We start from the raw sequence: 55,866 nt of genomic DNA on the forward strand, positions 1-55,866 counted from the left end.
CGCGGTCGGTATCGGCTTCCAGCTGCAGCATCCGGGCGTGGTGGCCACGCTGGCCTACATCATGTTCGCGGTGGGCCTGAGCCTGTCCGGCGTGTTCACCCTCGGTGGCGGCATCGGCAATCTGGGCCAGTCGCTGGCCAGCCGCAGCGGTCCCGCCGGCGACTTCTTCACCGGCGCGCTGGCCTGTGTGGTCGGCAGCGCCTGCGTCGGCCCGTTCATGGGCGGGGCGATTGCCTACGCTTTCATCGCCCCGCCGCTGAAGGCGATGACGGTCTTCCTGTTCCTCGGCCTGGGCCTGGCGTTGCCGTTCCTGCTGGTCGGCTTCGTGCCCGCATTGGCGCGCCGCCTGCCCAAGCCGGGCCCGTGGATGGAAACGCTCAAGCATGTGCTGGCCTTCCCGATGTATGCCACCGCGCTGTGGCTGCTGTGGGTGCTGGGCAAGCAGCGCGGCGTGGACGGCATGGCGCTGGTGCTGGGCGGCCTGCTGCTGTTCGCCTTCGGCCTGTGGCTGTTCGAACGCAACCGCTGGACCGGCTCGCGGGCGGTGACCCTGCTGGGCGTCCTGCTGGCGATCGGCGCACTGGTGCCGGCATGGAGCGTGACCCAGCTGGAACCACCGGCGCGGGCGGCGCAGGCGGCCAGCGACAACGTGGTCGAATACTCCCCGCAACTGCTGGACCGCCTGCGCGCCGACAACCGCGTGGTGTTCGTCAACATGACCGCCGACTGGTGCGTCAGCTGCAAGGCCAACGAGCGTGCGGTGCTGTCGCGCCCGGAGTTCAAGGAGCTGCTCAAGCGCACCAACGCGGTATACATGCGCGGTGACTACACCAATGTCGACCCGCAGATCACCACGTTCCTGGAAGAGCACAAGGCGGTGGGTGTGCCGCTGTACGTGGTGTACGGCCCCGGCGCACCGCCGACCGTGCTGCCGACCCTGCTGACCCAGGCGGTGGTGGAGGAAGCGCTGCTGCGCACCGCACGATGAAGTGGCAACGGCCAGCGCTGCTGTGGACAGCGGTACTGGCCGCCGGCCTGGGCCTGTGGGCCGGGCACCGGCTGGGCCCCACCCCGGCGGCCCCGGTTGCCGCAACGCCTGCACCTGCAGCCGTGCCTGCACCGCCCCCACTGCAGGCCGGAGACCGGATGCCGGCCCTGTCGCTGCCCGACCTCGAGGGCCGGCCATTGGACCTGCAGCAGCGCTTCAGCGGTCGCCCGTTGCTGGTCAACGTCTGGGCCAGCTGGTGCGCGCCGTGCGTGGAGGAGATGCCTGAACTGGCCCGTTTCGCCCATGCCCAGGGCGACGACGGGGTGCAGGTGCTGGGTCTGGCCCTGGATACGCCGGAGGACGTGCGCCGCTTCCTGCAACGGGTGCCGGTGGACTACCCGATCGTGATCGAGACGCCGGGCCCGCGCGATGCCAGTGTGCAGCTGGGCAATACCCAGGGCCTGCTGCCCTACAGCGTGCTGTTCGATGCGCAGGGGCGCATGGTGAAGGCGAAGCTGGGACCGTTCGCGCACGGCGAGATCGACCGCTGGGTGAAGTGAGGGTTCGGCAGGGCTGCACCCTGCACCCGCTTCAGGCCAGAGCAACAGCCGAAGTAGCAGCTACAGCAGGCTTCCCGTGGGATGGCGAGGCACTGTGGGCGTGCGGGGCCGCCGTGAACTCATCCATGGGGCTTGGTCGCCGCTTGCTCGTGTGCGCTGTCCTGCGCACACGGCAAGACCGGGGTTGGGCGTCCTGCCCAACCCGCCCGAGGCATGCCTCGGGCCCATGCGGCTCACACCCCGCACGCCCACAGTACCCCGCCTTCGACAGATTCCAGGTGCTGTAGGTAGGTGTCGACCTTGGTCGACACATCTGTCAGATGTCGAATGAAATTCGACGTCAGATCCGTTCTCCGCAGGAAAACGGATCTGACCCCCAGAGCATTTCCGACAGATCGCGGAAATCTGTCGAAGGCGGGGTGGGTCCGGTTGCGGGGGCGTGAGCGCCATGGATGGCGCGACCGAGCTTGCAGGGACGTATTCACGGCGTCCCCCGCAACCGGACCCACCCCGCCATCCCACGGAATGCACCTGTTGCTGTTGCTGTTGCTGTTGCCTTGGCCTGAAGCGGGGGCCGGGCGCCGCCTGGCCGATCCCCCCTGCTTGACCACAGCCGAGACGCCACGGAGAATTCCGCGACTAATTCTCATTTGCTGTTGCGCAGGATGCGGGCGGCAGCCTCCCGGGCCCCTCTCCTTCGATGTTCAAGAACGTCCTGTTCCAACTGCACTGGCTGCTGGGCATCACCGCCGGTGCCGTCCTGGCCGTCATGGGCCTCAGCGGCGCGGCGCTGTCCTTCGAGGACGAACTGCTGCGCGCGGGCAATCCCGGTTTCGCCGAGATCGCCGAACACCATGCCGACGGCCAGCACCCGCTTGCGCTCAGCGAACTGGTGCCGCTGCTGCAGGCCGGCAGCGAGCGTCCCCTGCAGCGCCTGCGCGTGGATGCGACCGGGCAACGTCCCTCGGTGGCGCGTTTTGCCGGTGGCAAAGAACACTGGGTGTACTTCGACCCCTACAGCGGCGAACGCTTCAGCGCGCTGCGCGGGCAGGCATTCTTTGATTTCGTCGAAGACCTGCACCGCCACCTCGCTGCCGGTGAACGCGGCAAATGGATCACCGGCAGCTGCGCGATCGCCCTGTTGTTCTTCACCCTGTCCGGCCTGTACCTGCGCTGGCCACGGCGCTGGTGGCACTGGCGCAGCTGGCTGGCGGTGGAATGGAAGCGCAGCGGCCGTGGCTTCCTGTGGAGCCTGCATTCGGTGGTCGGTACCTGGGTGCTGCTGATCTACCTGATGAGCGCGCTGACCGGCCTGTGGTGGTCGTTCGACTGGTACCGCAGCGCCGCCAATACCCTGCTCGGCGTCGCACCTGCGGCCAAGCACAAGGTGCCCGTCGATGCGACGCTGGACCTGCAGCGCGTCGAAGCCACGCTGTATGCGTTGCCCGGCGTGCGCACCGGCTTCATCGACCTGCGCCTGCCGGAAAAGCCAGGCCAGCCTCTGAACATCCGGGTGATGGCCGGCGATCGGTCGCAGCGCGGTGGCCACCATGATCGCGCCCATGATCTGCTGCAGCTGGACCCGGCCAGTGGTGCGGTCCTCGATGCGCGCCCCTATGCGCGCCAGGGCGCTGGCGGACAGCTGGCCACCAGCGTGTTCGCATTGCACTCGGGCAGTTACTTCGGTGTGCCGGGGCGTGTGGTGGTGATGCTCAGCAGCCTGGGCATGAGCCTGTTCTTCATCACCGGCTGGATGCTGTACCTCGATCGCCGCCGCAGCCAGCGCGCGGCGCGCGGCCTGCGCCGGTCGCTGCCGGTCGCCGCCGCCGATGACGGCGCTGCGCCGTGGCTGGTGGTGCACGCCAGCCAGAGCGGGCTGGGCGAGCAGCTGGCCTGGCGCGCAGCGGCGCAGGTGCAGGCCGCCGGCCATGCGGTGCGGGTGCTGCCGCTGGCCCGCGTCGATGCGGCCGAACTACAGCGCAGCACGCACGCGCTGCTGGTGCTCAGTACCTTCGGCGATGGCGAGCCACCGGATGCGGCACGACGCGCCGCGCGACAGCTGCTTGCACAACGCCCGGACCTGTCGGGCCTGGAATTCGGTCTGCTGGCGCTGGGGGATCGCCAGTATCCGCATTTCTGTGGCTTTGGCCGCCAGGTCGACAGCTGGCTGATCGACAATGGCGCACGCCCGCTGTTCGAACGCATCGATGTGGATGCCGCAGCGCTACCGGCCCTGCGCCAATGGCAGCTGCAACTGGCAACCCTGACCGGAATCGCCACCGATGACAGCGTGCTGCCATCGGCCACGGTGATGCACGACTGGCGATTGCTTGGCCGCGAGCGGCTCAATCCCGGCAGCGTCGGCGGTGCGATCTGGCGCATCCGCCTGGCAGCCCCGGCGCAGGTGCAGTGGCAGGCCGGTGACATCCTGCATGTGTCGCCCCGCCACAGCGCACGACATGCCAGCGCGGTACTGAAGGCGCACGGGCTGGATCCGCTGCAACCCCTGCTGGTGGAGGGTCAACCACGCACGCTGCTGGCACTGGCCAGCGAACGCGAACTGCCCGATGCCGATGCCGCGCTGGTGGTGCAGGACGCCTGCCTGTGGTTGGCCGGCCTGCCCGTGCTGCCCGGACGCGAATACTCGATTGCCTCCGCTGCGCAGGATGGCGCAGTGGAACTGGTGGTGCGGCTGACGCACGACCCGGCCGGTCGCCCCGGGCTGGGCTCGGGTTGGCTGTCGCTGCATGCCCCGGTGGGCACTGGCATCGTTGCCCGCGTGCACCGCAACCCGGGTTTCCATCGCGTAGCCGCAGCGCCGATGGTGCTGATCGGCAATGGCACCGGCATCGCCGGCCTGCGCAGCCTGCTGCGCGAAGCTGCACATGCCGGCGCGCACGGGCACTGGCTGCTGTTCGGCGAACGCCAGCGTGCGCACGACTTCCTGTTCGGCGAAGAGATCGAAGCCTGGCAGGCCGAGGGCCATCTGCAGCGGGTGGACCTGGCGTTCTCGCGCGATGGTGACGGTGGCTACGTGCAGGATCGGCTGCGCGCGGCCTGCGATGTACTGCGCGACTGGATGCAGCGCGGCGCGGTGATCCACGTCTGCGGTTCGTTGCAGGGCATGGCCGAAGGCGTGGACCAGGTGCTGCGTGAAGCCCTCGGTGATGAGGCGGTGGAAACGCTGCTGGAGAACGGCCGCTACCGCCGCGACGTGTATTGAGCCCGTCGGTAGTGCCGGCCGCTGGCCGGCATTCCGATGATCGTCCCGGTCAACGAACGGCACCACCAGGGCAGGTTCAGGCCGCTGCGCGTGCCGTCGGCTGCGCCGGCTGCAGCCGGAACGCGCCCACGGCCTCTGCCAGAGCCTGCACCTGCGCCTGCATCTGTGCAGTGGAGGCACCGGCCTCTTCCACCAGACTGGCGTTGCGTTGAGTGCTGGCTTCCATCTGCACGATGGTCTGGTTCACCTGCGCGATGCCGGCATGCTGCTCATGCGAGGCGCTGCGGATACCGGCCAGCAGGTCCGCCAGCTGCTGCACGCTGCCAACGATCTCCCCCATTGTGGTGCCGGCCTGCTCGGCCTGCTGGTTGCCTTGGCCGACCCGCGCCACCGAATCCTCGATCAATCCCTTGATCTGCTTGGCGGCTTCGGCACTGCGCTGGGCCAGCAACCGTACTTCGGCGGCCACCACGGCAAAGCTGCGGCCCTGCCCGCCGGCGCGTGCGGCCTCCACGGCCGCGTTGAGCGCAAGGATGTTGGTCTGGAAGGCGATGCCATCGATCAGCTGGGTGATGTCGCCGATGCGGCGCGATGCCTCGCTGATGCCCTGCATGGTCGCCACCACCTGACCGACGGCCTGCCCGCCGCGCTGCGCCACCGCCGCCGCGCCCTGTACCAGCGCATCGGCACGGGCCGCCGCGTCGGCGTTGCGGCCCACCGTATCGGTCAGTTCGTGCATGGAGGCCGCCGTCTCTTCCAGGTTGGCGGCCTGCTGCTCGGTGCGCTGCGACAGGTCGTGATGGCCGGCGACGATCTCGCCCACGCCGGTATCCAGATGCGACGTGGCTTGCTGGATGCGGGTGACGATACGCCCCAGCTGCGCCACGGTGGCGTTGGCATCATCGCGCATGCGCGCGAACACACCCTGCAGATCACCGCCCATGCGCACACTGAGATCGCCGCTGGCCAGTGCCGCCAGCAGCGCCTGCAGATCGCCGAGATTGGCTTCGAAGGTGGCCAGCAGACGGTTGATGCTGGTTGACAGCGTGCGCACGAAGCCCTGCTTGCCGTCCAGTTCGATACGCCCATGCAGATCGCCCTGCGCGGCCGCATCGACCAGCGCGGCCACTTCGGTTTCCAGCAGGGTTTCCAGCGCGCGGCTGCGCCATTCCACCGCCACGCCGAGGTAGTGCCCGTCATCGATGATGGCGTTGGCGATCAGCTGGTAGCGCACGCCGGCATGGCCGATCTCGCGTTCCTCACGCTGGCGCACGCCGACCAGGTTGGCCAGTGCCGGGTGCAGCCGTACCGCCTCGCGGCCCACCAGCTCATCGGCCGGCAGCGCCAGCTGCTGCTGCAATGCCGGGTTGGCGTAGGCCAGCTGGCCCTCGGCATCGATCACCATCAGCCCGGTCTGCGCGCTGTCCAGCGCCTGGCGCACACGGGTATTGCCGCGGGCCACCGCACGTTCGGTATCGATGCGTGCGCGCAGGCGCTGCTGCATGTCGACCAGGCGTTGCGCCAGCTGGCCGATCTCATCGTTGGCGTTGTACACGCGCAGGGTGGTGTCGAGGCGATCGTCGGCGATGTCACTGGCAAAGCGCAGCGTGTCCTGGATCGGCTGGCGTACCGCGCGCAGCACCAGTACCAGGCTGGTGATCAGCACGCCGGCCACCAGCAGCAGGGTCAACGCGAACAGTACGCTCATGGTGCGCGCGCCCGTCTGCTGGCGTGACTGTGCGGTGGCCAGCGCCGATACCTGGGCCTGCTGGAATGCGGCCAGCGCGGGAGCAACGCCGGCGGCGGTGTCCAGCAGCGACTGCGTCTCCACATCCAGGCCCACGCGGGCGGCGGTATAGGCCAGCAACGCGCGCTGGTAGCCTTCCATTCCGCTGCGCAGGGTGTCCTGCACATCGGCCGGCAGTCCGGCCAGCCCCAGGTCGAACGGCAGCTTTTCCTCACTGGCACGGTCGGCATGGGTCGCGTCGCCGTCGAGCAGCAGCAGCGCCTCCTGGCGGCGCATCTTCTGCAGCGTCAGCGCCAGTGCTGGTCGTTGCAGCGCATCCACCCGGGTCTGCAACGTATCAGCGGCCTGCTGCAGCTGCGCGGCGAGCCCGGCGTCACCCCGTCCCATTTCATCCACGCGCTCGAACAGTGCAGCCACACCCTGCGAGAAGGCGTCCACGGCTTCAACCAGCGCCTGCAGTGCCTTGCGCCGGCCGGCGTCCATCGGCATCGCCCGCAATGCCCGCAGGTCCGCCTGCAGCGCCGTCTGCGTGGCCAGCAGCTGATCGCGGTCCGCGTCATCGAAACTCCGCGCATACTGGGTCTGCAGGCGGCGGGCTTCGGCCACCTGCGTGGCCAGGCGGGCAGCCAGATCACTGCCATGCTGGTAGCTGGCCTGGTTGCGCGCGGCCTGCGCGCTGGTGTGTCCGGTCCAGGCGTAGACGGCGGCGATCGCCACCAGGCCCAGGCCGCAGACCCACAGGGTGGCCTTGAGCTTGTTGGCCACGCTGAGCCGATGCGGCTGCAACCAGCGCAACAGGCCGGGGAACACCCTGCGCCATGTGGCAAGACGCATGCGCAGGGACCGGAGGTGGGGAACGACGGCCGACATGACAGGCTCCAGGCGGAAAGACGCACCTGTATCGGCCGGAATCGATGCACCTTTAGGGTTGTGTTCGATGCCTGCCCGCGCTTGCCGGCGCACGCGGCCTTTGTACCGGGCGCAGGCGACGGCGGGATGACACCGCGGGCGCGCTTGACCTCAACCCCGGTTGGGGGAGCACAGTGGACCTCCCTCCCCCGCACGGTGCCGCCATGGCCACGCTCGATGTCCCCCGTTACCTGCAACGCCTGCAGCTGGATGCGCCGCCTCCAGCGACGCTGGCCGGGCTGACCCTGCTGCAGCAGCGCCACAACGCACTGCTGCCGTTCGAGACGCTCAGCTGCCTGCTGCGCGATGCAGTGCCGATCGACCTGGACAGCGTGCAACGCAAGCTGCTCGACGAACGCCGGGGTGGCTACTGCTTCGAGCTCAATGGCGGCTTGCTGGCCCTGTTGCAGGCGCTGGGCTTTGATGCGCAGCCGTTGAGCGCACGCGTGCTGCTGGCCGCGCAGGGCGGCGAGCTGACCGCGCGCACCCACCTGCTGTTGCGCGTGCGGGTGGACGGTGATGACTGGCTGGTGGATGCCGGGTTCGGCAGCCTGACCCCCACCGTGCCGCTGCGCCTGCACGAGGCGCAGCCCCAGTCCACTCCGCACGAGCGCTACCGGCTGCAGCGCCTGCCGGACGACGGCGACTTCGTGCTGTCGGTCGAATCCAGCAACGAGTGGCGGGCGATGTACCGGTTCGACCTGCAGGTGCCTGCGCCGATCGACAACGTGGTGGGCAACTGGTACGTGTGCACCCATCCTGATTCCAGCTTTCCGGGCCAGCTGCGTGCGTCACTGACCGGGCCGGACTGGCGCCGCACCATCGGCAGCGGCAACTACACCGAATACCGGCCCGGGCAGGCGCCGGACAAGCGCCCACTGCACGATGTCGGTGACGTGCGCGACGTGCTGCAGCAGCGCTTCGGCGTGCAGCTGCCGGACGACCCGCGGCTGGACCCGGCGATCAACGACTGGCTGCAGCGCTCGCGCGCCACGCTGTTGTAGCGTCCAGCTCGCTCGCCTGGGGAACTGGTAGCGGAATCAATTGCAGTCGAGCACGCTCGACGCTACGGAACGGCGGGCGACTGCAGCGCGATGCGGTTGCCTTCGCTGTCGCGGATCTCGGCCACGCGCCAGTCGCCGGCGTCGGCCGGGCCGAAGCGCAGTTCGGCGCCGGCCAGCAATGCGCGCTCAAGGCTGGCCTCCACATCGCCCACGCCAATGTAGATGCGCGCGCCCTGCTCGGAAGGCCGGTAGTCCGCGCCCTGCACCAGCGCCATGCTGGCACCCGCTGCGTCATCCGAAAACGGCAGGTACGCCATGCGGCAGTCATGCAGCAGGATCGGCGCATCCACGTCCACCCGCAGCCATCGCTGGTAGAACGCGATGGCCCGTTCCAGGTCAGTAGTGGGTATTTCAACGTGCAGGATCGGGTTCATGCGTCGCCTTCTGCCATCCACTCAGATGATGCGCAGGGTAATCGCCTTCAGTACCGCGCGGGTGCGGTCGCGGGTGCCCAGCTTGTCAAGGATGGCCGAGACATAGTTCTTCACTGTGCCCTCGGCCAGGAACAGGCTGCGCGCGATCTCCTTGTTGCTGTAGCCCCCGGCCAGCAGCCGCAGGATCGCCACTTCGCGCTCGCCAAAGGTATCGGTGGGCGGCGCTTCATCGTGGAAACGATAGCGGGCGCGTATCGGCTCGGTGCTGACCGGCAGCAGCAGCGTCTCACCGGCGGCGACGCGCTCGATCGCCTCACGCAGGTCGGCCGGAGCCGCGTCCTTGAGCAGGAATCCCTGCGCACCGGCTTCGCTGGCCCGCAGCAGCAGATCGCTTTCGTCAAAGGTGGTCAACAGCAGCAACGGCGTGGTATCACCGCGCGCACGCAGTTGGCGCAGGGCCTGGATGCCATCCAGGCCAGGCATGCGGATGTCGCTGAGCACCACATCAACCGGCTGCGCGGCCAGTGCATCGAGCAGCGCCTGGCCGTCTTCAGCCTCCAGCACCACCTCCACACCCAATCCCTGCAACAACGCGCGCAGGCCGGCGCGGACCAGCGCCTGGTCATCGGCCAGGGCAACACGGATCGCCGCACCGCTCATGCCGGCAACCACGCGGTCAGGTGCATGCCGCCCTGCGCGGTACGGGCCAGTTCCAGTTGGCCGCGCACCGCGGCCAGACGCTCGCGCATGCCGGCGATGCCGTTGCCTTCACGGATACGCTCGGCGCGTTGGCCATCATCACGGATATCGATACGCAACTGCGCGTTCTCCTGGTTGATCGTCAGCCATACCGTGCCTGCGTTGCCATGCCGGGCGGCATTGGTCAGCGCTTCCTGCGCCAGCCGCAGCACGGTCTCGGCGGTCAGCGGGTCGGTCACGCACACACCCTCGCCGATGTGCAGTTGCAGCGCAGGGCGTGGGAAGGGCGCGGCCAGCGCATGCAGTGCGGTGGCCAGGTCGAGGCCGCGATCATCGCGCATCGATTGCACCACCTGGCGGATATCGTCGAGCAGCTCGCCCGACAGCTGCTCGGCCAGCACCAATCCTTCGCGCCCGGCCAGCGCCGGATCCGCCGCCAGCGCGCGCAGGTTCAAGCGCATCGCGGTGAGCTTGTGGCCGGCCACATCGTGCAGTTCACGCGCCAGGCGCAGGCGCTCGGCATCGCGTGCACTGTCGGCCAGCAGCGCGCGGGTCGCCAGCAGATCGGCGTTGACCCGGGCCAGCGCGTCGCGGGCCAGTGCGCTACGACGCGCGTAGTGGGCGGTCAACGCGGCAAAGGCCTGGAAGCCGGCATACAGCAGCACCACCAGCAGCGGCTGGATGAAGCCGCTGCGGCGAAGCACCGCGTACAACGCCAGGTTGGCCAGCACCGCAACAACCAGCATGAAGCGCGCCGGCCAACGCTCGGCCAGCTGCGCGACCAGCACCACCAGCAGCACCGGTGCCGTGCCGGTACGCGGCTGCAGGGCCACCAGAGCGACCGCCAGTACGGCCTGCAGCAGCGCGGCGAACGCACGCGCGCCGGTCGGCATGGCGGCCCAGCCATGCACCACGAACAGCAGCAGGAACGCGGCAAGCAACGCCTGGCTGAAGCCGGCGGCGGGGCCCTGCGCGCCGAACGACAGGCCCACCACCAGCACGGTGACCAGACCGGCGAGGCTGAGCGGACGCAACAGGTGGCGGAACAGGCTGGCCATGGCCAGATGCTGACGGGCGCGCCCGCAACCGGCAATGGGTCCGGCGCAGAAAGTGACTTCTGGCACGTCGAATCGATGACCACTGGCCCTGAACCCGGCACTACGCCCCGCGCAGACTGGCCCCACACCACAGCACACCACCCACTTCCGGAGCCACCGCCATGATCCGCACCGCCCTGCTCAGCACCGCCCTGACTGCCCTGGCCCTGGCCGGCAGCGCCCATGCCGCCGATCTGGCAGTGACCGTGCATGATGTCCGCGCGCAGACCGGCACCCTGCGCGTCGCCCTGGTCGACAGCGCCAGCGCCTGGGACGGCAAGGCCGCACCGGTGCAGGCGCAGCAGGCCAGGCCCAGCGGCGACAGCGCCCACTTCGTGTTCAAGAACCTGCCTGCAGGCAGCTACGCGGTGCTGCTCACCCACGACGAGAACGACAACGGCAAGCTCGACACCAACCTGGTCGGCATGCCGGTGGAAGGCTATGGCTTCAGCAACAATCCGCAGGTGATGCGCAAGCCCACCTTCGACGAAGCGAGCGTCACCGTGCCGGCTGCCGGCGCTGCCATCGACATCACCCTGCGCTGATTCCTGCATCCAGACCCGAGGCCATCATGGACCGTCGCCGCTTCCTCCGTACCCTGCTCAGCAGCAGCGCCTGCCTGGCCCTGGGCGCCACCGCACTGCGCAGCGCACCGGCCTTCGCCGGTGACCCGGCGCGTTTCGCGCAGGGCCTGCAGGCGCATCCGTGGCTGCTCGGCTGGCGCAGCGTCAACAGCGAATGCCTTGGCCCTGCAACGGTACAGCTGCAGGGGCGGCTGCCGGTCGGCCTGGCCGGCACGCTGTACCGCAACGGTCCGGCCTGGACCGAGCGCGATGGCTTCCGCTATGACCACTGGTTCGACGGCGACGGCATGGTGCATGGCTGGCGCTTCAACGGCGATGGCAGCCTGACCCACCACGGGCGCATGGTGGCCACGCCGAAGTTCAGCCGTGAACAGAAGGCCGGCCGCTTCCAGTATCCGGCGGCCGGCACCCACGTTCCCGCTGCGCTGCCCGTGCGCAACAACGATGACGCCAACGTGGCCAACACCTCGGTGACAATGATCAACGGCCGCCTGTTCGCACTGTGCGAATCCGGCTCGGCGTTCGAAGTGGACCCCGATTCGCTGCAGACCCTCGGCCCAGTCACCTGGCGCCCGGACCTGGCGGCGTTGCCATTCTCGGCCCATCCGCTGCCGGACCGCGATGGCAGCGTGTGGAACTTCGGTTCGATCAGCCTGATGGGGGGTCACGGCCTGCTGGTCTGGCACATCGGCAAGGACGGCCGGCTGCGCAGTGCCAATGTGATTGAAACGCCGGAGCATGGCTACCTGCATGCCTTTGCGATGACCGGGCAGCACCTGGTGTTCGTGCTGATGCCGTTCGACTTCACCGGCAACGGCGGCAGCTTCTTCGAGCGCATGCAGTTCGCGCCGCAGCGTCCGGCACGCATCGCGGTGGTGGCCAAGGATGCGCCGGACAAGGCGCAGTGGTTCGAGGCGCCGTTCGCCGCGATCTATCACTTCGGCGATGCCTTCACCCGCGAGGGTGGCATCGTGCTGCGCGCGGTGCGCCACAATGACATCAACGAAGCGCGCTCGCCGATGAAGGAGGCGATGGCGGGCGATGGCGCGCACGCCGCGAACAGCGGCGCCGGCCTGGTCGAACTGCATCTGGACCTGCGCCGTGGCCAGGCACGCTGGGAGTCATTGGACATCCGCGCGGTGGAGTTTCCGCTGTTCGACCCGCGTTCGGCCGACACGCGGGGGGCGCGGCTGTACGCACCCACCATCGACGGCCCGGCCACCGCACCGTACTTCAACGCGGTGGCGGCGTTCGACATCGAGCGTGGACGCCGCCAGCTGTGGCACTACGGGCCGGACATCATGGCCGAGGAACATGTGTTCGTGCCGCGCCCGGGCAGCCGCAACGCCGACGACGGCTGGTTGATCGGCACCCTGCTCGATCCGGTGAACCAGCGCAGCGGTCTGGCGGTACTCGACGCGCGCCACCTGGACGATGGCCCCCTGGCACAGGCATGGCTGCCCTACGCGGTGCCATTGGGCTTCCACGGTACGTTCGCTGCACGCGGCTGAGTCCACGCGGCGCGGACGTCCACGCTGGCATGCTGGAGCTCCCCTTCCCGCGGAGCCCTGCATGTCCCTGGCCGACCATCGAAGCGCGCTGGCGCCGCAGGGATTCCTGCGCGTGGCGATCAATCTCGGTAATCCCGTGCTGGCACAGGGCGATGCACGCTCACCGCGCGGGCCGTCACTGGAACTGGCCACCGCGTTGGCGCAACGGATGGGTGTGCAGGCCCGCTTCACCTGCCACGATGCGGCGGCTTCGGTGGTTGCCGCGGCTGCCGAAGATGCCTGGGATCTGGCCTTCCTGGCCATCGATCCGGCACGCGCCGACCACATCGCCTTCAGTGCACCGTATGTGGAGATTGAAGGCACCTACCTGGTGCGCGAGCACAGCCCGGCACAGCAGGTGACCGATCTTGACCGCGACGGCCTGCGCATCGCGGTCGGCCGCGGCGCGGCCTACGACCTGTTCCTCAGCCGCGAGCTGCGCCATGCCGCGATCGAGCGCGCGGAGACTTCGGCTGCGGCCATCACCCTGTTCGACCAGCAGCACCTGGATGCCGCCGCCGGGGTGCGCCAGCCGCTGGCAGCCTGGGCGCAGGCGCATCCCGGCCACCGCGTGCTGGCCGATCGTTTCACCGCGATCCAGCAAGCGGTCGCGGCACCGGCCTCACGCCCGGCCGAGGCATTGCGCGCCTTGTTCGACGAGGTGGAAGCGATCAAGGCCGGTCCGTTGCTGGGCGAAGCGTTCGCGCGTGCGGGACAGGCGGTCACCCTGGTGCGGTGAATCCGTGGCGTCGAGCATGCTCGACTGCTGTGCACGAAGACAGTCGAGCACGCTCGACGCTACAGATGCACGCCGGCCATATGCCGCACATGCTCGGCCGCCTGCGCGTGCAGCCAGTCGCGGAAGGCAAGGAAACCACGGTGATGGGCCGAGCGTGGCGGGTACACCAGCCAGTGCGGCCAGTCGGTCTTCAAGCGCTGCTGGGACAGCGCGACCAGCTGGCCGGAGTCGAGCAGCAGGCGCGCACGCGTGACCCGGCCCAGGGCGACACCCACACCGTCCAGCGCGGCCCGATGATGCGCTTCGGAATCATCCAGCACCGCCACGAAGCGGGGCGGCGGGCTCTGCCCACTCAAGGCGAACCAGGCGCCCCACGCACCGTCGGGATCACCCAGCAATGGCCATTGCGTGAGCGGGACACGGTCGATGCCGCCCATGCGCTCGATCAGTGCCGGGCTGGCCATCGGCAGCAGCCACTCATCGAACAGCGGCTCCACCACCAGCCCTGGCCAGTTGCCACTGCCCAGCCGCAGCGCGGCGTCGAACTGGCGCTGGCGTTCGAAATCCACCAGCCGTTCGCTGGACTGCAGATTGATCTCGATCTGCGGATGGGCGGCCACGAAGTGCCCCAGTCGTGGCACCAGCCACGCACTGGCCATCGACGGCACCGCGCTGATCGTCAGCACGTGCTCGGCACGCGCCGCATACGGCTGGAAGGCTTCGTTGATCGCATCCAGATGCGGGCCGACCTGGTCCAGCAGGCGCTGACCTTCCAGGGTGAGGGCGACGCCGCGCGCCTGGCGGACCAGCAGCGGCTGGCCCAGGCGCTCTTCCAGCTGCCGCATCTGGTGGCTGAGCGCGCTGACCGTGAGGTTCATCGACGCCGCCGCGCGCGACAGGTTGCCGAGCCGGGCGGCAGCGACGAAGCCCTGCAGGGCATGCAAGGGTGGGCGGGTCACAAGGTTTGAACCTCTTTCAAGTCAGACTTGCGGAAATGTCGCTTTTTGCCACTCCATGCTGCCCGTATCGTGCAATCCACTCAAGTGGAGGCACGCTCATGAACATCTTCGGCAGCCTGTTGTTCCTGCATGGCCACATCGCCAGCGCCGAGCTGGCGCGGCAGCTGGCCAGCCCCTCCCCGGCTCCGCCGCCAAGCGGCACCCCTGGTAGTGCCGGCCGCTGGCCGGCAACCTCACCGATCGGGCATCGCGCAGCTGCCGGCCAGCGGCCGGCACTCCCCTAGCGTTGCAGCGCTTGCTGCACGGCGGCTGCCACATCGGTGTTGTCGATGTAGCGGCCGTCGTTCCAGCGCACATGCTGGCGGTAGCCGGCATCAACACCCCGCACGCGCTGGCCCAGCAGCTCAGCGCCAGCGCCCTTGGCCCACAGCGGCACCAGCGCGTTGGAGTGGTTGCCGGTGGGGCGGAAGCTCATCCCCGGCATGCGGCCACGGCCGTTGTTGCGCACCGGTTCGAACGCGATGTTCTGCGCATCCGGCCCCATCGGCATGCTGTTGTCATGGTCGGTGGTGACGATCAGCAGGCTGCGTTCCCAACCGCCGTTGTGCTCGATCCATTCGACCACCGCCGCCACCGCGTCGTTGAACTCCACCGTTTCCTCGATCAGCCGCCCGTACTGCGGCTGGTCGCTGCATGAGCCGTAGTGCCATTCGGTGCCACAGGCGCTGGTGTGCGCGGCCCAGTCGGTGGCGCCGCCTTCCACCATCAGGAACAGGCCCTTGGCCGAACGCTGCTGCAGGAACCGCAGGGCGCCACGGGTCATGGTCGCCAGATCGGGCACGCTGTCGATCCTGCGCACGCCCGAAGGCGTGCTCGCATCCTGGCCCAGCACCGGCAGCTGGCGTGCCTGCTGCAGCGTATTGGCCACGCGCGGCACGCCGATCAACGGACGGTCGGTCGGCAGCCGGCCCTGCGCCAGCGCGAGGAAGTCCTCCTTGCTGCGGATCAGGCGCCACGGCCCGGCCGGGTTGCCGCCGATGGTGCTGCCCGCTTCCAGCTGCTGCCAGTCCTGCTGCGAGACCCACTCCCACGGATTGGCGCAGCCTTCGGCCGGCGCAGCCGCCGTGCCCTGGCCACAGGCGCGTCCATCCACGCTGTAACCCGGGCCGCCGGTGCCCATCACCAGGTCCATATGCCCCTGCGCCAGCATCTGGTGCGCGATCGCGTGATAGTTGTTACGCGAGGCGTTCTGCGCAGCGAACGCGGCCGGGGTGGCGTGCGCGAACGGCACTGAGGTGACCACGCCGGTGGCCATGCCCAGGCGCTTGGCGCGCAGGGTGTTGAAGTCAACCGCCCTGCCATCGTTGTCCACGTTGATGGCGTTGTTGTAGGTCTTGATGCCCGCAGACAACGCGGTACCTGCCGCCGCGCTGTCGGTCGCCACTGCGGCCAGGTACTGGTAACCAGCGAACGGCAGGTCCAGCGCGGGAACCGCCTCGGTGTCCCACGCCCTGGCCGCGTCGTAGCCGAGGGTCTGCGCAGTGTCGCCGGTCGGCTGGCTGCTGGAATTCAGAGGGTAGGTGGTCACGGCCAGGCGCTGCGGGAACGCCGCATAGGGTGCACCCTCGCGGCTGCCGTACTGCCAGTAGGCGGCCGCATCCCAGGTGCCCCAACCGGCGCCGTCGTTGATCATCACGATCACGTTGTACGGTTGGACCGCAGCCGGCGCCGATGGACCGGCGCGCAGGTTCGGCTGGCAGCCGCCGACTGCAGCCAGTGCAGCCAGCAGCAGGGCATGGCGCCCGCGACGTGGAAGGAATGAACTCATCGTGGGTCCTGTCGGGCCACCTGCGGCTTGTGATGACCAGATGTTATAAAGTTTCAATGTTGCAGCTTCATGCAGTCGCTGCGCGCTACCCTGCGCAGCTACCGTTGCCATCGCTGCACCCATGCCGACTTCCTCTCCGGCGCGCGCGCCGCTCTCTGCGATCACCATTGACGCTGCAAGCCGCGCGGTGATCCACCAGCACAACGCCGACACCGTACGGCCACCGGCATCGCTGACCAAGCTGATGACTGCCTACGCGGCGTATGCGTGCATCGCAGAGACCGGGCGTTCGTGGGACGAAACGGTCACCATCGCCGGCGACGACGTGCACGCGGTCGCCGCTGATGAAACGCGGATGGGCCTGCTGCCCGGCGAAACGGTCCCCCTGGCGCGCCTGCTGGAAGGAATGATGATCGTCTCCGGCAATGACGCCGCGCTGGCGATCGCGCGCCACCTGGATGGATCGCAGGGCGCGTTTCTGCAACGCATGAACCACCACGCACGCCAGCTTGGCCTGCGCGATACCGGGTTCGCCAGCGTATCGGGCATCACCACGCCACATCATGCATCCAGCGCGCGCGACATGGCGGTGCTGGCGGCCCATCTGCTGGCCGACCATCCACAGATCCTGGCCATTACCGCGCAGCGTGCGTTCGCGCATGGCCGCTTCAGCCGAACCAACCAGAATGCACTGCTGGGCGATGAAGGCGTGGATGGATTGAAGACCGGCTACACCCAGGCGGCCGGCTTCTGCCTGGCCGCCACCGCCTGCCGGGGGCTGCCCGGGCAGGCGCAGCCGGTGCGCCTGATCACGGTCGTGCTCGGTTCGGACAGCCGCCAGGCGCGCGACGCGCGGGTGCGCGAACAGTTGGCCACCGGCTTTGCAACGCTGGCCGGCGCCGTCATCGAGGCCTGAGCCCGGTCAGCGTCGTTTGACCGTCGCCACGATCAGGCGTTGCAGCTCGGCTTCAGCCACGGCCTGGCCCAGTGCGCCGGCGGCCACGGCCTCGGACAGGCTTTCGGCCGCGCCCAGGATGGCCCAGCGGCCGGCCAGCGGCACCGTGCCGTCCGCAGCAAACCGGCCCAGCCATACCTCGCAGTTGTCGATGAAGTCCTGCTGGTAGCAGCGCCGCACCTCCTGCAGTTCCGGCGCGCCGACCAGTGCCGACAGGATGCCCTGCACCTCGCTGCCCTGGCTGAGGATGCAGTCGATGTAGCCCGAGGCGATGGCAGCGGCGCGATCGCCCAGCCGCGCCCTGGCGCGATCGATGCGCTCGTGGAATACCTGCGTCTGCCGCGCATCGTAGTCGTGGTACAGCGCCGCCAGCAGGCCATGACGGGTCACGAAGTGATCGTAGGCCACCGGCTTGGTCACGCCCGCCGCTTCGGCCAGCCTCCCCAGCGTCAACGCGTCGGTGCCTTCCTCACCGACCAGCGCCCAGGCCACATCCAGCAGCTGGCGGGCACGTTGCTCGCGGGTCAGGCGGCGGCGCGTGGGGGCGGCGTTGGCAGGCATTGGCGGAACACGGCGATCAGTGCATCGGAGTACCGATTTTACGGCCGATTTCCACTGCGGTCTGCAGATGCGCGGCGGCCGCACCGCTATCGGCATCGAGCAGCAGTTCGGACGACAACACGCGCGCGCCGCAGTAGTCGAAGATGCCCATGTCGATCTGGGTCTTCATCGCCGCGCCATAGCCGCGCCGCTCGATCATCGCCGCGCCGGCCCCGCCGACGCCGACCAGATGCACGCGCAGGCGCTGCAGCTTCTTCTGTACCTTGCCGTCGGCGCCGTCCTGGTAGGCCCAGCCCTGGGTGAACACGCGGTCGATCCACCCTTTCAACAAGGCGGGGAACGACCACCAGTACAGCGGATAGACCAGCACCAGCGTATCGGCCAGGTCCAGCCGTGCGTGCTCGGCGGCAACATCGGCCGGTACCGCACCGGTGCCGCGGAACAGCGCCTGGTCTTCGCGGTTGAAGCGCGGATCGAAGCCTTCGGCAACCAGGTCGGCATGGGTGACGGTGTTGCCAGCGTCGGTGGCCCGGATGGCGTCGCCGATGCGCTGGGCGATGGCATGGGTGAGCGATCCGGTTTCCGGATGGGTGGTGACGATGAGGCTGTGCACGGGTGAATCTCCAGGAATCATTACCTACTAATAGTAAGTAGCAATATCCGGATCACCAGCACCATCGATGGGACGCTGTTTTTGCCTTCACCGTATAGTGCGCCCCATCCCGTGGAGATCGCCGACGATGCGCCGACGCCTGTTTGCCCCGCTGCTGGCCGTGTTGCTGTGCGCGGGCGCCCCCGCCACCGCAGGCGAGCTCAGCCCCGATGATGCGGCAGCCCTGCGCGCGGAGGTGCGCGCGATGGTGGCGGCCTTCAGCCGTGGCGATGCGGCGTTCCTGATCGCGCGCACGCACCCCAGCCTGAAACGGCTGGCCGGCGGCGACGAAGCCTTCGCGCGGATCGCCGGTGATGCGGCGGCCCAGCTGCGCAGTGCGGGCGTGGAGATCGTCAGCGAGGACGTCGGCATCCCCGGCCGGACCTACGCCGCCGGCGAGGAGGAGGTGTGTTTCGTGCCGCGGCACTCACTGATGCGGGTGCGCGGAACGGCGATCCGCAGCACCACCTTCATGGTGGCGGTGCGCCGCGTTGGTGATCCGGGCTGGACCTATCTGGATGGTTCCGGGTTGCAGGACAACCCGGGCCTGCTGCGCCAGCTGCTGCCCGCACTCGAGGCCGGTGTCCCGCTGCCCAAGCGGCAGATCGAAGCGTTGTAGGCGCCGGCCGATCCCTCCGCGCAGGGGGACCTACTGGAACAGCGCGTTCAACGTCGCGCCCGGGGCCGCCTGTTGCAGTCCGTCGAAGCGACCGTCCTGCACGATCGGCCGGGTGGCCTGCATCAAGCCTCCCCACGCGGCGCGGGCCAGTGCACCGCCCAGGCTGACCCGGCGCACCCCGAGTGCGGCGATGTCCTTCAGGTTGAGCGGCGTGGGCCCACCGACCAGCAGGTTCACCGGTGTGGATCCTGCCGCGGCAACCACCGCGCGGATCTGTTCCGGCGTACTGATGCCCGGCGCATACAGCACATCGGCACCGGCCTCGGCATAGGCGCGCAGGCGCCGCAGCGTGTCGTGCAGATCCGGTACGCCGACGAAGAAGTTCTCGGCACGTCCCACCAGCAGCACCTCGCCCCCCGCCTGATCAATGGCGGCGCGCGCCGCACGCAGGCGCGCCACCGCGTCATCGATCGGGCGCAGCGGCACGTCGGCCACGCCGCTGGCGTCCTCGATCGACAGCGCGGCGATGCCGGTGTCGATGGCCGCCGCCACCGCCTCGGCCACCTCGGGCGGGGACGCGCCGAAGCCATCTCCGAAATCGGCGTTCAGGGGCAGCGGCGTCGCCGCGGCCATCAGCCGCAGGTGCTCCAGCGTGGCCTGCAGCGAAACCGCGCCGTCGGGCCGGCCTTCGCTCCAGGCGCAACCGGCGCTGGTGGTGGCCAGGGCCAGGAAGCCCTGCCGCTGCAGATAGCGCGCACTGCCAACGTCCCAGGGATTGGGCAGCACGAAGCAGCCTTCGGCGTGCAGCTGGCGGAAGGTCGCGCGCTTGCGCCGGGTGTCGGCATCGGACAGGAACATGGCGGGCTTCCGGGGCGGTATCCCGGCACCCTAGCCCGGTCCTTGCCCAGGCTCAATGGCACCGGCGGGAACCTGCATGAGGTGATGCCGCCTGCTTATTGGACGCCACCGGCCGGCCTGCCCGAGCGTGCCTTCTCGCCCCCACGCTGTCGCCACGGAACCGCTCATGCACCCTGACCTGCCTGCCCCGACCGATGTCGCCATCGACGCTGGCGACCACGACGCCCAGTGGGCCGACCTGCTTTCGCCCAGCCGGCGGCGCCTGATCGCCTCGGCCGGGTTGGCGGCCGGCGGCCTGGCCAGTGCGTCAACGGCGGCGGCAACGCCCCCTGGCGACGCCGCCGTGAACACCACCGCGCCGGGCCGTCCCGGCTTCCGTGCCATCGTGCCGCCGGCGCCCAAGGGCCGCAGCCCCTGGGGCGAGGCGACCGCAGGCGAACCCACCCCGCGCCCGGCCAGTGTGCGCCCCGGCGAAGCCACGTTGCCCCGCACGCCGCGCCCCTACACCGACATCAAGAGCTATCACGCGCACATCTACTTCGATGAGGACAGCTTCGAAAAGGCCGCGCTGCTGCGGCGCTGGGCGGCCGAGCGCTTCCCGGTGGAGCTGGGCAACTGGAACCTCGAACCACGCGGGCCGCACGTCACCCCCTCGTTCTACTTCGGCTTCACCAACGATCTGCTGCCCGTTCTGGTGCCGTGGCTGCAGCTCAACAGCCTGGGGTTGACCATCCTGATCCACCCGAACACCGGTGATGGCCGCGCAGATCACCTGTACTACGCGTTGTGGGTCAACCGGGCCCAGCCGGTGAACGCCTACAACTGGCCGGCGCCGGCGCCGGGCGAGCGGGAGCCGCTGGAAGAGGTGTTCCCGAACGTGGTGCCGACGGTGGCGCTGGAGACCTGACCCGCCCTTCTGGTGGGTGCATGCGCCCTTCCGGTGGGTGCATGCGCCCTCCTGGTGGGTGCGTAGCTTGCTGCGCATCGAACTCCTTCATCCACGCATGGCGCGGATCCACCGACCTGCCGCCATCATCGGTCTACGTGCACATATCCCCCGCCCACACGACGTTCAGCGCGCCTTGATCCGGCGCGCCGCATACGGCCACAAGCGCTTCGGCGAATTTCAAACGAACGATTGAAACGCGCCAAACTTCGCCGAACTGGACAGCATCCACCGCTTCCGCCAGACTGCCGCCCTTTCCCGTCTTCCGGATCCCATGGCGAAGCTGCTGGTCCTGCACGGCCCCAACCTCAACCTGCTCGGCACCCGCGAGCCGGAGGTCTACGGCCACACCACAATGGCGGACATCGACCAGGCCCTGGCCACCCAGGCATCGGCCGCCGGGCATGCCGTCGAAAGCCTGCAGTCCAACGCCGAGCATGTGCTGGTGGACCGCGTGCAGGCCGCGCGCAACGACGGAACCGCTTTCATCCTGATCAACCCCGCCGCCTTCACCCACACCTCGGTCGCCCTGCGCGATGCGCTGGCGGCGGTGGCGGTGCCGTTCATCGAGATCCACCTGTCCAACCCGCATACCCGCGAACCCTTCCGCCAGCACAGCTACTTCAGTGACAAGGCGGTGGGCGTGGTCTGCGGCTTCGGCGCCGACAGCTACCGCTACGCAATGGATGCGGCGCTGCTGCGGGTGTCCGCCACCTGATTGTCGACCGGGGCGCCACACGGCGCTCTCCTCACCTAGATAGATATCAAAGAGGCCCTCATGGATCTGCGCAAAATCAAGAAGCTGATCGACCTGCTGGAAGAGTCGAACCTGGCGGAAATCGAAATCAAGGAAGGCGAAGAGTCGGTGCGCCTGTCGCGCGCCCCGGTGGCCGGCTATGCCGCCCCGGTCGCCGCGCCGGTGTATGCCGCTCCGGCCGCTCCGGCCGCCCCGGCGCCGCAGGCGATGCCGATGCAGTCGCCGACCGAAGCCTCCACCGGCGGCACCGCCAAGCCGGGCCCGGCGCTGCCGGAAGGCCACGTGCTGCGCTCGCCGATGGTCGGCACCTTCTATGCCTCGTCCGCTCCGGACAAGCCGGCCTTCGTCACCATCGGCCAGCAGGTCAAGGAAGGCGAGACTCTGGCCATCATCGAAGCGATGAAGATGTTCAACCCGATCGAAGCCGACAAGTCCGGCACCATCGTCGCCATCCTCGGCGAGAACGGCCAGCCGGTGGAGTTCGACCAGCCGCTGTTTGTGATCGGCTAAGGGGCGGACGCCATGCTCGACAAAGTCGTCATTGCCAACCGAGGGGAGATCGCGCTGCGCATCCTGCGCGCGTGCCACACCCTCGGCATCCGCACGGTGGCCGTGCATTCCACGGTCGACCGCAACCTCAAGCACGTGGCCATGGCCGACGAGTCGGTCTGCATCGGCCCGGCACCGTCGCCGCAGAGCTACCTCAACATCCCGGCGCTGATCGCCGCCGCTGAAGTCACCGACGCGCAGGCGATCCACCCGGGCTATGGCTTCCTGTCGGAAAACGCCGACTTCGCCGAGCGCGTGGAAGAGTCCGGCTTCATCTTCATCGGCCCCAAGGCCGACACCATCCGCATGATGGGCGACAAGGTCGAAGCCATCCGCGCGATGAAGTCGGCCGGCGTGCCGTGCGTGCCCGGCTCGGGCGGTCCGCTGGGCGAAGACATCGTGGCCAACACCAAGATTGCCCGTGAGATCGGCTACCCGGTCATCATCAAGGCGGCTGGCGGCGGTGGCGGCCGCGGCATGCGCGTGGTGCACGCCGAAGCCTCGCTGAAGACCTCGATCGAAACCACCAAGAGCGAGGCCAAGGCCGCCTTCGGCAATGGCGAGGTCTACATGGAGAAGTTCCTGGAAAATCCGCGCCATGTGGAGATCCAGGTGCTGGCCGATGGCCAGGGCAACGCCATCCACCTGGGTGAGCGCGACTGCTCGATGCAGCGCCGCCACCAGAAGGTGGTGGAAGAAGCGCCGGCGCCGGGCATCACCGCCGAACAGCGCGAGCAGATCGGCAAGGTGTGCGTGGAAGCCTGCATCCGCATCGGCTACCGCGGCGCCGGCACGTTCGAATTCCTGTACGAGGACGGCCGCTTCTACTTCATCGAAATGAACACCCGCATCCAGGTGGAACATCCGGTCACCGAAATGGTCACCGGCATCGACCTGGTGGCCGAGCAGCTGAAGATCGCCGCCGGCCAGAAGCTGTCGATCAAGCAGAGCGACGTGGTGCTCACCGGCCATGCCATCGAGTGCCGCATCAATGCCGAAGACGCTGAAACCTTCGTGCCGAGCCCGGGCACCATCACCGGCTTCCATCCGCCGGGCGGCCCCGGCGTGCGCGTGGACACCCACATCTACAGTGGCTACCGCGTGCCGTCGAACTACGACTCGATGATCGGCAAGCTGATCGTGCACGGCCCGGACCGCGAAACCGCCATCGCCCGCATGCGGGTGGCACTGAGCGAGATGGTGGTCGACGGCATCAAGACCAACATCGCCCTGCAGCAGCGGATCATGCGTGACAAGGGCTTCCAGGCCGGTGGCCAGAACATCCACTACCTGGAAAAGCGCCTGGCCGAACGCAAGAACAAGCCGATCGCGCTGACCTGATCGGCAGCAGACGCTGGACATGAAAAGGGCGGGGATTTCCCCGCCCTTTTCTGTTGCTGTAGCGCCGAGCCCACGCTCGGCCTTACCGAAAGCACAGCCGAGCATGGCTCGGCTCTACAGCAGGCGCATCAGCGCTTGTCGGCCGCCGTCGCCGGAATCTGCGACTTCGCCAGCGGGCGTACGCCGTTGGGTGAGCTCGGATCGACGATCACCATGGTCTCGGTCGAGCCATCCGGCCACACCACCTGGAAGGTGCTGCCCGCCGGAAGCGAGGTGAACGGCATGCCGGTCTGCGCACGATAGACCGCGGCCACCTGGCTGGCACCGGCGCGGCGTACGTCTTCTGGCGTCTTGACCGTGGTCAGTTCCACCTTCGACAGATGCCGGTAGCGGTCCTCATAGGTATCGATCATCAACAGGCCAACAGCACCGGCCGAGTAGGCCACAAACAGCGCCACCCAGAACCAGAACTTGGCCCCGTGCAGGAATCGACGGTAGTTCATCGCCCGTCCCTCTTTCCAATCAATCGCTTGATCCATTCCTTCATCTTCCCAGCACCTTGCGGTGATACCGCAGCGTCATATACGAAATCGCGGAAATCCTGCGTCCCATCCTGCGAACAGATCCCTCCGTTCGCACAAAAACTGTTGACCAGCACACTGTCGGCCCCACACGGTAGACCGAGTTCGCAGGCCGCAAGCCGCCAGGCCAGTTCGCTCAGCTGCTCGCCGGCCACCAGGCCCTCCAACGCGCTGTCGCCGGCCGCTCGCACGCCCATGCCCGGGGCGATGGCCATGTAGGCCTCCGGGTCACGCGAAGTACGCACGCGCTCGACCAGGTCACGACGGTATTCGGGAGAGTCATGCAGCGGTTCGCCTTCTGCGAACAGCGACGCCTCGGCAGCCAGGTTGCCCTGTGCGGCGGCCTTGCGACGTTCGGACAGCACCAGCGCCGCACCCAGCTTGTCGCCCGGCACGAAGCCACCGCATCGCTGTGCGACGCGCTCGCGTGCCTCGACCATGGCCGGCGCGGCGGTCAACCCCAGTCCACTCAGGACATTGTTGTCCAGGCGGTAGCCGCCGGGGTCGAGCGCGTACTGCGCGCAGTAGTCGTACACCCGGCTGAGCATCCAGCGCGCCTCGTGATTGCCGCCGTCGGCCTGGGCATGCAGGCGCTGCGCGTAGGCGTACAGGTCGTTGGCATCTTCGATGTCGGCGCGGAGGTCCAGCGGCAGGCCCGACGGCAACGCGTCGCTGCGCTCGAAGGTGGCCAGCCGGCGCGCCAGCGCCTCGGGCACCACCGGCAACGCAGCGGTGTGGTCCACCGCCGAAACCACACCCGGCGCATCCGACCGCACGGCGGACGGCGCCACCGCGTGGCCGCTGGCCCGATACCCGGCCACGCCCAGCACGGCCACCGCCGGCAGCACGAGCAACCAGGTTTTGAGGGTCGGAGCCAAGGCCATCAGCAGCGGTGATCGTTCATGGCGCACAGGAAAGCGCCGAGTTTAGCAAGGCCCGGCAGGCCTGTCTGAACCGGCCCCGTTCATCGGGCAGCAGCATCTCAGGCAATACGGAGACGCCCCGATGGTCTAGCATGGCCCCCTTTCCGCCATTGCCCCCCACCGCCATGCCGTTCCTGGAACTGACCCTGCGTTGCACCGAAGCCACCCAGCCCCGCTATGAGAACGCGCTGGAGGACGTGGGCGCACTGGCGGTCACGCTGCTCGATGCGGAGGCCGACACCAGCAACGAACAGGCCATCCTCGAGCCGGGCGTGGGTGAGACGCCGCTGTGGGACACTCTGGTGCTGAGCGCACTGTTCCCCGCCGACAGCAACGCGCTGCTGCTGCTGGCCGCGCTGGAAGCGTTCGACCCGGAGCTGGACTGGAGCGGCGGCAGCTTCCGTGCCGTCGAGGACGAAGACTGGGAACGCGCCTGGCTGGACCAGTTCCAGCCGATGGATTTCGGCAGCCGTACCTGGATCGTGCCGTGGAACCATGACCTGCCGGACGCCGCGCAGACCGCCGACGCCGCCGTGGTACGGCTGGATCCGGGCCTGGCCTTCGGCTCGGGCACCCACCCCACCACCGCGCTGTGCCTGCGCTGGCTGGACCAGCTGGCCGTGGACGGCCTGCTGCAGGGCCAGCGCGTGCTCGACTTCGGCTGTGGCTCGGGCATCCTGGCGCTGGCCGCGCTGAAGCTGGGCGCGGCCGAAGCGATCGGCGTGGACAACGATCCGCAGGCCCTGGTCGCCACCGCCGACAATGCCGAACGCAACGGCGAGCAGGCACGCATGCACGTCTACCTGCCGCAGGACGAACCGGTCACCACCTATCCGATCGTGGTTGCCAACATCCTCGCCTCGGCCCTGGACGCACTGGCCGAACTGCTGGCCGCGCGCGTGGCCCCGGCAGGCCGCATCGCGCTGTCCGGCATCCTGCACGGCCAGGAAGGCGAACTGCTGCAGCGGTATGCCGCCTGGTTCGACGACCTGCAGGCCACCCAGGATGGCGACTGGATGCGTATCACCGGCGTGCGCCGCGCCTGATCGTGGTTGAATGACCGCTGGATCCGAGCCCGCGCCCTGAGCATGTCCGAGCCGAACCCGCCGCGCCGCCCCCTGGCCACGTTCCTGCACGCCACGCCGGAGCGTACCGCCGCACCTGCAGGTGATTCACACGCACCGGACCCGGTGGCGAATGACACGCCGGCCAGCACCCCTGAGGCGTCGCCTGAGGCGTCGCTGCAGGTGGCCGACGCGCTGCACGCCGATGCGGCGGTCATCGAAGACGATACGGCGCTGGGCCCGCCCGATGTCGCGCCGACACCGGTACCGGCAGTCGTGCGCGACACCCCGAGCTTCCTCGGCACCGCGCGCCCCCGTACTCTGCCGACGCCGCGCTGGCACTGGGCACTGGTGGCCGGTCTGGCGCTGCTGCTGTTGCTGCAGAGCGTACTGGCCGATCGCGCGCGGCTGGCCGCCGACGCCGGCAACCGCGGCTGGTTGAGCGCGTTGTGTGGTGTGCTGCGTTGTGACCTGCCGGCCTGGCACGAGCCTGCCGCGTTCACCATGACCAGTCGCGAGATCCGCCCGCTGCCCGGGCAGCCCGGCGTGCTGCAGGTGCAGGCCAGCATCCGCAACGATGCACGCTGGGCACAGGCGTGGCCGGACCTGCGCCTGTCGCTGTCCGACGCCGATGGTCGGGTGATCGGCAGTGGCGTATTCGCACCGGCGCAGTATCTGGGCGAGAGCCCAGGCGCGGCCCTGTTGGAACCCGGCCAGAGCGCACGCATCGCCTTCCGCGTGCAGGAACCGGCTGCATCCACCGTCGCATTCACCTTCGACTTCCTGTGACAGGTCAGAGACGACCAGCCGTGGCAGGTCGGGCACGCTCGCGCTAGACTGGCCGTCACCACCTCGTCCGGCCGCGCGCCCCGCGCGCACGGGCAACACAGATCGGGAACCCCCTTGAACGCTGTCCTCTCTCGTCCTGACAACAGTCGTGGCGCTCCCCGGCCACCGCTGCGTGAACACGTCGCCCAGTCCGTGCGCCGTTACCTGCGTGACCTTGATGGCTGCGACGCGGACGATGTCTACGAGATCGTGCTGCGCGAGATGGAAATCCCGTTGTTCGTGGAAGTACTCAACCACTGCGAAGGCAACCAGAGCCGCGCCGCGGCGATGCTGGGCATCCACCGTGCCACCCTGCGCAAGAAGCTGAAGGAATACGGCATCAGCGCCTGAGCGCCGCCCGCCGGGCATGGCCCGGCGCCAGCGATGCCGGGTCCACCGGGTTCCGGTAGATCCACGCCATGCGTGGATGGAAGCCCGGCCGAATCACCCGCCGCCGCCCGCCTTCCAGTAATACCGCACCACATGGAAGAACACCGGCGCGGCGAAGCACACCGAATCCAGCCGGTCGAGCATGCCGCCGTGGCCCTCGATCATGTGGCCCCAGTCCTTGATGCCACGGTCGCGCTTGATGGCCGACATCACCAGGCCGCCCCAGAATCCCATCAGGTTGATCAGCAGCGACAGGCCGAACGCCTGCAGCGGCGTGAACGGGGTGATCCACCACAACGCCGCGCCCAGCGCACTGGCACTCAGCACCCCGCCCACGAACCCCTCCACCGTCTTCGACGGCGACAGCTTCGGTGCGATCAGGTGCCGGCCCAGCAGCTTGCCCCAGATGTACTGCAGCACGTCCGAGGACTGCACCACGATCACCAGGAAGGCGAACAGCAGCACGTTGCGCGCCGGGTCGTGGCCGGGCACATGCAGGTTCAGCAGCAGCGGCACATGCGAAATGCAGAACACGCAGATCATCAGCCCCCATTGCACCTTGGCCGTACGCTCCAGGTAGTGCGTGGTATCGCCACCAATGGTGGACAGGATCGGCAGGAACAGGAACGCATAGACCGGAATCAGCAGCGTGTACATGCCGTACCAGTCGATCCAGACCAGGTAGTACTGCCACGGCAGCACGATGTAGAACGCGGCCAGCAGCGCGTAGTAGTCGCCCGAGCGGGTCGGCGCCAGGGTGATGAACTCGCGCAGCGCGAACAGCGAGATGATCGCGAACAGCACGATCACGCCGGCACGGCCGAAGAACAGCGCCAGCCCGACCACGATCGCCATCACCCACCACGCGCGGATGCGTGACACCAGGTTGGCGATGACCGCGCTGGGCTGCCCGCGCTGGCGCCAGCGCAGGGTCTCGGCCACCAGCGTGGCCAGCACCAGCACCGCGCCGACACCGGCGAACAGCAGGCCGGTCTGCTGGCCCACGCTCTGGGTTGCCAGGTCGCTGGAAACATCGATCAGGAAACTCATGCACGCCCCCCATTCGGCGCCAGATCCAGCAGCGCCTGGCGGCTGCGCGCCAGGAACGCGGCCTTGTCCTCATCGGCCTGCAGGCGCAACGGCGTACCGAAGGTGGCCGTGCACAGCAGCGGCAGTGGCAGGAAGCGGCCCTTGGGCATCACCCGCTTCAGGTTGTCGATCCACACCGGCACGAACTCCAGTTCCGGCCGTTGCCGGGCCAGGTGGTAGATGCCGCTCTTGAACGGCAGCAGGGGTTCATCGCCCACGTTGCGCGTGCCTTCCGGGAACAGGATCAGCGAACAGCCTTCATCGACCGCTTCGCGCAGCGCCTGCAACGGGTCCTGCTGGCGATGCCCGGCCTCGCGCTCGACCAGCACGCCGTTGAACACCGCATCGATCAGGTAGCGGCGCAGGCCATCGCGCTGCCAGTACTCGGCCGCCGCCACCGGACGCACCTGGCGGCGCAGGGCCGGTGGCATCGACGACCAGATCAGCACAAAGTCACCGTGGCTGGCGTGGTTGCCGTAGTAGACGCGGTGCTCGCTGGACGGCGCGCAGCCGATCCACAGCGCACGCGCGCCGGTCACCACGTGGATCGCGCCACTGCAGGCGCGCGCAATCAGTTCGGCGAACATCCATCCCTCCCGTTCACGTCTGCGGCCACAGCACAGCCAGCAGTACCAGCACCAGCTGCACCGCCGTCAGCAGGTACTGGCGCAGCAGCAGGCGGCGCATGCCGGCCCAGCGCAGATCCCAGCCCCGCGGCGGTTCCGCGTCCGGTGTGCGGCGCAGTCCACTGTCATGCAGCAGCCGGTCGATGCGTTGCGCCGCGGCCTCATCCTTCAAGCCTTCATCGCGCAGCAACCGCAGCAGGCTGGCATCCAGCGCCACCCGCCACGCGTGATAGGCCTGGGCGATTCCTGCCACCACGCTGAGCAGCAACAGGCCGGCGGCAAGCATCGCCAGCCCCGGCTCGATGCCGAGCAGCAGCAATGCCGCCAGCAGCAGCCCCAGCGACAGGCTTGCCGGCCAACGCCCCAGCCGCAGCAGCAGCTGCATGGCCGCAATGTCAGGCGTCGCGCTCATGCAGGGTCTCCGGCGGCAACGGTGATCGCGCGCAGGTGCGCCTGGCCCAGCACGATGCCCGGACGTGCTGCACGCACGATCGCGACGGCCGCATCGGCGTCGACGGCGCGGCCAGTAAGCAGCAACCAGGTCGCCACCGAGGCCGCACTGCGCGAGTAACCCAGCGCGCAGCACACCAGCACCGGCCCGTGCGTGCGCAGGCGCTCGATGGCCTCGGCCGCTTCGCGCAGCTGCTCCGGCTCTGGCACCACCAGATCCAGCATCGGCACGCGGAAACAGGTGGCGCCCGGTGCGTGGCAGGACAGCTCGGCGCAGGCGTCCATCACGCCTACCAGCGGCGGCGGCAATGCGCCGTGGGGAATGCGGCCCAGCCACGCGCCGTCCAGCACCGGCACCGGCTGCGGCGCGCGGCGCGTCCACAACCGCGAATTGATCCATGCAGCCGCCAGATAAGGTGCCAGCAGCCAGCGCGCGGCCATGCTCAGGCGTCCATCGGCGCGTTTCTGGAACACCGCCGTGCCCAGCCCGGCATAGGCCAGCGCCACCAGCAGCAGCGACACTACCGGCCACAGCAGCCACAGCGCGGCACCGTGCAGCAGCACCACCGGCACCAGCAACGCTGCGGCCCCCAGCAGGTACAGCGCGGCCAATCGCCACCGTTTGGCATCACGCACGGTGTGCCAGGCCCGCAACGGTGGCGTGCCCTGCTCCGGCCACAGCCAGACGCACAACCAACCGGCCAGCATACCGGTCGGGATGTCGATGAAATGGTGCTGGAACGTGGTCAGCACCGAAACGCCGATCAACAGTGCCCACACGTGCAGCACCCAGCGCCACACGCCGTGCAGGTACTGCGCGAACTTCACCCACAGCACGATCAGCAGCACGATGTGCAGCGACGGTGCCTGGTTGAACGGCTTGTCGAAGCCCAGCAACACGTCGAACAGCCAGCCGAACACACCACCGATCTCCGGCCGCTGGAAACTGAAACGCAACGGCCACAGCAGGAAGCAGGTCACCGCGATCAGTTGTGCACTGAGCAGGCGCAGCGCATGCCGGTCCAGTTCCAGACGTTGCCGGCACAGGAAGAAGGAGACCGCGTAGAACAGGTCGATCGACCAGTACGGCACGATCGTCCAGGGCACGAAGGGAATGCGCGTCTCCCAAGCGAACGCCATCACCGGCAGTTCGGGATGGCGACCGGCCATCCAGTTGGCGAAGCCGTAGCTGGCAAAGAAGAACGGCCCCAGCAGGGCCAGCCACAGCAGGGCGCGCCGCCAGGGGCGCCCCTCCACGGCCATCGGGGTTGCCGCCAGCGTCACCATCACGCAGCCCGACGTGCCAGCGACACGGTGAAGATGCCGAAGTCGTCGATGCGCTGGGCCACCTTCTCGAAACCAGCCAGGCGCACCAGCTCATCCATCTCCTGCTGGGTACGGCGGCGCATCACCCACGCGGCGCCACCGCGATGGCTGGTCAGCGCGCGGGCGATGAATTCCAGCTGCGGGTGCCAGGGCTGGCCGGTGTAGGCCAGGTAACCGCCCACCGGCACGGTTGCGGCAATGCCCCGCAGCGAGCGCAGCACCGCGTCGTTGTCCGGGAACAGTTCGTACAGGCCCGACACCACCGCCAGCGTCGGCGCCGGGTCCAGCTGTGCCAGCTGCGCCGGATCGAACGCATCGCCCTGCTCGAAGCGGGCGATATCGGCCGCCCCTAGGCGTTCAATCAAGGCCTGGCCCTGGGTCACGTTCAATTCGCTGAAATCGCGCAGCACGATGCGCTCGGCGCGCTGTTCGCCCTGCCCCAGCGCTTCCAGCACGTAGCGGCCATGACCGGCGGCGACGTCCAGCACACGCACCGGCGTGCCCTGCCCGCGCAGGCGCTGGGCAGCATCGCGCAGCAGTTCCTGCAGGTGCTGGCCACGCACGCGGATGCCGCGCCAGCCGATCGCATCGAGGTAGTTGCGGTCGACCATGCGCCCCAACGGGCCCTTGCCGCGTGCCTGGTCGCGGTAGATGTAATCCAGCGTGCTGCCCGAATCGAAACCGGTCTGCAGGCCCAGCGCGATGCCTTCAGACAACGTGCCACCGAAGCGCAGGCCACCGCGCACCACGCGCCAACGCAGATCCGCCAGGCTGTTGCGTTCGGGCGGCCACGACAGAATCTCGGATTCTTCGAAGGTCGGGCCATGACGGTGCGCATCGCGCCGCGACACCTCGCGCAGCGGTTCGGCAAAACGTGCCTGGATGAAGCTGCGGATGCGCGCCAGTGCGGGCGCGCGATCACGTTCGCCCAGGGTGTCGTGGAAGAAGCCCGGCAGGTGCACGCGCTCCTTGATCGGACTCGACAGGCGTTCGTAGAAGCGATCCTGCGGGCCACGGTGCACCACGAAGTCCGAACCGGACACCAGCAGCTGCACCGGCACGCTGATCGCCTGTGCATCGGCCACGATGCGGTCGGCGGCCTCGTACAGGCCCAGCAGCACGCGCACCGAGATCGGCCGGGTGATCAACGGATCGGTGCGGTAGCTCCCCACCCGTGCCGGGTCATGGGTCAGCCACTGCGGCTTGACGTAGCTGTTGACGAAGAAATTGCCGCGTAGTTTCTGCATCAACGCCAGGCCCGGCCGTGCGAACGGCACGTACAGCTTCACCTTGAACGCCGGCGAGGCCATCACCAGCGCGCGCAGGCGCGGCGCGTAGTCATGCACCCAGGTGGCGGCAACGACCGCGCCCACGCTCTGCGCGATCACCACGATGTCGTCCACCGCGATGCCGTGCTCGGCACCGATGTGCGCGATGAAACTGTCCAGGTCACGCACCAGCGCAGGGAATCCAGGGGCATCGCCACGCACGCCCGGCGAACGGCCATTGCCGCGCGCGTCCCAGGCGAAGAAAGCCGTATCGGGCAGGTCCAGTTCATCGACCAGATGGGTGACCCGGCCGGAATGCTCGTGGCCGCGGTGCAGCAGCACGATGGCCTTGGTGGCCGGGGTTGTAGTGGTGCCCGGCCAGTACCGGTAGAACAGCGGTACCTGGTCGAAGCTGTGGAATTCCCGTTCCTGCGCCTGACGCATGCAATCTCCTGATTGTCTTGTTGTGTGTACTTGATTACTGCGGCGACGCCGCCGCTTCCCGCAGTCCGCGACGGACGCGGTTGATCATCGTCAGCACGCACAGCACCGCCATGGCTGCGGCCACGGCGCTGACCGTCAGTGCACCGCCCCAGCCAAACGCCAGCAGCAGGCCCAGCGCACCGATCACGAACGCGCGGTCGCTCTTGCCCATCGGGCCGTCATAGCGGCGGCTGGCACCGACCATCAGCCCCAGTACGCCGGCGTATTCGCTCAGCGCCGCCGTCCAGGCCAGCAGCCACAGGGCCTCCGGCCGCACGCCCGGCACGCTCAACAGGCTCAGGTACAGCGCCGCGTCGGCGATCACATCGCACAATTCGTTCAGATAGGCGCCCAACCGCGACTGCTGGCCGAACTCGCGGGCCAGCATGCCGTCCACGGCGTTGAGCGCCATGCGCAGCAGCATCCACAGCGGCAGCAGCAGGTACAGCAGGGGCTGGGCCGGCGCGCAGCACCAGACGGCGCCAGCCACCAGCAGCGAGACCACGGCGGCGACCACGGTCACCGCATTGGCGGTGATACCTGTGCGGTACAGGCCGCGCACGGCCGGACGCAACAGGTCCTGGAAACGTCCTTTCAATGCATAGATCGACACGATCTGTCCCTGCGGATCCTTGGCAGTCCGGGCACAGCCTACCCGATCGGGGCGGTGCCGCCGCATCGAATTGCTTGCGGATGGCTCCCGGCCAGGCTGTGCTGAAGGCTGCCACAGGCCGACGGTGCGGGTCGATTTTCCTCGCCAGCGCCCGCCACCGGCCCCCACCGCCTACAATATCGGCCCCGCTCCGCTGCCGATTGCCCTGTCCCCATGACTGCTGATCTGTTGCCCGTCCGTCGGGCCCTCCTCTCCGTTTCCGACAAGACCGGCCTGGTCGAGCTGGCCACTGCGCTGGCGGCACGCGGCGTGGAGCTGCTGTCCACCGGCGGCACCGCCAAGGCGATCCGCGATGCCGGCCTGGCCGTGAAGGACGTGGCCGAGGTCACCGGCTTCCCGGAAATGATGGACGGCCGGGTCAAGACCCTGCACCCGATGGTGCACGGCGGCCTGCTGGGCCGCTCCGGCCTGGATGACGCAGTGATGGCCGAGCATGGCATCGGCGCCATCGACCTGCTGGTGCTGAACCTGTACCCGTTCGAAGCGGTCACCGCCAAGGCCGACTGCACCCTCGCCGACGCGGTGGAGAACATCGACATCGGCGGCCCGGCCATGCTGCGCTCGGCGGCCAAGAACTTCGCCCGCGTGGCGGTGGCCACCGACCCGTCGCAGTACGCCGGACTGCTGGCCTCACTGGATGCCAACGACGGCCAGCTGAGCGCCGCCACCCGCTTCGCGTTCTCGGTGGCCGCGTTCAACCGCGTGGCCCAGTACGACGCGGCCATCAGCAACTACCTGTCGGCGGTCACCGCCACCGACGCCGACGTACCGGCGCGTGCCGAGTACCCGGCGCAGATGAACTCCACCTTCGTGAAGGTGATGGACCTGCGCTACGGCGAGAACCCGCACCAGAGCGGCGCGTTCTACCGCGACCTGTACCCGGTGCCGGGCACGCTGGCCACCTTCCAGCAGCTGCAGGGCAAGGAGCTGAGCTACAACAACCTGGCCGATGCCGATGCGGCGTGGGAATGCGTGCGCCAGTTCGATGCGCCGGCCTGCGTCATCGTCAAGCATGCCAACCCGTGCGGCGTGGCCGTCGGTGCCGGCAACGGCGATGCCTACGAGCTGGCCTACGCCACCGACCCGACCAGCGCCTTCGGCGGCATCATCGCCTTCAACAAACCGCTGGACGCCGCCACTGCCAAGGTGATCCTGGACCGCCAGTTCGTGGAAGTGCTGATCGCCCCGGACTACGAGCCGGCCGCGCTGGAATACGCGCAGAAGAAGGCCAACGTGCGCGTGCTGCGCATCCCGCACGGCGACGGCCTGAACAACTTCGACAGCAAGCGCGTCGGCTCGGGCCTGCTGCTGCAGTCCTCGGACAACCGCGGCATGACGCGCGATGAGCTGAAGGTGGTCAGCAAGCTGGCCCCGACCGACAAGCAGTTCACCGACCTGCTGTTCGCCTGGAAGGTCGCCAAGTTCGTGAAGTCCAACGCGATCGTCTACGCCAAGGACAACCGCACCATCGGTGTCGGTGCCGGGCAGATGAGCCGCGTCTATTCCGCACGCATCGCCGGCATCAAGGCCGCCGACGCGAACCTGGTGGTCGAAGGTTCGGTGATGGCCTCCGACGCGTTCTTCCCGTTCCGCGATGGCATCGATGCCGCTGCCGCCGCCGGCATCAAGGCGGTGATCCAGCCGGGCGGTTCGATGCGCGATGCCGAAGTGATCGCCGCCGCCGACGAACATGGCCTGGCCATGGTGTTCACCGGCGTGCGCCACTTCCGCCACTGATACTGGAGCGACACGGATGTCCGCAGTCTCACTGAAACCGCTGGCCGTGCTCGCCCTCGCGGGCGCGGTCGTGCTGGCCGGGTGCAAGCCGGCAGCGGCCCCCGCGCCTGCGCCGCAGGCCGCCCCTGCGGCCCCTGCCGAGCCGACGGTGCAGATCAGCCGCACCGCGCGGCTGCAGGCCTTCCTGGTCCAGCGCTACGGCAAGAACGCCAGGCTCTCCGGGCAATGGCACGGCAGCTGGGTCGACGACGGCGAAAACCGTCCGATGGACTGGCAGGTCTGCGCCGAACAGCCGGTGGTGAGCGGCGACAGCTGGCAGCAGCTGCTGGCGGTCTGCGGCGCACTGTCCGAAGGCGCACACATCGACCCGGGAACGATCGACTTCTATGTGTTGCGCCCCAAGGGCGATGGCTTCGAGGTGACCCGTGAACTGACCGGCGAGCGCTTCGGCAGCGGCGGCCAGCCCGGCACCGCCAGCATCATCCGCGCCGGCAGCGACTTCTATGGCTTCCGGGTCGAGGACGGCTGGTTCGGGCAGGGCTTCTCGCTGCTCTCGCAGTCGCTGATCCTGCCGGGCCCGAACGGCCTGGTGGCCAGTGGCAGCGTGCGCAGCCATATCGACAATGACGCCCAGTACGAATGCGACAACCTGGGTCCCGGCACCGACCCGGACACCGCCGAAGACTGCCGCACCCGCCGCTTCAGCATCGATTTCGCACTGCGTTTCGACGACAGCGACCGCAGCGCGCGCGTCTGGCCGCTGCTGATCGAGGAGACCGGCACCATCTGTGGCGGCAAGCAGGTCCGGCAGGAACACCGCTTTACCCTGGACCCGAAGACCTGGGCCTATTCCTTCCCCGAATCGCTGCGACGCGAAGGCTGCGAATGAAGCACCTGCGCCGACGGGGACATCGACCTTCCCTTCCCACGCAATCTGGAATCTCGTGATGAACGTACTTGTCATCGGCTCAGGCGGCCGCGAACACGCCCTGGCATGGAAGCTGGCCCAGTCCTCCCGTGTCACCGAAGTGATCGTGGCGCCCGGCAACGCCGGCACCGCCAGCGAAGACAAGTGCCGCAACGTGGCGGTGAAGGTCACCGACATCGACGGCCTGCTGGCGCTGGCCCAGGCCGAAGGCGTGGCGCTGACCGTGGTCGGTCCGGAAGTACCGCTGGTGGCCGGCGTGGTCGACCGCTTCCGCGCCGCCGGCCTGCGCATTTTCGGGCCGACTGCCGCCGCCGCCCAGCTGGAAGGCAGCAAGGCCTACGCCAAGGATTTCCTGGCCCGCCACAACATCCCCACCGCGTTCTACGCCGTGCACACCGAGGTGGACGCGGCGCTGGCCTACATCCGCGACAAGGGCGCCCCGATCGTGGTCAAGGCCGATGGCCTGGCCGCCGGCAAGGGCGTGATCGTAGCGATGACCCTGGCCGAAGCCGAGGACGCGGTGCGTGACATGCTGTCGGGCAACGCCTTCGGCGATGCCGGTGCGCGCGTGGTGATCGAGGAGTTCCTCGACGGCGAGGAAGCCAGCTTCATTTCGATGGTGGACGGCGTGCACGCGCTGCCGATGGCCACCTCGCAGGACCACAAGCGCGTCGGCGACGGCGATACCGGCCCGAACACCGGCGGCATGGGCGCGTACTCGCCGGCCCCGGTGGTCACCGCGGAAGTGCACGCGCGAGTGATGCGCGAGGTGGTGAACCCGACCGTGCAGGGCATGATCGCCGACGGCATCCCGTTCACCGGCTTCCTCTACGCCGGCCTGATGATCGATGCCAGCGGCGCGCCGAAGGTGATCGAATTCAACGTGCGCTTCGGCGACCCGGAAACCCAGCCGGTGATGCTGCGCCTGCAGTCGGATCTGGTCGAGCTGGTGGAAGCGGCCATCGACGGCCGCCTGGACCAGGTGCAGGCGCAGTGGGATGCGCGCCCGTCGCTGGGCGTGGTACTGGCGGCCAAGCCTTATCCGGAAGCGCCGATCACCGGTGATGTGATTTCCGGCCTGGACGAGGTGCCGGCCAGTGCCAAGGTGTTCCATGCCGGCACAACGCTGGACGCGCAGGGCCAGGTGCTCAGCGCGGGCGGCCGCGTGCTGTGCGTGGCCGCGCTGGGCGACAGCGTGCGCGACGCGCAGGCCAATGCCTACGCCGGCGTAGCCAAGGTGACGTGGGCCAACGAGTTCCACCGCAACGACATCGGCTGGCGCGCGATCGCACGCGAGGGCTGAGCGACAAAGCATCCCCGCGACGCGTGGATGAGAAGATGAAAGGCCCGGCATTGCCGGGCCTTCGCGTTAGAGCACCGCTTCCAAGCCTTTGCGGTCAATAAGATTGAGCAGCTTCAGCGATGGTCCACTCGGCTTCTTGTCACCCTGCTCCCAGCTACGGACCGTGGACACACTGGTATTGAGCACCGCCGCGAAAACCGGCTGACTGAGGTGAAGCGAGGTGCGGAGCGCCCGAATCTGGGCACTGCTGTACTCGGGCACCGTTTCAAGGCAAAGCGCCGCGTAGGTGCTCATCCGGCGCTTGTCGATGACGCCATGCGCATGGAGTCCGGTCGCCGTGTCGTAGATCGCTTCCAGAAGCGCGCTCTTGGCGCGCTTGCGTTCAGGGGTCTTGGCCATGACAGATTTCATAGAGTTCTCCGGACATCAAGGCAGACGCGATCTGTGTACCGCTCATACCGAACAGGTCAGTTACAAGTCCCAGGAGCAGGTCACGTTCTGCATTGCTGATCGTTGCACGCTGGTTCTTCTCATAGCCAAACAGAAAGAACCAGTGACTCCCTCGCTGCGTTGCAATCAGGGTACGAACACTGCCGCGCTTGCCACGTCCCGGCAACGCAACCCGCTTCTTGAAGACGCCACCGCCGAGGTTGGCGTCGACCAGTCCACGGCGCATTTCATCCACCGCCCGACACAGTGCGCCTTCGGTCAGCGCAGACCGGCGCATGCTGCGGTTGAAACTGCGGGTGCAGAATACACGTGGCATGATCATACCGTGCCACTGAGTGGTACGGCGTGAAAATCAGCATCTGGCGTGTGCCGGCGTAGGAATCTTCAGTGTCGAGACGTAGCCAGAATCCGCGCCTTGCGTGAATCGTCGCAGGCGGAAAAAGAAAAGGCCCGGCAATGCCGGGCCATTCTTCATTCCAACGCCACCCCGCCTTACGCGGTGAACAGCGCCTTCATCTTCTTCAGCGCGTTCGCTTCCACCTGGCGGATGCGCTCGGCCGACACGCCGTACTCGTCAGCCAGCTCCTGCAGCGTCACCTTGCTGTCGGCATCCAGCCAGCGGCGGCGGATGATGTCGCGCGAACGGGCATCCAGCTCGGCCAGGCCTTCGCGCAGCAGCTGCATCTGGTTGTCTTCGCTGTCGGCACGCTCGTAGGCCATCGACGGATCTTCGTCGTTGGCAACCAGGAACGCAGCTGGCGACGGCGGCGCGTGGTCGTTGTCCTCGTCGGTCGGCGCATCGAAACCGATATCGCGACCGGACAGGCGCGACTCCATTTCCATGACCTCGCGCTCGGACACGTTCAGGTCCTTGGCCACCGCGCTGACTTCCGCCGCGTTCATCCAGCCCAGGCGCGTCTTCGACTTGCGCAGGTTGAAGAACAGCTTGCGCTGCGCCTTGGTGGTGGCGACCTTCACGATGCGCCAGTTCTTCAGGATGAACTCGTGCATCTCGGCACGGATCCAGTGCACGGCGAAGGACACCAGGCGCACGCCCATTTCGGGGTCGAAGCGCTTGACCGCCTTCATCAGGCCGATGTTGCCTTCCTGGATCAGGTCGCCCAAGGCAAGGCCGTAGCCGTTGTAGCCGCGGGCCACGTGCACCACGAAGCGCAGGTGCGAATGCACCAGCTCGCGGGCGGCGTCCAGATCGTTGCCGTCGCGGAAGCGACGGGCCAGGTCCTGTTCGTCATCGACCGACAGCACCGGGATCTGGTGCACGGCACCGATGTAGGCGTCCAGCGAACCGAGCGCACTGGGAATCGGGAGATTGTTTGCCACAAGGGCAGTAGAGGTGTTCTGGCTCATAGGCACCCATCTTAGCAGTCCGGGATTTGGACTGCTAAAGGAGGAAAAAGTTCCAGCATCCTATTGATGCAACACTGGTCCCAAACAGAGCCCTACCGTAGCGCGATTTGATGACAGTGGCGAGCACGCTTTTCGGGATTCACAATCCCTTGGAATTCAAACAATTACCCGCCGGAAACCGGCCGAATCCGGTCAAGCGGAGCTGAACGGGCCGTTCCGGAGGCCCATTCAGGGCCGGAAACGTTGCCCGGTGTTCAGGCCCGGCCGCCCGCCGGCGCTCAGAGCGCCGAACGCGGCGGCAGCGACCAGTCGATCGGCGTCTGCCCGCGGCGCTGCAGGTACTCGTTGGCCATCGAGAAATGGCGGCAGCCGAGGAACCCCCGGTGCGCCGACAACGGCGACGGGTGCGGCGCCTTCAGCACGCGATGGCGGCGGGTGTCGATCACCTTGCCCTTCTGCTGTGCATAGGCGCCCCAGAGCATGAACACCAGGCCTTCGCGTTCGCGGTTGAGCACATCCACCACGTGATCGGTGAAGCCCTCCCAGCCACGGCCCTGGTGCGCACCGGCCTTGCCCTCTTCCACCGTCAACACGGCATTGAGCAGCAGCACGCCGCGTTGTGCCCATGGAATCAGGCAGCCGTGGTCCGGGCGCGGGAGACCGAGATCGCTCTCGATCTCCTTGTAGATGTTCAGCAGCGATGGCGGCACCGGCACGCCCGGCTGCACCGAGAAGCTCAGGCCATGGGCCTGGCCACGGCCGTGATACGGGTCCTGGCCAAGGATCACCACCTTCACCTGTTCGAACGGCGTGGCGTCGAACGCAGCGAAGATCTGCGGGCCGGGCGGGAACACCGCCGCACCACCGGCCTTGCGCTGGCGCAGGAACGCGGACAACTCACGCATCTGCGGCTGCAGCAGGTAATCGCCGACATGCTGCTTCCAGCTCGGTTCGAGCTGGATCGTCGGGGTGTCGGCTACTTCATCCATCATCGAATCAGGGGTCCATCGTTCAATCGGGCCAGGCGCAGCTGGAACAGCACCTTGGTGACCAGCAGCCGTTCTTCGATCGGCTTGAGCACCAGGTCGTTGGCGCCGGACTGCAGCAGCCCGGTCTGGTTGTGTGGGTTGCCGTCGCCGGTCATCACCAGCACCGGCAGGCGGCGCTTGCCGTAGCCGAAGTCGACGCGCACGCGCTGCACCACATCGCGGCCGCTCAGCTCGCCCTTCAGGGTGACATCGGTCAGCACCAGGTCGATGCGGTGGCGGCTGCGGCCCAGCGACTCGGCGGTGAGCAGGGTGAATGCCTCCTCGGCACTGACCACGTGCAGCACGTTCAGCTGCTGGCGTTCGAGCATGCGCTTGGTGGCCTCGGCCACCACGCGGCTGTCCTCGATATAGAGGATGGTGGCGCCGGGAATGGTCTGCGGCTGCACATAGCCGCGGATGAAGGTCGCCAGCGCCTCGTGGCCCAGCGCCTTGTCGAAGTAGTCGGTGACGTACTCGGTGAAGCGGCGCTGTTCCAGGTGCTGCTGGGCATCACCGGACACCACGATCACCGGCACGTAGGCCTGGCCGGCAGCTTCGCGGACCATCCGCGCCAGCGCCAGGCCGTCGCCATCGCGCAGGGTCAGCGAGGTCGTCACCAGGTCCACCGGGCCCTGCGCCAGCGCCTGCTGCGCGTCCTCGATGCTGTCGCAGCCGATCACCTCCACGCCCGGCAGATCACGCTGCAGGACGTCGGCGATCAGCTTGCGCACCAGCTTCGACCCGTCGACCACCATCACCCGCGTCGCGGGCCCTTCAAGGTGCTTCAGCGCTTGCGGTTGCATGCCGGTCTCAGGTGTCGGTGGGGCGGGTCTGGCGGAGGAAGTGGCCGGTCACCAGCCACGCGCCCAGCCAGCCCAGCAGCAGCGTGCCCAGCAGCACCAGGCTGCCATGCAGCAGGTCCAGACCGTGCAGCACGAACGGGCTGCCGTAGCTGCGCGACAGCTCGGCCAGCGGCAGGCGCAGCGCGGCACCGGCCGCGCCGATCAGGGCCAGCGCCACCGCGCCGGCGCCGAGGCCGTACCAGGCGCCCAGATAGAGGAACGGGCGGCGGATGAAGCCGTCACTGGCACCGAGCAGCTGCAGCACGCCGATTTCTTCGCGACGGGCCTGGATATCCAGGCGTACGGTGTTGCCGACCACCAGTGCGGCGCCCGCGCCGAGCAGCACCGACAGCACCTGCACCAGCCGCGCACCGAACGCCAGCCAGGCGTCCAGGCGCTGGCGCCACAGCGCATCGTGCTGCACCAGGTCGGCCTCGGGCAGGCTCTCCAGCGCGCGCGCCAGGCGCGCGTCGTCCTTGCCCTGGCCGGGGGTGATCACCAACAGCGACGGCAGCGGATTGTCGTTGAGCGCGTCGATTGCCTCGCCGAGCCCGGCATCGCGCAGTTCCTGCAGGCCCTGCTCGGGCGTGCGCACGTTCACTTCGGCCACGTCATCGCGGTCACGCAGCTGGCCGGCCAAGCGCAGCGCAGCGGGGCCATCGACATTGCCCTTGAGGAACACATTGATGTCGCGCGACTGCTGCACGCTGCCGGCGAACTGCTTGAGGTTGTCCAGCGCGATCGACAGCCCCAGCGGCAGGGCCAGCGCCAGCGCCATGACCATCACCGTCAGCAGGGTCGCCCACGGCTTGCGGAAGGCGCGGCCGAGGCTGAACACCACGCTGTGCGCGTGGTGCTGGAACCAGACGCCCACGCGCGAGGGGGCGGCGGCTTCGCTGTTTTCGTTCTTGGCCATGGGTTACTCCGCCAGGTCCTGCGGCGAGATGTCGTCCACCAGCCGGCCGTGGTCGAGGATCAGCACGCGCTTGCGCATGCGGCGCAGCAGCGGCAGATCGTGGCTGACCACCAGCACGCTGGTGCCGCGCGACGGCAGCTCGGCGAACAGCGCCATGATTTCCGCCGCCAGGGTCGGATCGAGGTTGCCGGTCGGCTCATCGGCCACCAGCAGCTTGGGTTCGCCGACGATGGCGCGGGCGATGCCAACGCGCTGCTGCTCGCCCGCGGACAGCTGCGAAGGCAGCGCCTTCTCGCGGTGGCCCAGGCCCATGCGCTCGAGCACCGAGCGCACGCGTTTGCTGATATCGCCGCGACGGGTGCCGCGCAGGATCAGCGGCAGCGCCACATTCTCGGCAATCGAGCGGTCCATCAGCAGGCGGTGGTCCTGGTAGACCGCACCGACCGCGCGCCGATGGCGCGGGACGTCGCCACCGCGCACCTTCAGCAGGTTGCGCTCGTCGAACACCACCGCGCCGCGGCTGGGCCGCTCGTCGAGGTGGATCAACTTGAGCAGGGTGCTTTTGCCCGCACCGGAATGGCCGGTGACGAACAGCATCTCGCCCGGCGCGACCTCGAAGCTGACATCGATCAGGGCTTCGTGGCCACCGGCGTACTGTTTGCTGACATTGTCGAAGCGCAGGACACTCATGCCCCGATTATGCAGGAGCGGCGCGACGGCGTGGAGACGGTCGCGCTGATCGTTGCCGGCCTGGGTGGGTGCCGACCGTTGGTCGGCACACCTCTCAAGGCCGCCCGACCAACGGTCGGGCGCTACCACTTAGTTGCCCGACAGCATCCGGCGGATCTTGCGGCCGATGCGGGTCAGGAACGAATCGCCGGTATCGGCAGCGGTGCGCACCGGCTTGGCCACCACCTGCACCGGGGTCACCGGGCTGGCGCCGTTGCCGGCCGTGGCCTGCACGCCCTCGGCACCCTCGACCGGGCGCCCGTGGCGACGACGGCGGCGCTTGCGCGGCTTGCGATCGCCCTCGGCGGCACCTTCCGGTGCACCTTCGGCACGCGGCGGACGCGGCGGGCGCGGCGCCTGGGCCACAGCGGCTTCGGCACCTTCGGCCGGTGCGGCGGCCGCCTGTTCGCCTTCCACGCGCGGCTTGCGCGGGCCGCGCGAACGGCGTTCGCCGCTGCGCTCACCGTCGCGACGCTCGCCGCGGCCACCGCCGGAGCGGCCGCCACTGCGGCCACCGCCACGACGCTCTTCCTCGGCGGCGCGGGCTTCACGCGCTTCACGGAAGATCTGGCCGACGCTCTCGTTCTCCTCGCCTTCCTCGCCAGCGGCCGGGGCCGGGCGTTCCGGGCGCGGCAGCGCGGTCAGCAATTCCTTGGTGACCGGCTCGGACGGAATCTTCTGCTCGATGTAGGCCTCGATGTCCGGCAGGCCCATCGCGTAGCGCTCGCAGGCGAAGCTGATCGCATCGCCCTCTTCACCCAGGCGCGCGGTACGGCCGATGCGGTGCACGTAGTCTTCGGCATCGAACGGCAGGTCGTAGTTGTAGACGTACTTGATGCCGTCGATGTGCAGGCCACGCGCGGCCACGTCGGTGGCCACCAGGATTTCCAGCTGGCCCTTCTGGAAGCGGTTGAGCAGGCTCTCGCGCTTCTTCTGCGGCACGTCACCGGACAGCACGCCGACGCGGTAGCCGGCCTTTTCCAGCGAACGGGCCACGCGCTCGACGAACACCTTGGTGTTGACGAACACCATGGTGCGGGCGCCTTCGCTGCGCGAGAGCAGGCCCAACAGCAGCGGAATCTTCTCGTCGTCGGCCGGGAAGTAGATGCGCTGGCGCACGCGCGCGGCGGTGATGGTTTCGGCTTCGACCACCAGCTTCTGCGGCTCGTTCATGTGCTCGTAAGCCAGCTCCAGCACACGGTGGCTGAGCGTGGCGCTGAACAGCAGGGTCTGGCGGATGGTGCGCTCGGGCATGCGGCGCAGCAGGAAGCGGATGTCCTTGATGAAGCCCAGATCGAACATGCGGTCGGCTTCGTCCAGCACGCAGATCTCGCAGGCGTGCAGCGAGACCACCTTGTGCTGCTTGACGTAGTCGATCAGGCGGCCCGGGGTGGCGATGATCACGTCCACGCCCTGCTGCAGGATCTCGCGCTGCTTGTCGTAGTCGACGCCGCCGTAGACCAGCGCGAAGCGCAGGCCCAGGTCGGAACCGAACTTCACCGCATCCTTGTGGATCTGGATGGCCAGTTCGCGGGTCGGCGCGAGGATCAGCGCGCGCGGGTCTTCCGGCTTGCGGTCGGCCAGCGCCGGCCGGCTCAGCAGGCGGTTCACGACAGCAACCAGGAAGGCCAAGGTCTTGCCGGTGCCGGTCTGGGCCTGGCCGGCAACATCACCGCCAGCCAGCGCGACCGGCAGGGTCAGTGCCTGGATCGGGGTGCAACGGGTGAATCCGGCTCCTTCAAGGCCGGCCTGCAGGGCCGGATGCAGCTCGAAGGAGGAGAAGGTCAAATCGGTCAGCGGTTTGTCGCTCATGGGTCCGTCTTGGTATGGCCGTCGGCCCGTGGGGCGGGCGGCACTTCATCGTCTAGGGGCACCGTCGCAAACTGCGGCCCCTGCGGCGGGTTGGCAGGCAGGGACCACCCGGTCCGCACGCCGCACAATGCCCCAGTTTAACGCACTCGGGCCGGCAAACCGGAATGGCGCGTCTCACCGCATTGCGAGACAAGCCCATCTTCACCCAGCCACACCGCACTTGAACGCCCCTGCCTGCCGGCGCTGGTGTCGCCCGCTGCCATCCCCATTTCCTGGAAGACAGTGAAATCCGACACATACCGGGCTTCGAAGCGATCACGATACGCTGGGTTCCAGCCGGCGCCTGTCCCTGCCCTGCGATAGGGGTACACTGCCGGCCGTGAGCGTCCAGGCATCCCGCCGAACGCACCGCGGCAGAGCGCCGCGAGGCAACGACGAGGGTCGCGCCACCGGGCATGGCCCAGTTCACCCACCTCCGGCATGGCCGGGTGCAATCCAAGACGAGAAACCAAGATGAGCGACAAGGTTGTACATGTCGGCGACGCCGACTTTGATAGCGCAGTGCTGAATTCCAAGGAACCGGTGCTGGTCGATTTCTGGGCCGAGTGGTGTGGCCCGTGCAAGATGATCGCCCCGGCGCTGGACGAGCTGGCCGATGCCTACCAGGGCCGCGCCAAGATCGCCAAGGTCAACGTCGACCACAACCGTGCGCTGGCCGCCAAGTACCACGTGCGTTCGATTCCGTACCTGGTCGTGTTCAAGGACGGCGAGAAGGTCGGCGAGCAGATCGGTGCGGTGGGCAAGGCCCAGCTGGCCGGCCTGCTGGACAAGGCGCTGGCCTGATCCTGATGTTTCACGGCAGCCGCCGCGTGCGGCTGCCGTCGGGCGCACCGCGTCCATGATGAATGCTGTTCCCGGCGACCCTTGCACGGCGCCGCGGGCCGATGATAGTGTCGGCATATCCGGCCGCGTTCGCGTGCCGCACCCTCTGGACGCCGTTTCTTCCAGACCCATTCCCAACGTTCGCCGCCCCAGCCGGGCGCTCGCACCTTCAAGCGAGGAATAACGCTCTTGTCCGATAACACTCCCGAAACCGGCAGCGCTGAAGCGCCCGCCGAAAAGCGCGTGCGCAAGGCCCGCGTAAGCAAGGCAGCCGCTCCGGCCGCCGCCGAAACCAGCGCCGCTCCGGCGCAGCCGACTCTGCCGCTGGCAGCCGCGCCCGAAGCGCCAGCGCCGGCGCCGGCCGCTGCGCCCCCTGCGCCGAGCGCGCCCGCCGCCGAGGCCCCCGCCAGCAGTGGCGGCGGCGAAGGCGGTGAGGGCCGCGAATCCGGCCAGCCGCGGCAGCAGAACCACCAGGGTGGTGGTCAGAACCAGAACCAGAACCAGAACCAGAACCAGAATCCGTACAACCAGAACCAGCAGGGCCAGGGCCAGGGCAATCGCCGTGACCGCTTCCGCAACCGCCGCGACCGTGATCGCAATGGCGGTGGCAACGGCGGCCGCTTCCGCGATGACGGCATGCCCAACGATGGCGGCGACCAGCAGCCGTTCGTGCCGCGCCCGCACGCCAATGTGCCGGAAGGTTTCCCGGTCTACTCGCTGAGCGATCTCAAGCGCATGCCGGCGCAGAAGCTGCTGGAGATTGCCGAGCAGCTGCAGATTTCCGAAGGCGTCGCCCGCGCCCGCAAGCAGGACGTGATCTTCGCGCTGCTGAAGGTGCTGACCCGCCACGGCGATGGCGTCGCCGCCGATGGCGTGCTGGAAATCCTGCCCGACGGCTTCGGTTTCCTGCGTGCAGCCGAAGCCAGCTACCTGGCCGGCCCGGACGACACCTACATCTCGCCCAGCCAGATCCGCCGCTTCAACCTGCGCACCGGCGACCACTTGTCCGGCCGCATCCGCTTCCCGAAGGACGGCGAGCGCTACTTCGCGCTGTCGATCGTGGACACCATCAATGGTGAGCCGCTGGAAGCGTCGAAGAACAAGGTGCTGTTCGAGAACCTGACCGCGCTGTTCCCGCGCCGTCGCTTCACCCTGGAGCGTGGCAACGGTTCGTCGGAAGACATCACCGGCCGCATCCTCGATCTGATGGCGCCGCAGGGCAAGGGCCAGCGATCGCTCATCGTGTCGCAGCCGAAGGCCGGCAAGACCATGATGATGCAGCAGGTGGCCACGGCCATCACCACCAACCATCCGGACGTGCACCTGATCGTGCTGCTGATCGACGAGCGCCCGGAAGAAGTGACCGAAATGCAGCGCACCGTGCGCGGCGAGGTCATCAGCTCGACCTTCGACGAGCCGGCCGCACGCCACGTGCAGGTGGCCGAAATGGTCATCGAACGCGCCAAGCGCCTGGTCGAGCACAAGAAGGACGTGGTGATCCTGCTGGACTCGATCACCCGCCTGGCCCGCGCCTACAACAACGTGGTGCCGAGCTCGGGCAAGGTGCTGACCGGTGGTGTGGATGCCAACGCCCTGCACCGCCCGAAGCGCTTCTTCGGTGCCGCGCGCAACGTGGAAGAAGGCGGCAGCCTGACCATCATCGCCACCGCGCTGGTCGACACCGGCTCGAAGATGGACGAGGTGATCTACGAAGAGTTCAAGGGCACCGGCAACAGTGAGGTGCACCTGAGCCGCCGCATCGCTGAAAAGCGCGTGTTCCCGGCCATCGACATCAACCGTTCCGGCACCCGCCGCGAAGACCTGCTGATCGAGCCGGAGCTGCTGCAGAAGATCTGGATCCTGCGCAAGCTGCTGCATCCGATGGATGAAATGGCCGCGATGGAATTCCTGCTGGACAAGATGAAGAACACCAAGTCCAACGACGAGTTCTTCGGTTCGATGAAGCGATAAGAAAGAAGCCCCGCATTGCGGGGCTTTTTTTGGGCTTGGGAACGCCGCATCCACGCATGGCGTGGATCTACCGGAAGCGCCGGGCCATGCCCGGCTCTACCTTCGGCTTACGGGCAGGCCACGGCCCCCTCGGCATTGGCCGTGTTGGCGGTCAGCTTGACCTGGGTGAAGGCCGCCGCGAACGGCTTGTCCGCGCTCACCACGAACGGCGCCTCCACCGCGCCCAGATCCACCCCCTGCCTGGCGAAGCACGCCAGCGGCACGGTCACCGTCTGTTTCTGGCCGGGAGAGAGCTTGCCCAGCAGCGGGGCGATATCCACCCCGCCCTCGCAACCGGTACCGCACTGCATGGTCACCCTCACCGCCGACGCCGGGCGCTTCACCAGCTGCACGTCGAACTGCAGCGCGCCGTTGCTGCGTGCCAGTGCGCCGAGATTGCGACGCGAGGTGCTGCGTGCGATCAGCTGCGCGGGCGCCAGCCAGGTCACCTCCCGGGCATCCTGCTGGGTGTTCACCTGCACGGTGCGCACCTGCACCACCGGCGTGCCGGCAGGCCAGCGCAGGGTGGCATTCAGATCATTGCCGAGCGGCTGGGTGGCACCGCCGACGGCCACGTGCAGCGCGAACGGCGGCGTGTCGGCGCGGTTGAAGATCGGCAGCACGGTCACTTCGCCACAGCTGTCCGGGGTGGCCTCGTCGAGCCGCGCGACCTTGCCGCCCTTGGCGTAACTCAGGCCATAGCCGAGCGCGAACAGCGCAGGCTTGCCCGCATCGGGTCGGTCGATCGGCGCCGGGCACGGCGCGCCCGGCCACGGGAAGCTCAGGCGGCCACGGAAGTCGTGCGCGGGCTTGCCATCCTTGCCGACCACCAGCACATCGGTCACGCCCTTGCCTTCGGTACCGGGCAGCCACGCCGCCACGAAGGCGCTGGACAGGTTGAGCAGGTCGTTGGTGTACATCGGCCGCCCGGACAGGTAGACCGTCACCACCGGCTTGCCGGTGGCTGCGGCGGCCTTCAGCACCGCCAGGTCCTGCGGGTAGGCGCGGCTGTGGCTGACCGTGTCGGAGGGCAGGATGTCGCCGTTGGTCTCGGCGTAGGGCGTTTCACCGATCACCGCCAGCACCACGTCGAAGGCCTTCGGGTCGATGCCCCGGCCATCGGCGCTGAAGCTGACCCTGTCCGCGCCCAGTTCGGCGCGCAGCGCGCCCAGCACCGAATCGGCGTTGGGGAAATCTGCGTTCCTGTTCTCGGTGCCCTGCCAGGTCAGCGACCAGCCACCGGACTGGTCACCGATGTTGTCGGCGCCCTTACCGACCACCAGCACGCGCGCGTCGCGGCGCAGCGGCAGCACCTTGCCTTCGTTCTTCAGCAGCACCAGCGATTCGCGCACCGCGCGGCGCGCCAGTTCGCGGTGCTGCACGGCGGTGGCATCACCGGCATAACGGCTGTCGGACGGCTTGTGCTCGAACAGGCCGGCGCGCAGCTTCACCCGCAGGATGCGCGTCACTGCATCATCGATGCGCGCCATCGGAATCTCGCCGCTCTGCACCTGCGCGGTGGTGTTGGCGATGAACGCCTTCCAGTCGTCGGGCACCATCACCATGTCGATGCCGGCGTTGATAGCCTGCGCGCAGCTGTCATTGCGGCAGCCCGGCACCTGGGCGATGCCGTTCCAGTCGGAGACAACGAAGCCGTCGAAGCCCATCTTGTCCTTCAGCGCATCGGTCAGCAGCGCCTTGCTGCCATGCATCTTGCCGTAGTCGATCCCTGCCGCGCGGTCGTTCCAGCTGTTGAACGAGGCCATCACCGTCTGTGCGCCTTCGCCCAGTGCGCCGTAGTAGCCCTGCGCGTGAACATTGATCATGGTGGCCTTGTCGACCAGCGCCTCACCCTGGTCGCGGCCATTGTCGGTGGCGCCATCGCCGAGGTAGTGCTTGGCGGTGGTGACCACGTTGCCGTCATCCTTGAACGTACCCTGCGCGCCCTTGACGTAGGCCTGGGCGAAGCGACGGATCACGCTGGGGTCGGACGAATAGCTTTCATAGGTGCGGCCCCAACGCGGATCGTGGGCGACTGCCAGGGTCGGCGCGAACACCCAGCCGATACCGGTGGCGCGCACCGAGCGCGCAGTCGCCTCGCCGATGCGCTCGATCAGTTCGGCATCGCCGGCCGCGCCCAGGCCGATGTTGTGCGGGAACAGGGTGGCGCCAAGCACGTTGTTGTGGCCGTGCACCGCGTCGGTACCCCAGATCACCGGCACCGGCGTCTTTGCGTCGGTGGCCAGCGACGCAGCGTGGTAGGCATCGGCCAGCGTCAGCCAGGCCTGCACGCCGGCGTGCTTGTCCATGCCCGGCCAGGAGCCGCCGCCGTTGAGCACCGAGCCGATGTAGTACTGGCGTACCTGTTCCGGCGTGATCGTCTTGATCTCGGCCTGGGTCATCTGCCCGATCTTCTGCGCCAGCGTCATCTGCGCAAGGATGGTCCGCACCCGGCGCTCGATATCCGCGTCGGTGGCGATCGCGCTGTGCACGCGCGGCCAGTCCTGCAGGCGTTCGCCGCTGGCCGGTGCGGCACCGGCGGGGACGGCAAGGGCAGCCAGCAGACAGCTGGCAAGAAGGGTCTGGGTGGGGCGATTCACTGGGCTCTACCTCCGTGGATGATGTTCCTGGCGTGCGGGCCTGCAGCAGCACGAGAGCGCGGGCATTCGCGCAACGTTCCTGACAGCGCTGTCATATAAGTCTGCCTGCGCACTGTCAATCGTTGTTCGAGCGCAGGGCGGTGGCGGTCGCGCAACCACGGGCCCTGGCGCGTTACAGGCGCGCTACAGTGGTGCCCGGGTGCTGCATCGCGACAAGGAATCGGGACGTGCCAGCGCACCGCATGTCGTGGCAACATCCGCCTGCTTCGGCAACACCGACCGGGCCGCCGCGCACTACCATCGCCGCGTGCCCGCCGCCTTCCAGGAGGATCCATCGCACCATGCGCAGTCGAATCGAGGATGTGGCCGCCGTTGCCGGGGTTTCGATCAAGACCGTGTCCCGCGTGCTCAACCATGAGCCCAACGTGCGCGAACAGACGCGCGAGCGGGTGCTGGCGGCCGTGGCACGGCTGGGCTACAAGCCCAACCCGTCGGCGCGCAGCCTGGCCGGCCAGCGTTCGTACGCGTTGGCGCTGGTCTACAACAATCCCTCGCGCAACTACCTGATGGAGATCCAGAGCGGCATGCTGGAAGCCTGCCATGCGCAGCACTACAACCTGATCCTGGGGCCGGTCGGCACCGGCCGCCGCACCCAGCCCGACCTGGCAGCATTGTTCGAGAACTCGCGCCCGGATGGGGTGGTGCTGATCCCGCCGCTGACCGATGACGAGGTGGTGCTGACGTACCTGGAAGAGCACGGGATTCCGTTCGCCTGCATTGCACCGCGGCACCCTGAAGGCCGCATCGGCGTGCGCATGGATGAAACCACCGCCGTGGTTGAACTGATCGGCCATCTGGTCGCGCAGGGCCACCGCCGCATCGGCCACATCAAGGGCCCGCGTGCGCACGGCGCCTGCCAGTGGCGCCATGCCGGCTACCGCCAGGCACTGCGTGATGCCGGCATCGCCTACGACCCGCAGCTGGTGGTCAACGGCCAGTTCTCGTTCGAGTCCGGCGTCGATGCCGCCAATGCCCTGCTCGACCTGGACCCTCCGCCGACGGCGATCTTCGCCGCCAACGATGACATGGCCGCAGCCGTGTACCGGGTTGCCGGCGAGCGCGGGTTGCGCGTCCCGCGCGACCTGTCGGTGTGCGGCTTCGACGATACGCCGATCGCCGGCCACATCTACCCGGCACTGACCACCGTGCGGCAACCGACCTCGCACATGGGCCGGTTGGCCACCGAACAACTGATCGAGCACATCCGTGCCGACCTGGCCGGGCGCATGATCACCGTCGAGCACACCGTGCTCGAGCGCGAATCCACCGCGCCGCCACGCCGGCGCTGAGGCGGTCTGGGAGTGGCTCATGGCGCCCGCAGCCGTGAGCCATTCCACGCGTAGAAGGCGATGTACAGATAGCACAGCGCCGGCAGCAGGAACGACAGCTGCAGGCCGTGATGATCGGCCAGCCAGCCCATCGCCAGCGGAATGACCGCGCCGCCGACGATGGCCATCACCAGCAGGCTCGAGGCCTGGCCGGTGAGCGCACCGAGGCGGGCGATGGCCAGGGCGAAGATAGTGGGGAACATGATCGAGTTGAACAGACCGATGCTCACTACGGCCCACGTCGCCAGCCCGCCACCCGTGGTTGCGGTGATGCCCAGCAGCAGCACCACCACCAGCGCGAACCCACCCAGCAGATGGCGTGCGTCCAGCCGCGCCAGCAGGGCCGCGCCCAGCAGGCGTCCTACCAGCGCGCCACCCCAGTACAGCGATACGTAGCCGGTGGCGTCCTGTTCGCTCATGCCCTGGCCGATGCCCGGCGAGGACAGGAAATTGACCAGCACGCTGCCGATGGAAACTTCAGCCCCCACGTAGAAGAAGATGGCCAGCACGCCCAGCCGCAGATGACGGTGGCGCAGCGCGTCCCAGACGCGGCCCTGGGTGCCGCGGCTGTCTTCAACCCCGGCGATAGTGGGCAAGCGGAACATCCAGATCGCCGCCGCCAGCAGAAACAGCACCACCGCCAGTCCGAAGTACGGCAGCTGGACCGATTGCGCCTCGGCGGCGCGGTAGGCCAGTGCGTCGGCCGCGGGCAGCAGCGCCAGCTGTTGCTCGCTGCGCGGCTGCGCCGACAGGATCAGCAGTCCGCCGAACAGCGGCGCCAGAGTGGTTCCCAGCGAGTTCATCGATTGCGCCAGGGTCAGCCGACTGGAGCTGGTGCGCTCGTCGCCCAGCAGCGCAACGTAGGGATTGGCCGCCACCTGCAGCACGGTGATGCCGGTGGCCAGCACGAACAGTGCCGTCAGGAACAGGCCGTAGACATGCGCGGCCGCCGCCGGCCAGAACAGCAGTGCGCCGATACCGGCGATGGCCAGCCCGGCCACGATGCCCCGCTTGTAGCCCACTGCCGCGACCAGCCGCCCTGCCGGCAGGGACATCAGGAAGTAGGCACCGAAGAAGGTGAACTGGACCAGCATCGCCTGCACCCAGGTCAGCGCGAACGCGGCTTTCAGGTGCGGAATGAGGATGTCGTTGAGGCAGGTGAGAAATCCCCACATGAAGAAGATCGCGGTGACCACCGCCAGTGCGCGCGTGTTGCCCTGGATGTGGTGTCCGCGAACGGTCGTTGCTGTGTCCAATGCCTGTCCTCCCGGTCAGTGTTCGAAGCCATCAAAGGGTCACGCAGGACATGCATGGGTCATCGGCACTGTCCAGCGCTGTCAGGCTGCCGGATCATTCGCTGTGTCCCCGCCTGCACCCGCTCCGCGCAGTTTCGTTTTGCACCGCACAACGATTTTCCGCATTCGGATTGGCAGCGCTGTCATGCCGCAAAAACAGCTGCGAATGCCGTCAAACAAGGCAATTCACTGCTGCAGGCACGTTCATGGCAACGGTTACATGCGGACCTGCGCGGCCGCCTGCGTGGCGCTCTTGATGGCAGTTTGTTGACAACGCTGTCAACCGTGGCTCCAATCCGGCCACACGCAGTGACCCGTGATTGAGACGACGCAGGATCGCCACCACCGAATTCCCTGGGGAGGGAGCTTCCATGAAGACGTACAAGGCTGTACCTCGCAAGACGATGCTCACGTCCGCCCTGCTCGCTGTGCTGTCGGCGCCGGCCTGGGCACAGCAGGCCACCGGCACCGCGCCGGCCGATCCCACCACGCTCGATGCGGTGCAGGTCACCGGCATCCGCGGCAGCCTGCAGTCTTCGATGAACCTCAAGCGCGACAGCCAGGGCGTGGTCGATGGCATCGTCGCCGAGGACATCGGCAAGTTCCCCGATACCAACCTGGCCGAGTCGCTGCAACGCATCAGCGGCGTGTCGATCGACCGCACCTCCAGCGGCGAAGGCTCGAAGGTGACGGTGCGCGGCATCGGTCCCGACTACAACCTGGTGCTGTTGAATGGCCGCCAGATGCCGGCGTCGAACCTGGGCAACGGCGGCGGCGGCCTGTCCGGCTCGCGTTCGTTCGATTTCGCCAATCTGGCATCCGAGTCGGTGTCTGCGGTGGAGGTCTACAAGACCAGCCGCGCCGACAATCCGGCCGGCGGCATCGGCGCCACCATCAACATCAAGACCCTGCGCCCGCTGGAATCGGAACCGGTGATCAGCCTGGGGCTGAAAGCGGTCAACGATTCCTCCAACGACAACCTGCCGCGCACGCTGCAGGGCTCGAACATCACCGGCGAGCTGTCGGGCATCTTCAGCCAGCGCTACGCCGATGACCGCTTCGGCGTGGCCTTCAGTGCCAGCCACCAGGAACGTGACTCAGGCTTCAACCAGGCCACCGTGGCCGAGGGCTGGGCCACGTTCAAGGGCAATGAGCGCGAGGACTGGCGCGCCCTGCCACAGCCGGGCCAGGGTTATGCCAACCGCATCACCAACCGCCCTGGCCCGGACGATGTCTACGGCCGGCCACAGAACACCGCCTACAACGTCAATGGCGTGCAGCGCCAACGCACCAATGCGCAGGCTACGTTCCAGTGGAGGCCGGCCGACAATGTCACCACGACGCTGGACTACACCTATGTCGAGAACAAGGTGCAGCAGCAACGCAGCGAATTGTCGGTGTGGTTCAACTACGGCCCCGGTGACAGCACCTGGACCAACGGCCCGGTGGCGGCGCCGATCATCTACAGCGAAGACATGACCAATTCGGACGTGTCGATGGGCGGCGCCAAGCTGGCCACCAAGACCGGCATGCATTCGCTGGGCTTCAACGTGGACTGGGAAGTGAACGACGCGCTGGACCTGTCCTTCGATGCGCACAACTCCACCGCCGAATCGCAGCCGGACAGCCCCTATGGATCGGCCGGCGTGCTGGGCGTGGCCGCCTTCGTGCGCGGCACCACCACCGTCGACTACAGCGGCGATCTGCCCATCATCAACATCGCCCTGCCTCCCGGTGGCGTGCAGGCCTCCGATGCACTGGTGACCGGCTCGGTGTTCCAGAACAGCTACAACAAGTCCAAGGTGCAGCAGTACCAGGGCCGCGGCACCTTCCGCTTCGCCGACTACTCGGCACTGGATTTCGGAATCGGCCACACCCAGGTGGAGAACCGCTCGGCGTCGGCCATCATGCAGCGCAACACCTGGGGCGGGCTGGGCACGCCCTCGGACTACGCCGACGACATCTGGTACGCCGACAACATGGCCCGGTACTTCAAGGCCTTCAGCGGCCACAACGATCCACGCCTGACCGGCCAGTTCCTGGTGTTCGACTTCGACCGCCTCATCGACCGTGCCGCGCAGGTGGGCAGCGCGTCCGATCCGGCCTGCCCGAGCTGCTATTACGCACCCACCGAGTACTCCGAAGACATCCGCACCACCGAGAAGACCCGCAGCGCCTACCTGCAGTACCGCACTACCTTCGACTGGTCGATGCCGTTGCATGTGGCCGTGGGCGCGCGTTACGAGCAGACCGAGGTGGAGTCCAACGCACTGGTGCGTGTTCCCACCGGCATCAGCTGGAGCTCGGCCAACGAGTTCAACATCGACTATGCCGCCGACCGCGGCTTCGTCGCTGGCAAGGGCAAGTACGACTACGTGCTGCCGAACCTGGATCTGAAGCTGGACCTGAGCGAATCGCTGGCGCTGCGCGGCAGCTACAGTCGTACGCTGGGGCGGCCCAGCTGGACGCAGATCCAGAGCGGGCAGTCGCTGGCCGACATCGTACGCACCCAGGGCGGCAGCGGCTCGCGCGGCAATCCCGGCCTGGAACCGTTGATCTCGGACAACTTCGATCTGTCGCTGGAGTGGTACTACGGCGAGGCCAGCTACGCTTCGGTGGGCTTCTTCCGCAAGAACATCAAGAATTTCATCAGCGATACCATCGTGCGCGAGAACGCCGGCACGCTGCATACGCCGGTGGGTGGTGCCTACTGGAACGAAGCGCTGGCTTCCGGCTGCGGCACCACCGACATGCCCTGCATCCGCGATTACATCTTCACCAACCACGCCGGTGCCCCGGGTGTGACCTATACCGGAACCAACTCGGCCGGGCAGAAGACCGGCACCATCGTCGGCCAGCCGGGCGACCCGGTGGCCGGCTTCGACATCACCGTGCCTGCCAACCAGCATTCGGATCACCTCGATGGCTGGGAGGTGGCGGTGCAGCACCTGTTCGGGCAATCCGGGTTCGGCGTGGCCGCCAACTACACCAAGGTCAAGTCGGGGCTGACCTTCAACAACCTCAGCCTGGGTGACCAGTACCCGATGATCGGCCTGAGCGACTCGGCCAACGTGGTGGCCTTCTATGACCGCAACGCCTGGCAGATCCGCGCCGCCTACAACTGGCGCGACAAGTTCCTCAACGGCATCGGCGGCCAGGGCCCGAACCCGAACTACACCGCCGCCTACGGCCAGCTGGATCTGAACATCAGCTACGCGGTCAACGATCAGCTGACCCTGAGCCTGGAAGCGATCAACCTGACCGATGAGACCATGCGCACGTACTCGCGGCATACCAACATGCTGCGCTATGCCACCC

Annotated in this window: 51 protein-coding genes (2 of these 51 running past the window's edge); 24 read left to right on the plus strand and 27 right to left on the minus strand. The window is 68.0% G+C overall.

Going from position 1 to position 55,866, the window contains the following annotated elements:
- The 3 genes from AC5YGJ_RS11395 to AC5YGJ_RS11405 form a co-directional block, all read left to right on the plus strand.
- A protein-coding gene (locus AC5YGJ_RS11395; protein ID WP_496186589.1) for a protein-disulfide reductase DsbD family protein crosses the window boundary here: on the plus strand, positions 1–988 show its final stretch. It extends 1,403 nt beyond the left edge of the window; only the last 988 of its 2,391 coding nucleotides appear in the window; the start codon falls outside the window, past its left edge; its stop codon occupies positions 986–988.
- The gene (locus tag AC5YGJ_RS11400; RefSeq protein WP_496186590.1) at positions 985–1,548 is read left to right on the plus strand and encodes a TlpA family protein disulfide reductase; all 564 of its coding nucleotides are present in this window, start codon (positions 985–987) and stop codon (positions 1,546–1,548) included. Before AC5YGJ_RS11395 ends, AC5YGJ_RS11400 begins: the two co-directional genes overlap by 4 nt.
- A 700-nt stretch (positions 1,549–2,248) precedes the next feature.
- Entirely contained in the window at positions 2,249–4,771 is a 2,523-nt protein-coding gene (locus AC5YGJ_RS11405) for a PepSY domain-containing protein (protein WP_496186591.1), read from the plus strand.
- Positions 4,772–4,847: 76 nt separating this feature from the next.
- On the opposite strand, the gene AC5YGJ_RS11410 is transcribed toward AC5YGJ_RS11405, so the two are convergent.
- A complete protein-coding gene (locus tag AC5YGJ_RS11410) occupies positions 4,848–7,388 on the minus strand; it encodes a methyl-accepting chemotaxis protein (protein ID WP_496186592.1) in 2,541 nt (846 codons plus the stop codon).
- Between the two features lie 203 nt (positions 7,389–7,591).
- On the opposite strand from AC5YGJ_RS11410, the gene AC5YGJ_RS11415 reads away from it, so the two are divergent.
- Positions 7,592–8,431 (plus strand): arylamine N-acetyltransferase family protein, encoded by an 840-nt coding sequence (locus tag AC5YGJ_RS11415; protein WP_496186593.1) that lies wholly within the window; start codon positions 7,592–7,594, stop codon positions 8,429–8,431.
- A gap of 62 nt (positions 8,432–8,493) precedes the next feature.
- Here AC5YGJ_RS11415 and AC5YGJ_RS11420 read toward each other — a convergent pair whose 3' ends face one another.
- From AC5YGJ_RS11420 to AC5YGJ_RS11430, 3 genes are read right to left on the minus strand one after another with little or no spacing between them, the layout of a single operon-like run.
- A complete protein-coding gene (locus AC5YGJ_RS11420) occupies positions 8,494–8,865 on the minus strand; it encodes a VOC family protein (RefSeq protein WP_249842711.1) in 372 nt (123 codons plus the stop codon).
- 21 nt (positions 8,866–8,886) lie between these two features.
- A complete protein-coding gene (locus AC5YGJ_RS11425) occupies positions 8,887–9,525 on the minus strand; it encodes a response regulator (protein WP_309338885.1) in 639 nt (212 codons plus the stop codon).
- On the minus strand, positions 9,522–10,622 hold the full coding sequence (locus tag AC5YGJ_RS11430) for a sensor histidine kinase (RefSeq protein ID WP_496186594.1): 1,101 nt from the start codon (positions 10,620–10,622) through the stop codon (positions 9,522–9,524). Before AC5YGJ_RS11430 ends, AC5YGJ_RS11425 begins: the two co-directional genes overlap by 4 nt.
- Positions 10,623–10,783: 161 nt before the next feature.
- Here AC5YGJ_RS11430 and AC5YGJ_RS11435 point away from each other — a divergent pair, with 161 nt between their 5' ends.
- The 3 genes from AC5YGJ_RS11435 to AC5YGJ_RS11445 all read left to right on the plus strand — a co-directional run bounded on the left by AC5YGJ_RS11435 (position 10,784) and on the right by AC5YGJ_RS11445 (position 13,534).
- Positions 10,784–11,206 carry a DUF2141 domain-containing protein gene (locus AC5YGJ_RS11435; protein ID WP_496186595.1) on the plus strand — a complete coding sequence of 141 codons (423 nt, stop codon included), beginning with the start codon at positions 10,784–10,786 and terminating at the stop codon, positions 11,204–11,206.
- Between the two features lie 26 nt (positions 11,207–11,232).
- Positions 11,233–12,756: a carotenoid oxygenase family protein gene (locus tag AC5YGJ_RS11440; protein WP_496186596.1), complete on the plus strand. Its 1,524-nt coding sequence runs from the start codon at positions 11,233–11,235 to the stop codon at positions 12,754–12,756.
- Between the two features lie 61 nt (positions 12,757–12,817).
- Positions 12,818–13,534 carry a transporter substrate-binding domain-containing protein gene (locus AC5YGJ_RS11445; RefSeq protein ID WP_249842706.1) on the plus strand — a complete coding sequence of 239 codons (717 nt, stop codon included), beginning with the start codon at positions 12,818–12,820 and terminating at the stop codon, positions 13,532–13,534.
- Positions 13,535–13,593: 59 nt separating this feature from the next.
- Here AC5YGJ_RS11445 and AC5YGJ_RS11450 read toward each other — a convergent pair whose 3' ends face one another.
- Positions 13,594–14,493: a LysR substrate-binding domain-containing protein gene (locus AC5YGJ_RS11450; RefSeq protein WP_249842705.1), complete on the minus strand. Its 900-nt coding sequence runs from the start codon at positions 14,491–14,493 to the stop codon at positions 13,594–13,596.
- 98 nt (positions 14,494–14,591) lie between these two features.
- On the opposite strand from AC5YGJ_RS11450, the gene AC5YGJ_RS11455 reads away from it, so the two are divergent.
- On the plus strand, positions 14,592–14,777 hold the full coding sequence (locus tag AC5YGJ_RS11455; protein ID WP_496186597.1) for a hypothetical protein: 186 nt from the start codon (positions 14,592–14,594) through the stop codon (positions 14,775–14,777).
- Here AC5YGJ_RS11455 and AC5YGJ_RS11460 read toward each other — a convergent pair.
- A complete protein-coding gene (locus tag AC5YGJ_RS11460) occupies positions 14,774–16,321 on the minus strand; it encodes an alkaline phosphatase (RefSeq protein ID WP_496186598.1) in 1,548 nt (515 codons plus the stop codon). The two genes, AC5YGJ_RS11455 and AC5YGJ_RS11460, sit on opposite strands and share 4 nt — an antisense overlap.
- 121 nt (positions 16,322–16,442) lie before the next feature.
- On the opposite strand from AC5YGJ_RS11460, the gene AC5YGJ_RS11465 reads away from it, so the two are divergent.
- A complete protein-coding gene (locus AC5YGJ_RS11465; protein ID WP_249842702.1) occupies positions 16,443–17,237 on the plus strand; it encodes a D-alanyl-D-alanine carboxypeptidase family protein in 795 nt (264 codons plus the stop codon).
- A gap of 6 nt (positions 17,238–17,243) precedes the next feature.
- Here AC5YGJ_RS11465 and AC5YGJ_RS11470 read toward each other — a convergent pair whose 3' ends face one another.
- Positions 17,244–17,837, minus strand: coding sequence for a TetR/AcrR family transcriptional regulator (locus tag AC5YGJ_RS11470; RefSeq protein ID WP_249842701.1), 594 nt, complete (start codon positions 17,835–17,837; stop codon positions 17,244–17,246).
- Between the two features lie 16 nt (positions 17,838–17,853).
- Complete coding sequence (locus AC5YGJ_RS11475) at positions 17,854–18,450, minus strand: NAD(P)H-dependent oxidoreductase (protein ID WP_309338859.1); 597 nt, start codon at positions 18,448–18,450, stop codon at positions 17,854–17,856.
- Between the two features lie 127 nt (positions 18,451–18,577).
- On the opposite strand from AC5YGJ_RS11475, the gene AC5YGJ_RS11480 reads away from it, so the two are divergent.
- Positions 18,578–19,108: a hypothetical protein gene (locus AC5YGJ_RS11480; RefSeq protein WP_309338856.1), complete on the plus strand. Its 531-nt coding sequence runs from the start codon at positions 18,578–18,580 to the stop codon at positions 19,106–19,108.
- 30 nt (positions 19,109–19,138) lie between these two features.
- Here AC5YGJ_RS11480 and AC5YGJ_RS11485 read toward each other — a convergent pair whose 3' ends face one another.
- Positions 19,139–19,966, minus strand: a complete 828-nt coding sequence (locus AC5YGJ_RS11485; RefSeq protein WP_496186599.1) for an isocitrate lyase/PEP mutase family protein — start codon at positions 19,964–19,966, stop codon at positions 19,139–19,141.
- 166 nt (positions 19,967–20,132) lie between these two features.
- Between AC5YGJ_RS11485 and AC5YGJ_RS11490 the strand changes: the two genes are divergently transcribed.
- From AC5YGJ_RS11490 to accC, 4 genes are all read left to right on the plus strand, one after another.
- Complete coding sequence (locus tag AC5YGJ_RS11490) at positions 20,133–20,873, plus strand: DOPA 4,5-dioxygenase family protein (RefSeq protein WP_496186600.1); 741 nt, start codon at positions 20,133–20,135, stop codon at positions 20,871–20,873.
- Between the two features lie 313 nt (positions 20,874–21,186).
- Complete coding sequence (gene aroQ, locus AC5YGJ_RS11495) at positions 21,187–21,630, plus strand: type II 3-dehydroquinate dehydratase (protein WP_309338847.1); 444 nt, start codon at positions 21,187–21,189, stop codon at positions 21,628–21,630.
- Positions 21,631–21,690: 60 nt separating this feature from the next.
- Positions 21,691–22,179: an acetyl-CoA carboxylase biotin carboxyl carrier protein gene (accB, locus tag AC5YGJ_RS11500; RefSeq protein WP_496186601.1), complete on the plus strand. Its 489-nt coding sequence runs from the start codon at positions 21,691–21,693 to the stop codon at positions 22,177–22,179.
- Between the two features lie 12 nt (positions 22,180–22,191).
- Positions 22,192–23,559 carry an acetyl-CoA carboxylase biotin carboxylase subunit gene (gene accC, locus AC5YGJ_RS11505; protein ID WP_125426846.1) on the plus strand — a complete coding sequence of 456 codons (1,368 nt, stop codon included), beginning with the start codon at positions 22,192–22,194 and terminating at the stop codon, positions 23,557–23,559.
- Positions 23,560–23,687: 128 nt separating this feature from the next.
- Here accC and AC5YGJ_RS11510 read toward each other — a convergent pair whose 3' ends face one another.
- Positions 23,688–24,062: a hypothetical protein gene (locus tag AC5YGJ_RS11510; protein WP_107231834.1), complete on the minus strand. Its 375-nt coding sequence runs from the start codon at positions 24,060–24,062 to the stop codon at positions 23,688–23,690.
- Positions 24,059–25,024 (minus strand): hypothetical protein, encoded by a 966-nt coding sequence (locus tag AC5YGJ_RS11515; protein ID WP_309338843.1) that lies wholly within the window; start codon positions 25,022–25,024, stop codon positions 24,059–24,061. Before AC5YGJ_RS11515 ends, AC5YGJ_RS11510 begins: the two co-directional genes overlap by 4 nt.
- 164 nt (positions 25,025–25,188) lie before the next feature.
- On the opposite strand from AC5YGJ_RS11515, the gene prmA reads away from it, so the two are divergent.
- From prmA to fis, 3 genes are all read left to right on the plus strand, one after another.
- On the plus strand, positions 25,189–26,109 hold the full coding sequence (gene prmA, locus AC5YGJ_RS11520) for a 50S ribosomal protein L11 methyltransferase (RefSeq protein ID WP_249842693.1): 921 nt from the start codon (positions 25,189–25,191) through the stop codon (positions 26,107–26,109).
- A 42-nt stretch (positions 26,110–26,151) separates the two neighbouring features.
- Positions 26,152–26,916: a DUF3426 domain-containing protein gene (locus AC5YGJ_RS11525; protein WP_496186602.1), complete on the plus strand. Its 765-nt coding sequence runs from the start codon at positions 26,152–26,154 to the stop codon at positions 26,914–26,916.
- A gap of 114 nt (positions 26,917–27,030) precedes the next feature.
- Positions 27,031–27,306 carry a DNA-binding transcriptional regulator Fis gene (gene fis / locus AC5YGJ_RS11530; RefSeq protein ID WP_005419706.1) on the plus strand — a complete coding sequence of 92 codons (276 nt, stop codon included), beginning with the start codon at positions 27,031–27,033 and terminating at the stop codon, positions 27,304–27,306.
- A 93-nt stretch (positions 27,307–27,399) separates the two neighbouring features.
- Here fis and AC5YGJ_RS11535 read toward each other — a convergent pair whose 3' ends face one another.
- The 6 genes from AC5YGJ_RS11535 to AC5YGJ_RS11560 are packed head-to-tail and all read right to left on the minus strand — an operon-like array spanning position 27,400 to position 33,200.
- Entirely contained in the window at positions 27,400–28,395 is a 996-nt protein-coding gene (locus AC5YGJ_RS11535) for a phosphatidate cytidylyltransferase (protein WP_249842691.1), read from the minus strand.
- Positions 28,392–29,021: a lysophospholipid acyltransferase family protein gene (locus AC5YGJ_RS11540; RefSeq protein ID WP_249842690.1), complete on the minus strand. Its 630-nt coding sequence runs from the start codon at positions 29,019–29,021 to the stop codon at positions 28,392–28,394. Before AC5YGJ_RS11540 ends, AC5YGJ_RS11535 begins: the two co-directional genes overlap by 4 nt.
- A gap of 13 nt (positions 29,022–29,034) precedes the next feature.
- Positions 29,035–29,472 (minus strand): hypothetical protein, encoded by a 438-nt coding sequence (locus tag AC5YGJ_RS11545; protein ID WP_496186603.1) that lies wholly within the window; start codon positions 29,470–29,472, stop codon positions 29,035–29,037.
- Complete coding sequence (locus AC5YGJ_RS11550) at positions 29,469–30,773, minus strand: phosphatase PAP2/dual specificity phosphatase family protein (protein ID WP_496186627.1); 1,305 nt, start codon at positions 30,771–30,773, stop codon at positions 29,469–29,471. Before AC5YGJ_RS11550 ends, AC5YGJ_RS11545 begins: the two co-directional genes overlap by 4 nt.
- A 23-nt stretch (positions 30,774–30,796) precedes the next feature.
- Positions 30,797–32,548 carry a bifunctional alpha/beta hydrolase/class I SAM-dependent methyltransferase gene (locus AC5YGJ_RS11555; RefSeq protein WP_496186604.1) on the minus strand — a complete coding sequence of 584 codons (1,752 nt, stop codon included), beginning with the start codon at positions 32,546–32,548 and terminating at the stop codon, positions 30,797–30,799.
- Positions 32,549–32,582: 34 nt separating this feature from the next.
- Positions 32,583–33,200 carry a CDP-alcohol phosphatidyltransferase family protein gene (locus AC5YGJ_RS11560; protein ID WP_496186605.1) on the minus strand — a complete coding sequence of 206 codons (618 nt, stop codon included), beginning with the start codon at positions 33,198–33,200 and terminating at the stop codon, positions 32,583–32,585.
- A gap of 213 nt (positions 33,201–33,413) precedes the next feature.
- On the opposite strand from AC5YGJ_RS11560, the gene purH reads away from it, so the two are divergent.
- From purH to purD, 3 genes are read left to right on the plus strand one after another with little or no spacing between them, the layout of a single operon-like run.
- Positions 33,414–34,997, plus strand: a complete 1,584-nt coding sequence (gene purH, locus AC5YGJ_RS11565) for a bifunctional phosphoribosylaminoimidazolecarboxamide formyltransferase/IMP cyclohydrolase (protein WP_496186606.1) — start codon at positions 33,414–33,416, stop codon at positions 34,995–34,997.
- 16 nt (positions 34,998–35,013) lie between these two features.
- Complete coding sequence (locus AC5YGJ_RS11570) at positions 35,014–35,886, plus strand: hypothetical protein (protein ID WP_496186607.1); 873 nt, start codon at positions 35,014–35,016, stop codon at positions 35,884–35,886.
- A gap of 58 nt (positions 35,887–35,944) precedes the next feature.
- Positions 35,945–37,228 (plus strand): phosphoribosylamine--glycine ligase, encoded by a 1,284-nt coding sequence (purD, locus tag AC5YGJ_RS11575; protein WP_496186608.1) that lies wholly within the window; start codon positions 35,945–35,947, stop codon positions 37,226–37,228.
- 66 nt (positions 37,229–37,294) lie between these two features.
- On the opposite strand, the gene AC5YGJ_RS11580 is transcribed toward purD, so the two are convergent.
- The 8 genes from AC5YGJ_RS11580 to rhlB all read right to left on the minus strand — a co-directional run bounded on the left by AC5YGJ_RS11580 (position 37,295) and on the right by rhlB (position 44,373).
- On the minus strand, positions 37,295–37,627 hold the full coding sequence (locus AC5YGJ_RS11580; RefSeq protein ID WP_496186609.1) for a helix-turn-helix domain-containing protein: 333 nt from the start codon (positions 37,625–37,627) through the stop codon (positions 37,295–37,297).
- Complete coding sequence (locus AC5YGJ_RS11585) at positions 37,611–37,994, minus strand: type II toxin-antitoxin system RelE/ParE family toxin (protein WP_496186610.1); 384 nt, start codon at positions 37,992–37,994, stop codon at positions 37,611–37,613. Before AC5YGJ_RS11585 ends, AC5YGJ_RS11580 begins: the two co-directional genes overlap by 17 nt.
- Before the next feature lie 176 nt (positions 37,995–38,170).
- Entirely contained in the window at positions 38,171–39,046 is an 876-nt protein-coding gene (gene rpoH, locus AC5YGJ_RS11590) for an RNA polymerase sigma factor RpoH (RefSeq protein WP_249842682.1), read from the minus strand.
- A gap of 278 nt (positions 39,047–39,324) precedes the next feature.
- Complete coding sequence (ung, locus tag AC5YGJ_RS11595) at positions 39,325–40,038, minus strand: uracil-DNA glycosylase (protein WP_496186611.1); 714 nt, start codon at positions 40,036–40,038, stop codon at positions 39,325–39,327.
- Complete coding sequence (locus AC5YGJ_RS11600; protein WP_005411271.1) at positions 40,035–40,877, minus strand: response regulator; 843 nt, start codon at positions 40,875–40,877, stop codon at positions 40,035–40,037. Before AC5YGJ_RS11600 ends, ung begins: the two co-directional genes overlap by 4 nt.
- 7 nt (positions 40,878–40,884) lie before the next feature.
- Complete coding sequence (ftsX, locus tag AC5YGJ_RS11605) at positions 40,885–41,832, minus strand: permease-like cell division protein FtsX (protein WP_107233234.1); 948 nt, start codon at positions 41,830–41,832, stop codon at positions 40,885–40,887.
- Between the two features lie 3 nt (positions 41,833–41,835).
- Positions 41,836–42,522 carry a cell division ATP-binding protein FtsE gene (gene ftsE, locus AC5YGJ_RS11610; protein WP_014648630.1) on the minus strand — a complete coding sequence of 229 codons (687 nt, stop codon included), beginning with the start codon at positions 42,520–42,522 and terminating at the stop codon, positions 41,836–41,838.
- Between the two features lie 129 nt (positions 42,523–42,651).
- Positions 42,652–44,373 carry an ATP-dependent RNA helicase RhlB gene (gene rhlB, locus AC5YGJ_RS11615; protein WP_107233235.1) on the minus strand — a complete coding sequence of 574 codons (1,722 nt, stop codon included), beginning with the start codon at positions 44,371–44,373 and terminating at the stop codon, positions 42,652–42,654.
- Positions 44,374–44,886: 513 nt separating this feature from the next.
- Between rhlB and trxA the strand changes: the two genes are divergently transcribed.
- Positions 44,887–45,216: a thioredoxin gene (gene trxA, locus AC5YGJ_RS11620; protein WP_005411275.1), complete on the plus strand. Its 330-nt coding sequence runs from the start codon at positions 44,887–44,889 to the stop codon at positions 45,214–45,216.
- 228 nt (positions 45,217–45,444) lie between these two features.
- Positions 45,445–47,226: a transcription termination factor Rho gene (gene rho, locus AC5YGJ_RS11625; RefSeq protein WP_496186612.1), complete on the plus strand. Its 1,782-nt coding sequence runs from the start codon at positions 45,445–45,447 to the stop codon at positions 47,224–47,226.
- Positions 47,227–47,333: 107 nt separating this feature from the next.
- On the opposite strand, the gene AC5YGJ_RS11630 is transcribed toward rho, so the two are convergent.
- A complete protein-coding gene (locus AC5YGJ_RS11630; RefSeq protein ID WP_496186613.1) occupies positions 47,334–49,865 on the minus strand; it encodes a glycoside hydrolase family 3 protein in 2,532 nt (843 codons plus the stop codon).
- A 341-nt stretch (positions 49,866–50,206) separates the two neighbouring features.
- Here AC5YGJ_RS11630 and AC5YGJ_RS11635 point away from each other — a divergent pair, with 341 nt between their 5' ends.
- Complete coding sequence (locus tag AC5YGJ_RS11635) at positions 50,207–51,214, plus strand: LacI family DNA-binding transcriptional regulator (RefSeq protein ID WP_496186614.1); 1,008 nt, start codon at positions 50,207–50,209, stop codon at positions 51,212–51,214.
- Positions 51,215–51,231: 17 nt separating this feature from the next.
- Here the strand turns inward: AC5YGJ_RS11635 and AC5YGJ_RS11640 are convergent, their stop codons facing one another.
- Positions 51,232–52,428 (minus strand): sugar MFS transporter, encoded by a 1,197-nt coding sequence (locus tag AC5YGJ_RS11640; RefSeq protein ID WP_496186628.1) that lies wholly within the window; start codon positions 52,426–52,428, stop codon positions 51,232–51,234.
- 491 nt (positions 52,429–52,919) lie between these two features.
- Between AC5YGJ_RS11640 and AC5YGJ_RS11645 the strand changes: the two genes are divergently transcribed.
- Positions 52,920–55,866, plus strand: partial view of a TonB-dependent receptor gene (locus tag AC5YGJ_RS11645; protein WP_409460562.1) — the 5' portion only. 44 nt of this gene lie beyond the right edge of the window; the window shows 2,947 of its 2,991 coding nt (coding positions 1–2,947); its start codon is at positions 52,920–52,922; the stop codon falls past the right edge of the window.

It is taken from the genome of Stenotrophomonas sp. CS3K5, from assembly GCF_059515225.1.

Bases quoted from the DNA above. Each gene is read 5' to 3' on its own strand.
- accB (WP_496186601.1), top strand. From the start codon at position 21,691: ATGGATCTGCGCAAAATCAAGAAGCTGATCGACCTGCTGGAAGAGTCG.
- AC5YGJ_RS11470 (WP_249842701.1), bottom strand. From the start codon at position 17,837: ATGCCTGCCAACGCCGCCCCCACGCGCCGCCGCCTGACCCGCGAGCAA.
- AC5YGJ_RS11480 (WP_309338856.1), top strand. From the start codon at position 18,578: ATGCGCCGACGCCTGTTTGCCCCGCTGCTGGCCGTGTTGCTGTGCGCG.
- AC5YGJ_RS11570 (WP_496186607.1), top strand. From the start codon at position 35,014: ATGTCCGCAGTCTCACTGAAACCGCTGGCCGTGCTCGCCCTCGCGGGC.
- accC (WP_125426846.1), top strand. From the start codon at position 22,192: ATGCTCGACAAAGTCGTCATTGCCAACCGAGGGGAGATCGCGCTGCGC.
- ftsE (WP_014648630.1), bottom strand. From the start codon at position 42,522: ATGAGTGTCCTGCGCTTCGACAATGTCAGCAAACAGTACGCCGGTGGC.
- AC5YGJ_RS11490 (WP_496186600.1), top strand. From the start codon at position 20,133: ATGCACCCTGACCTGCCTGCCCCGACCGATGTCGCCATCGACGCTGGC.
- purH (WP_496186606.1), top strand. From the start codon at position 33,414: ATGACTGCTGATCTGTTGCCCGTCCGTCGGGCCCTCCTCTCCGTTTCC.
- AC5YGJ_RS11485 (WP_496186599.1), bottom strand. From the start codon at position 19,966: ATGTTCCTGTCCGATGCCGACACCCGGCGCAAGCGCGCGACCTTCCGC.
- AC5YGJ_RS11510 (WP_107231834.1), bottom strand. From the start codon at position 24,062: ATGAACTACCGTCGATTCCTGCACGGGGCCAAGTTCTGGTTCTGGGTG.
- AC5YGJ_RS11415 (WP_496186593.1), top strand. From the start codon at position 7,592: ATGGCCACGCTCGATGTCCCCCGTTACCTGCAACGCCTGCAGCTGGAT.
- AC5YGJ_RS11535 (WP_249842691.1), bottom strand. From the start codon at position 28,395: ATGAGTTTCCTGATCGATGTTTCCAGCGACCTGGCAACCCAGAGCGTG.
- AC5YGJ_RS11435 (WP_496186595.1), top strand. From the start codon at position 10,784: ATGATCCGCACCGCCCTGCTCAGCACCGCCCTGACTGCCCTGGCCCTG.
- AC5YGJ_RS11540 (WP_249842690.1), bottom strand. From the start codon at position 29,021: ATGTTCGCCGAACTGATTGCGCGCGCCTGCAGTGGCGCGATCCACGTG.
- AC5YGJ_RS11635 (WP_496186614.1), top strand. From the start codon at position 50,207: ATGCGCAGTCGAATCGAGGATGTGGCCGCCGTTGCCGGGGTTTCGATC.
- prmA (WP_249842693.1), top strand. From the start codon at position 25,189: ATGCCGTTCCTGGAACTGACCCTGCGTTGCACCGAAGCCACCCAGCCC.
- AC5YGJ_RS11545 (WP_496186603.1), bottom strand. From the start codon at position 29,472: ATGAGCGCGACGCCTGACATTGCGGCCATGCAGCTGCTGCTGCGGCTG.
- AC5YGJ_RS11585 (WP_496186610.1), bottom strand. From the start codon at position 37,994: ATGCCACGTGTATTCTGCACCCGCAGTTTCAACCGCAGCATGCGCCGG.
- AC5YGJ_RS11455 (WP_496186597.1), top strand. From the start codon at position 14,592: ATGAACATCTTCGGCAGCCTGTTGTTCCTGCATGGCCACATCGCCAGC.
- ung (WP_496186611.1), bottom strand. From the start codon at position 40,038: ATGATGGATGAAGTAGCCGACACCCCGACGATCCAGCTCGAACCGAGC.
- AC5YGJ_RS11600 (WP_005411271.1), bottom strand. From the start codon at position 40,877: ATGCAACCGCAAGCGCTGAAGCACCTTGAAGGGCCCGCGACGCGGGTG.
- AC5YGJ_RS11550 (WP_496186627.1), bottom strand. From the start codon at position 30,773: ATGGCCGTGGAGGGGCGCCCCTGGCGGCGCGCCCTGCTGTGGCTGGCC.
- AC5YGJ_RS11515 (WP_309338843.1), bottom strand. From the start codon at position 25,024: ATGGCCTTGGCTCCGACCCTCAAAACCTGGTTGCTCGTGCTGCCGGCG.
- AC5YGJ_RS11465 (WP_249842702.1), top strand. From the start codon at position 16,443: ATGCCGACTTCCTCTCCGGCGCGCGCGCCGCTCTCTGCGATCACCATT.
- AC5YGJ_RS11420 (WP_249842711.1), bottom strand. From the start codon at position 8,865: ATGAACCCGATCCTGCACGTTGAAATACCCACTACTGACCTGGAACGG.
- rhlB (WP_107233235.1), bottom strand. From the start codon at position 44,373: ATGAGCGACAAACCGCTGACCGATTTGACCTTCTCCTCCTTCGAGCTG.
- AC5YGJ_RS11410 (WP_496186592.1), bottom strand. From the start codon at position 7,388: ATGTCGGCCGTCGTTCCCCACCTCCGGTCCCTGCGCATGCGTCTTGCC.
- AC5YGJ_RS11405 (WP_496186591.1), top strand. From the start codon at position 2,249: ATGTTCAAGAACGTCCTGTTCCAACTGCACTGGCTGCTGGGCATCACC.
- AC5YGJ_RS11555 (WP_496186604.1), bottom strand. From the start codon at position 32,548: ATGCGTCAGGCGCAGGAACGGGAATTCCACAGCTTCGACCAGGTACCG.
- rpoH (WP_249842682.1), bottom strand. From the start codon at position 39,046: ATGAGCCAGAACACCTCTACTGCCCTTGTGGCAAACAATCTCCCGATT.
- AC5YGJ_RS11445 (WP_249842706.1), top strand. From the start codon at position 12,818: ATGTCCCTGGCCGACCATCGAAGCGCGCTGGCGCCGCAGGGATTCCTG.
- AC5YGJ_RS11460 (WP_496186598.1), bottom strand. From the start codon at position 16,321: ATGAGTTCATTCCTTCCACGTCGCGGGCGCCATGCCCTGCTGCTGGCT.
- AC5YGJ_RS11430 (WP_496186594.1), bottom strand. From the start codon at position 10,622: ATGGCCAGCCTGTTCCGCCACCTGTTGCGTCCGCTCAGCCTCGCCGGT.
- AC5YGJ_RS11525 (WP_496186602.1), top strand. From the start codon at position 26,152: ATGTCCGAGCCGAACCCGCCGCGCCGCCCCCTGGCCACGTTCCTGCAC.
- AC5YGJ_RS11425 (WP_309338885.1), bottom strand. From the start codon at position 9,525: ATGAGCGGTGCGGCGATCCGTGTTGCCCTGGCCGATGACCAGGCGCTG.
- purD (WP_496186608.1), top strand. From the start codon at position 35,945: ATGAACGTACTTGTCATCGGCTCAGGCGGCCGCGAACACGCCCTGGCA.
- aroQ (WP_309338847.1), top strand. From the start codon at position 21,187: ATGGCGAAGCTGCTGGTCCTGCACGGCCCCAACCTCAACCTGCTCGGC.
- trxA (WP_005411275.1), top strand. From the start codon at position 44,887: ATGAGCGACAAGGTTGTACATGTCGGCGACGCCGACTTTGATAGCGCA.
- AC5YGJ_RS11440 (WP_496186596.1), top strand. From the start codon at position 11,233: ATGGACCGTCGCCGCTTCCTCCGTACCCTGCTCAGCAGCAGCGCCTGC.
- AC5YGJ_RS11580 (WP_496186609.1), bottom strand. From the start codon at position 37,627: ATGGCCAAGACCCCTGAACGCAAGCGCGCCAAGAGCGCGCTTCTGGAA.
- ftsX (WP_107233234.1), bottom strand. From the start codon at position 41,832: ATGGCCAAGAACGAAAACAGCGAAGCCGCCGCCCCCTCGCGCGTGGGC.
- AC5YGJ_RS11400 (WP_496186590.1), top strand. From the start codon at position 985: ATGAAGTGGCAACGGCCAGCGCTGCTGTGGACAGCGGTACTGGCCGCC.
- AC5YGJ_RS11640 (WP_496186628.1), bottom strand. From the start codon at position 52,428: ATGTGGGGATTTCTCACCTGCCTCAACGACATCCTCATTCCGCACCTG.